Origin of the sequence: Lentibacillus salicampi, from assembly GCF_004565465.1 — a bacterium.
In the GTDB taxonomy this organism is placed as follows: Bacteria; Bacillota; Bacilli; order Bacillales; family Amphibacillaceae; genus Lentibacillus; species Lentibacillus salicampi.
Map to the genome: position 1 here is coordinate 1 of NZ_SRHY01000029.1, position 41,063 is coordinate 41,063.

The 41,063-nt window shown below is 40.7% G+C and carries 43 protein-coding genes, 1 pseudogene and 2 riboswitches; of the genes and pseudogenes, 7 read left to right on the forward strand and 37 right to left on the reverse strand.

Annotated features, from left to right (window positions below):
- Positions 1 to 896 precede the first annotated feature (896 nt).
- The 3 genes from E4U82_RS20650 to E4U82_RS20660 all read left to right on the forward strand — a co-directional run bounded on the left by E4U82_RS20650 (position 897) and on the right by E4U82_RS20660 (position 1,559).
- Positions 897 to 1,115, forward strand: a complete 219-nt coding sequence (locus tag E4U82_RS20650; protein ID WP_425339528.1) for a hypothetical protein — start codon at positions 897 to 899, stop codon at positions 1,113 to 1,115.
- Positions 1,116 to 1,184: 69 nt separating this feature from the next.
- Positions 1,185 to 1,361 (forward strand): transposase, encoded by a 177-nt coding sequence (locus tag E4U82_RS20655; protein WP_425339529.1) that lies wholly within the window; start codon positions 1,185 to 1,187, stop codon positions 1,359 to 1,361.
- 69 nt (positions 1,362 to 1,430) lie between these two features.
- Entirely contained in the window at positions 1,431 to 1,559 is a 129-nt protein-coding gene (locus E4U82_RS20660) for a hypothetical protein (protein WP_425339527.1), read from the forward strand.
- A gap of 430 nt (positions 1,560 to 1,989) precedes the next feature.
- On the opposite strand, the gene E4U82_RS13985 is transcribed toward E4U82_RS20660, so the two are convergent.
- From E4U82_RS13985 to E4U82_RS14015, 7 genes are all read right to left on the reverse strand, one after another.
- Positions 1,990 to 3,582 (reverse strand): solute:sodium symporter family transporter, encoded by a 1,593-nt coding sequence (locus E4U82_RS13985; protein WP_135110792.1) that lies wholly within the window; start codon positions 3,580 to 3,582, stop codon positions 1,990 to 1,992.
- A gap of 116 nt (positions 3,583 to 3,698) precedes the next feature.
- Positions 3,699 to 4,544 carry an MBL fold metallo-hydrolase gene (locus E4U82_RS13990; RefSeq protein WP_135110793.1) on the reverse strand — a complete coding sequence of 282 codons (846 nt, stop codon included), beginning with the start codon at positions 4,542 to 4,544 and terminating at the stop codon, positions 3,699 to 3,701.
- A gap of 83 nt (positions 4,545 to 4,627) precedes the next feature.
- Positions 4,628 to 5,386 carry an SDR family NAD(P)-dependent oxidoreductase gene (locus tag E4U82_RS13995; RefSeq protein WP_167751430.1) on the reverse strand — a complete coding sequence of 253 codons (759 nt, stop codon included), beginning with the start codon at positions 5,384 to 5,386 and terminating at the stop codon, positions 4,628 to 4,630.
- 6 nt (positions 5,387 to 5,392) lie between these two features.
- The gene (locus E4U82_RS14000) at positions 5,393 to 6,550 is read right to left on the reverse strand and encodes a M20 family metallopeptidase (protein WP_135110795.1); all 1,158 of its coding nucleotides are present in this window, start codon (positions 6,548 to 6,550) and stop codon (positions 5,393 to 5,395) included.
- Positions 6,551 to 6,625: 75 nt separating this feature from the next.
- The gene (locus E4U82_RS14005; RefSeq protein ID WP_135110796.1) at positions 6,626 to 7,714 is read right to left on the reverse strand and encodes a Gfo/Idh/MocA family protein; all 1,089 of its coding nucleotides are present in this window, start codon (positions 7,712 to 7,714) and stop codon (positions 6,626 to 6,628) included.
- A 64-nt stretch (positions 7,715 to 7,778) separates the two neighbouring features.
- Positions 7,779 to 8,927 carry a mandelate racemase/muconate lactonizing enzyme family protein gene (locus E4U82_RS14010; protein WP_135110797.1) on the reverse strand — a complete coding sequence of 383 codons (1,149 nt, stop codon included), beginning with the start codon at positions 8,925 to 8,927 and terminating at the stop codon, positions 7,779 to 7,781.
- A 21-nt stretch (positions 8,928 to 8,948) separates the two neighbouring features.
- Entirely contained in the window at positions 8,949 to 10,241 is a 1,293-nt protein-coding gene (locus E4U82_RS14015) for an aspartate aminotransferase family protein (protein WP_135110798.1), read from the reverse strand.
- Positions 10,242 to 10,458: 217 nt separating this feature from the next.
- Here E4U82_RS14015 and E4U82_RS14020 point away from each other — a divergent pair, with 217 nt between their 5' ends.
- Positions 10,459 to 11,226 (forward strand): IclR family transcriptional regulator, encoded by a 768-nt coding sequence (locus E4U82_RS14020; protein ID WP_167751431.1) that lies wholly within the window; start codon positions 10,459 to 10,461, stop codon positions 11,224 to 11,226.
- Positions 11,227 to 11,445: 219 nt separating this feature from the next.
- Here the strand turns inward: E4U82_RS14020 and E4U82_RS14025 are convergent, their stop codons facing one another.
- Together E4U82_RS14025 and E4U82_RS14030 are read right to left on the reverse strand one after the other, a co-directional pair.
- A complete protein-coding gene (locus E4U82_RS14025) occupies positions 11,446 to 12,909 on the reverse strand; it encodes a sodium:solute symporter family protein (protein ID WP_135110800.1) in 1,464 nt (487 codons plus the stop codon).
- A gap of 514 nt (positions 12,910 to 13,423) precedes the next feature.
- Complete coding sequence (locus E4U82_RS14030; RefSeq protein WP_135110801.1) at positions 13,424 to 14,311, reverse strand: fumarylacetoacetate hydrolase family protein; 888 nt, start codon at positions 14,309 to 14,311, stop codon at positions 13,424 to 13,426.
- A 762-nt stretch (positions 14,312 to 15,073) separates the two neighbouring features.
- Between E4U82_RS14030 and E4U82_RS20335 the strand changes: the two are divergent.
- A pseudogene (locus tag E4U82_RS20335) lies at positions 15,074 to 15,199 on the forward strand (IS630 family transposase); the annotation flags it as partial.
- A gap of 129 nt (positions 15,200 to 15,328) precedes the next feature.
- Here E4U82_RS20335 and E4U82_RS19975 read toward each other — a convergent pair.
- The 15 genes from E4U82_RS19975 to solA all read right to left on the reverse strand — a co-directional run bounded on the left by E4U82_RS19975 (position 15,329) and on the right by solA (position 31,162).
- The gene (locus E4U82_RS19975; protein WP_167751432.1) at positions 15,329 to 15,466 is read right to left on the reverse strand and encodes a hypothetical protein; all 138 of its coding nucleotides are present in this window, start codon (positions 15,464 to 15,466) and stop codon (positions 15,329 to 15,331) included.
- Positions 15,467 to 15,511: 45 nt separating this feature from the next.
- On the reverse strand, positions 15,512 to 16,051 hold the full coding sequence (locus E4U82_RS14040; RefSeq protein ID WP_167751433.1) for a DnaD domain-containing protein: 540 nt from the start codon (positions 16,049 to 16,051) through the stop codon (positions 15,512 to 15,514).
- Between the two features lie 523 nt (positions 16,052 to 16,574).
- The gene (locus tag E4U82_RS14045; protein WP_135110803.1) at positions 16,575 to 16,820 is read right to left on the reverse strand and encodes a hypothetical protein; all 246 of its coding nucleotides are present in this window, start codon (positions 16,818 to 16,820) and stop codon (positions 16,575 to 16,577) included.
- Positions 16,821 to 16,889: 69 nt separating this feature from the next.
- A complete protein-coding gene (locus E4U82_RS14050; RefSeq protein ID WP_135110804.1) occupies positions 16,890 to 17,117 on the reverse strand; it encodes a sigma factor in 228 nt (75 codons plus the stop codon).
- A gap of 948 nt (positions 17,118 to 18,065) precedes the next feature.
- Positions 18,066 to 18,467 (reverse strand): UPF0236 family transposase-like protein, encoded by a 402-nt coding sequence (locus tag E4U82_RS14055; protein WP_167751434.1) that lies wholly within the window; start codon positions 18,465 to 18,467, stop codon positions 18,066 to 18,068.
- Positions 18,468 to 18,806: 339 nt separating this feature from the next.
- Positions 18,807 to 20,303, reverse strand: coding sequence for a sodium:solute symporter family protein (locus E4U82_RS14060; RefSeq protein ID WP_135110806.1), 1,497 nt, complete (start codon positions 20,301 to 20,303; stop codon positions 18,807 to 18,809).
- Between the two features lie 95 nt (positions 20,304 to 20,398).
- Entirely contained in the window at positions 20,399 to 20,812 is a 414-nt protein-coding gene (locus E4U82_RS14065; protein WP_135110807.1) for a Zn-ribbon domain-containing OB-fold protein, read from the reverse strand.
- Positions 20,809 to 21,969 (reverse strand): thiolase family protein, encoded by a 1,161-nt coding sequence (locus tag E4U82_RS14070; protein ID WP_135110808.1) that lies wholly within the window; start codon positions 21,967 to 21,969, stop codon positions 20,809 to 20,811. Before E4U82_RS14070 ends, E4U82_RS14065 begins: the two co-directional genes overlap by 4 nt.
- Positions 21,969 to 23,912: an acetoacetate--CoA ligase gene (locus E4U82_RS14075; RefSeq protein WP_135110809.1), complete on the reverse strand. Its 1,944-nt coding sequence runs from the start codon at positions 23,910 to 23,912 to the stop codon at positions 21,969 to 21,971. Before E4U82_RS14075 ends, E4U82_RS14070 begins: the two co-directional genes overlap by 1 nt.
- Entirely contained in the window at positions 23,909 to 25,078 is a 1,170-nt protein-coding gene (locus E4U82_RS14080) for an acetyl-CoA C-acyltransferase (RefSeq protein WP_135110810.1), read from the reverse strand. Before E4U82_RS14080 ends, E4U82_RS14075 begins: the two co-directional genes overlap by 4 nt.
- A gap of 83 nt (positions 25,079 to 25,161) precedes the next feature.
- On the reverse strand, positions 25,162 to 25,626 hold the full coding sequence (locus E4U82_RS14085) for an OsmC family protein (protein ID WP_135110811.1): 465 nt from the start codon (positions 25,624 to 25,626) through the stop codon (positions 25,162 to 25,164).
- 136 nt (positions 25,627 to 25,762) lie between these two features.
- Positions 25,763 to 25,884: riboswitch (SAM riboswitch) on the reverse strand.
- 170 nt (positions 25,885 to 26,054) lie between these two features.
- Positions 26,055 to 26,161: riboswitch (SAM riboswitch) on the reverse strand.
- Positions 26,162 to 27,509: 1,348 nt separating this feature from the next.
- Positions 27,510 to 28,268 carry an amino acid ABC transporter ATP-binding protein gene (locus E4U82_RS14090; protein ID WP_135110812.1) on the reverse strand — a complete coding sequence of 253 codons (759 nt, stop codon included), beginning with the start codon at positions 28,266 to 28,268 and terminating at the stop codon, positions 27,510 to 27,512.
- On the reverse strand, positions 28,246 to 28,920 hold the full coding sequence (locus E4U82_RS14095) for an amino acid ABC transporter permease (RefSeq protein WP_135110813.1): 675 nt from the start codon (positions 28,918 to 28,920) through the stop codon (positions 28,246 to 28,248). Before E4U82_RS14095 ends, E4U82_RS14090 begins: the two co-directional genes overlap by 23 nt.
- A gap of 224 nt (positions 28,921 to 29,144) precedes the next feature.
- Positions 29,145 to 29,975, reverse strand: coding sequence for an ABC transporter substrate-binding protein (locus tag E4U82_RS14100; protein ID WP_135110814.1), 831 nt, complete (start codon positions 29,973 to 29,975; stop codon positions 29,145 to 29,147).
- A 41-nt stretch (positions 29,976 to 30,016) separates the two neighbouring features.
- Positions 30,017 to 31,162, reverse strand: a complete 1,146-nt coding sequence (gene solA / locus E4U82_RS14105) for an N-methyl-L-tryptophan oxidase (RefSeq protein ID WP_135110815.1) — start codon at positions 31,160 to 31,162, stop codon at positions 30,017 to 30,019.
- 342 nt (positions 31,163 to 31,504) lie between these two features.
- On the opposite strand from solA, the gene E4U82_RS14110 reads away from it, so the two are divergent.
- Positions 31,505 to 31,891 (forward strand): helix-turn-helix domain-containing protein, encoded by a 387-nt coding sequence (locus tag E4U82_RS14110; RefSeq protein WP_135110816.1) that lies wholly within the window; start codon positions 31,505 to 31,507, stop codon positions 31,889 to 31,891.
- A gap of 89 nt (positions 31,892 to 31,980) precedes the next feature.
- Here the strand turns inward: E4U82_RS14110 and E4U82_RS14115 are convergent, their stop codons facing one another.
- The 9 genes from E4U82_RS14115 to E4U82_RS14155 all read right to left on the reverse strand — a co-directional run bounded on the left by E4U82_RS14115 (position 31,981) and on the right by E4U82_RS14155 (position 38,047).
- Entirely contained in the window at positions 31,981 to 32,526 is a 546-nt protein-coding gene (locus E4U82_RS14115) for a sigma-70 family RNA polymerase sigma factor (RefSeq protein ID WP_245183593.1), read from the reverse strand.
- A gap of 260 nt (positions 32,527 to 32,786) precedes the next feature.
- On the reverse strand, positions 32,787 to 33,023 hold the full coding sequence (locus E4U82_RS14120) for a hypothetical protein (protein ID WP_135110817.1): 237 nt from the start codon (positions 33,021 to 33,023) through the stop codon (positions 32,787 to 32,789).
- A 213-nt stretch (positions 33,024 to 33,236) separates the two neighbouring features.
- On the reverse strand, positions 33,237 to 33,821 hold the full coding sequence (locus E4U82_RS14125; protein ID WP_245183594.1) for an REP-associated tyrosine transposase: 585 nt from the start codon (positions 33,819 to 33,821) through the stop codon (positions 33,237 to 33,239).
- Positions 33,822 to 33,823: 2 nt separating this feature from the next.
- On the reverse strand, positions 33,824 to 35,359 hold the full coding sequence (locus E4U82_RS14130) for a YifB family Mg chelatase-like AAA ATPase (protein ID WP_135110818.1): 1,536 nt from the start codon (positions 35,357 to 35,359) through the stop codon (positions 33,824 to 33,826).
- A gap of 306 nt (positions 35,360 to 35,665) precedes the next feature.
- The gene (locus E4U82_RS14135; RefSeq protein ID WP_135110819.1) at positions 35,666 to 35,959 is read right to left on the reverse strand and encodes a DUF4411 family protein; all 294 of its coding nucleotides are present in this window, start codon (positions 35,957 to 35,959) and stop codon (positions 35,666 to 35,668) included.
- A gap of 392 nt (positions 35,960 to 36,351) precedes the next feature.
- Positions 36,352 to 36,600, reverse strand: coding sequence for a sigma factor (locus E4U82_RS14140; RefSeq protein ID WP_135110820.1), 249 nt, complete (start codon positions 36,598 to 36,600; stop codon positions 36,352 to 36,354).
- A gap of 127 nt (positions 36,601 to 36,727) precedes the next feature.
- On the reverse strand, positions 36,728 to 36,970 hold the full coding sequence (locus E4U82_RS14145) for a helix-turn-helix domain-containing protein (protein ID WP_167751435.1): 243 nt from the start codon (positions 36,968 to 36,970) through the stop codon (positions 36,728 to 36,730).
- A 120-nt stretch (positions 36,971 to 37,090) separates the two neighbouring features.
- On the reverse strand, positions 37,091 to 37,354 hold the full coding sequence (locus E4U82_RS14150; RefSeq protein ID WP_135110822.1) for a hypothetical protein: 264 nt from the start codon (positions 37,352 to 37,354) through the stop codon (positions 37,091 to 37,093).
- A gap of 465 nt (positions 37,355 to 37,819) precedes the next feature.
- Entirely contained in the window at positions 37,820 to 38,047 is a 228-nt protein-coding gene (locus E4U82_RS14155) for a hypothetical protein (protein ID WP_135110823.1), read from the reverse strand.
- Between the two features lie 128 nt (positions 38,048 to 38,175).
- Here E4U82_RS14155 and E4U82_RS14160 point away from each other — a divergent pair, with 128 nt between their 5' ends.
- Entirely contained in the window at positions 38,176 to 38,397 is a 222-nt protein-coding gene (locus tag E4U82_RS14160) for a helix-turn-helix domain-containing protein (protein WP_135110824.1), read from the forward strand.
- 159 nt (positions 38,398 to 38,556) lie between these two features.
- Here E4U82_RS14160 and E4U82_RS14165 read toward each other — a convergent pair whose 3' ends face one another.
- The 4 genes from E4U82_RS14165 to E4U82_RS14180 all read right to left on the reverse strand — a co-directional run bounded on the left by E4U82_RS14165 (position 38,557) and on the right by E4U82_RS14180 (position 40,948).
- Complete coding sequence (locus E4U82_RS14165) at positions 38,557 to 38,946, reverse strand: hypothetical protein (protein WP_135110825.1); 390 nt, start codon at positions 38,944 to 38,946, stop codon at positions 38,557 to 38,559.
- 218 nt (positions 38,947 to 39,164) lie between these two features.
- A complete protein-coding gene (locus E4U82_RS14170; protein WP_135110826.1) occupies positions 39,165 to 40,028 on the reverse strand; it encodes a hypothetical protein in 864 nt (287 codons plus the stop codon).
- Between the two features lie 61 nt (positions 40,029 to 40,089).
- Positions 40,090 to 40,626, reverse strand: a complete 537-nt coding sequence (locus E4U82_RS14175; RefSeq protein WP_135110827.1) for a TIR domain-containing protein — start codon at positions 40,624 to 40,626, stop codon at positions 40,090 to 40,092.
- Positions 40,627 to 40,639: 13 nt separating this feature from the next.
- Positions 40,640 to 40,948, reverse strand: coding sequence for a hypothetical protein (locus E4U82_RS14180; RefSeq protein ID WP_135110828.1), 309 nt, complete (start codon positions 40,946 to 40,948; stop codon positions 40,640 to 40,642).
- Between the last annotated feature and the right edge of the window lie 115 nt (positions 40,949 to 41,063).

Here is a 41,063-nt window from a genome sequence, read left to right on the forward strand (position 1 = left end):
TAATTCATTTTGAGTCCTCCTTGGTTTGGTTAATTTAGGAGTCGATCGATCGACATCCCGTATGATACCAAGGAGGCTCATTTTTTGTTAAGCCTCAAATTTTTTCGTGACAGGAATGCTCCCTTTTTTATAAATGTTAAGAACAAAGAGCAAGAGGGGGGTTCATAGATTTTCCGCGTCCCTTCTAGACACTGCCTAACGACAAATCCATAAATTAGACTTCTTGGGTCGTATAAGCATCCAAGGAAGGGCTTTCACCTTCGTGGGCTTCCGTTCTGTATTATCACATACATTTGATCGAGTGATACAGAATGATCTCCTCCTTCGTGCTTTTCTAAAACGTATGGCCATGTTACACTCGTTCACTTCAATTTCCACAGTGACACATGGGAACTTAAAACATATTGTTGTATATAATGAGTGAAAATAGTGAAATGATCTTAAACGGTCGCTAAATTTGTACATACTCAGCCCTTCTAAAGCATCTCAACAGAGGATAGATAACGGATATAAGCAGGACGAAATCGCAAAGAAGCTTAACGTAACTACTAGCAGTTATGGTTACTACGAGCAAGAAGTAGCTGCTTCATCATCTAGAAGTGTTTCTTGTACTTCTTTGCTTCCTCGCTATTTAATGTTTAGTCTATTATTTCATATAGCTGTCGATACTAGGTAAAAACTATAAACCTAGGAGTTGGCTATCCTGCGAAGGATTTTCAGGAAAAATATGATGTATTTCAATCCGCTTTAGAAATACCTGAACCATGGTACGTTTTTCATCATGAGCGAAAGAAGAAAAAACCCTGCATATTTACATAGAATATAGATCAGGAGATGAATTCTCATGCTCTAATTGTGGCAAATCCCATGATATACAGGATCAAGATCGTACTTGGATACACCTTGATTTTTGGCAATATCGCACACTTTTACACGCCAGGATGCCACGAGTAAAATGCGATGCATGCGGAAAAATACGTACTGTCGTTATTGATTGGGCACGCCCAGGCGCCGAATTTCCATTATTTTTTGAAAACCTCGTTTTGTCATTTATGATTGAGATGCCAGTAGCTGCAGTAGCACGAAAAGTTGGTGAACATGATACCCGTCTTTGACGTGTGTTTCACCATTATGTTGATAAAGCAATGGAGAACATGGATATATCTAATGTAACGCGAATAGCCATGGATGAAACCTCTCGTGCCAGAGGCCATAAGTATGTGACATTTTTTATTGAAGCGGATACCAAACGTTTAATATTTGCCACCACAGGTAAGGGTGCCGATGTATTACAAAAGTTCTGTCTGTTCCTTGATACGAAAGGAGTGGGCAATCCGTTCCCAATTAGAGCCCATGATTGAAGTTACCAAGTCGCTGAAAAGCATCAAGACGGTATCTTAAGATGGTTTATTACCAAAATAACCAATGGTTTGCTCCAAGAAGTAAATAGCCTGGTTCAAGCTGCCAATAGAAAAGCCCGCGGATACCATTCAAATGACAATTTAATCGCTATGGCATACGCCACAGTTAATAAGCTGGACTTGGTTCAGGAGTCATGACTATGGATGTTCCTTCGTTTGCTTGCCAACCAATTCCCTTAGCTGCTTTGGAGGTTATCAACTGGTCTCCTTGACTATCTTCAAAGCAGCTAAGACAATATAGGCAGCAAACAAGGAATGATAGACTATCATGAGTACTAGCAAGTTGTTTTTTCAACATTAAATAGCGAAGAGCCTCTTTTTATCGCGTTGTAACACCCTAATTGCGAGAGGAAGTAACATAAACTGATGACAAGTTTATTCAATTGAGTACCCATTAAATCCCCTCAGATGCCCGCGATTTCTTAAAACAATGGTGTCCGGCTTTTTAAAGTGAAAGGTCAATCGTATATCCACGTTCGCACTTGTCTCAATGATCTATTAAGATGGGGGGCATAATGTAAATTGTTTATCAGTGATTTTAAAAATACATTATTCTATCATACAGTAGCTACTGTTGAGCAATACCAATCTTTGAAAAAATAATATAAATTACAACTAGCGCTATAATGATTCCAAGTGAAACGGGATATAAGTATTTCCAATTTGTTATATCAACAGTATTATTTACTTTCAATACATAAGCTTTATCACGAGGACGTATTTTCCCTATCAAAAGCATAAGCCCTGTTGTCAATACAAAAAGTATTCCTAAGGTGTGAATATAGCTGATGCCTGTATTCCACCAAAACTGCGTAATGGCATATGTTACAATAAAGAAAGCGAGTCCGATTTTTGCGGCAACGGCAGGTACCTTTTTAGTCAAGTAACCAATAATAAAAATCGTCAATATGGGAACATTATAAAGTCCGTTTATTGTCATAAGATATTCAAAAAAACTGGTTGAAACCAGGTCAATCATAGGCGCTATAAAAATAGCAATAATGGCCAATACAATCCCAAAGATCTTACCCCGTTGAACCATCATTTTCTGTGATGCCTGAGGATTAATATAGGGTTTATATACATTTAGCATAAAAAGCGTTACTGAAGAGTTTAACGCCGAGTTGAACGTAGAAAGAATTGCTCCCGCCAACACAGCAGCGAAAAATCCAAGTAAAGGTTCAGGCAGAACGTAAGCAACCAGCTCCGGATATGCATCTTCTGGAATAAGGTCGTCTCCAAAAATATTAAATGCTATTATACCCGGCAGAATAATAATAATTGGTGTCAGTAATTTAAATGCTGCTGCAATTAAAACCCCCTTTTGCCCTTCTTTTAAACTTTTTGCTGCAATCGTTCGCTGGATAATAAGTTGATTTGTCCCCCAATAAGACAGTCCTATCAAAACCAATCCGGTAAACAGTGTTGAAAATGGTACGGGTTCTGAAGAGGAACCCACTGCATTCAGTTTTTCCGGTGTCTCGTTTACAATTGTTGCAAACCCATCCAGCATCGAACCGTCGCCAAGAAAACTAAGACCAAGAATCGGTATTAATAGGCCCCCGATCAATAGTCCAATTGCATTGACAGTGTCACTGATTGCTACAGCTTTCAGTCCACCAAATATGGCATATACCGCTCCAATTGCCCCAATAAAGATTGATAAAATCATTAAAGCGGAAAATCTATCGACACCAAGTATATTCTCAATATCGAATATACCATTTAATGCTAGTGATCCAGTATATAAAACTGGCGGCATAAGATTAAGGACATAACCGAACAGGAATAGGAAGGTCACTATTTGCTTTGTCTGTTCATCGTAACGATCGGATAAAAAGTCTGGAACAGTTACAATATTTCCCTTCAAATACCTCGGAAGAAAGAAAATTGCAACAATAATTAATGCAATTGCAGCAATCACCTCAAAAGCCATAGACGAGATACTGAACTCATAACCTTCCGCGCTTAGCCCTATTAGTTGCTCTGTGGAGAGATTTGTTAATATGAGCGTCCCCGCTATTACCCATGCTGATAGGCTTTTTCCTGCAAGATAGTACCCTTCCTCGGTATCAAGTTTTTCTTTTCGGGTATAGAAGTATGAAATAATCGCCACCAATCCCATAAAAAGAAAAAAAGATACTATTGTAATCGCAGACATATGAAACCCCTTTCATTATTATTTTTGTAATACCTTTTGGCAGTAAGAGATAAATTAAATAATCCTGGAATTTAAAAATATCGAATTACTTTGTATCACTTCCTTGTTAAATTTAGTTAGTCGGATTTCATAAATTGCATATTTGTATAAATCATCTGTTCCTCACGTGCCATCATATGGAATTTTTGTGATGAGAAATTTTCGTACATTAAATCCACAAAATGGCCGGGTCGCTCCGTATTATCCGCGAACATATCATAGTGGACTGGAATTGTTAATTCAAAATTTGCCTGATACGATAATTCAGCCGCTTCCTGGTAATTCATATTACCGACAGCCCCCCTCTCAAACCGGAAAGCGTTTCTGCCATTGATAGGAAGCATAGCAATATCGATTGGTTGTTCTTTAAGGTAGTCCAAGAGACCCGAATAAACAACCGTGTCGCCTGCATGATAAAAGGTGACTCCATTTAAAGTACCAATGTAACCTAAAAATCTGTACCCCCCATCGGGGATTTTTTCCAGATCTTCATGGGCGGAAGGGATGGCTCGAAAAGCAAGTTCCCCGATCGACTGCCATGTTTCATCTTTGATATCCCATATATTTTTCGCTTTAACATTACAATCCAAAAGCAGCTGATGGCAATAGGATGGTGCGATAAAAATCGTTTCCGGACTCATTTCTGCACAAATTGACACGGTCCCGGGATCTAAGTGGTCCGCATGATCATGTGTTATCATATAATAATCAACACCTTTGAGATCGTCGGGTTTATAAAATGGCTGATAAGTACGCTCAAGCCCATAATTTTTTTCAGCGTAATCGGATAAATAGGGATCGATGACCAGTGTGTCCTGTTTACCTTGGATAATCATACCAGCTTGCCCAATGAACTGCAGAATAACTTTGCCCGAATAAAGGTTTGCTTGCTTCAATTGTTGAATAATACCTATGTTGCCCATTTGTCATAACCCTTTCTTATTATTTGTCTCAAGGTAATGAGTTTTATATTTTTTGCAGAGTTCAGTTACTTTAATCAGAACCTTTACAAATCACCCGCGTTTGCCAAATGTCCACCATCAACGACAATGGTTGTGCCCGTGATATATGAGGCCTCATCTGAAGCCAGGAATAACACTGTATTCGCGACCTCCTTAATTGTACCGAGCCGCTTCATCGGTGTTCGTTGAGTGAGCTCCAAATTGCTGTCTCTATCCTTAAGTACCTGATCAAGCGGAGTATCGATAAAACCGGGTGCTACGGAATTGACACGAATCTGACTTGAAGCGAGTTCTGTTCCCATCGTCTGGGTAAGCGAGTTAATTCCACCTTTGCTAACATTGTAATGGGTCAATTGTGCACCAGCTGCCAGCCCGTTTTTTGAACCCATATTCACGATAGACCCAGCAATCCCTGTTTCCATCATTTTTTTGGACACGTGCTGGCCAACGATAAACATCGCTTTCAAATTGACAGACATAACTTGATCCCATGTTTCTTCGGCAATTTCAACAAAGGGTTCTCTGGTAGCTATTCCGGCATTATTTATGACGATGTCAATTTGCCCTTGCTTATCCCAAATAGCATCTAACACGGCTTTCGTTTGTTTGATATTCGACAAGTTACACTCCTGAATCGCGATATTCTCCGGATAATCCTTATATATTTTTTGATTAAGCATGTCTGCTTTGCGTACATCTATAATGGTAACATGTGCCCCTTCTTCGACGAATCGTTCGGCAATCCCCTTGCCTATTCCGCGGGCACCGCCAGTAATGATGGCATTTTTCCCTTTCAGTCGCAATGTTATCTACTCCTTCAATCCGACATAAGTTTGAATTAAATCTATATAAATTTTAGCTGTCAAGTGAAGTTCACTGATTTCTACAAACTCGTCATCCGCATGTGCCTGTTGTTGGTCTGGGCCCGAACTTACAACTGGTATATTTAAGCCATTAGCGATAATGCCGGCATCTGTTACCAGTTTTTTGCCGACGAACGGTGCGTCCAGTCCACGTATCTTTTTAAGTGAGCTGGCAAGTACGTCCAGAATGTCTGCATTTCTGTCAACACGATACCCATCCCTGACTTTGCGCATATCGACGTGAATATCGACACCACATTTTTGAGCCACTTTATCCATCAGGGATTTTATTTCCGCTTCCACATCCTCAAATGTTTGCTCAGGTCCATAACGGCGTACTCCCTCAAGAGTAGCTGTTTTCGGCATCTGATTATATAATTCACCGCTTGTCGCATTTCCGATGAAATACGAACCGTAGCCAATATCTTCAATATATATGTCATTTAGTTCCTTGTTTTTCTTGTCCAACGAACGAATAACATCACTCATAACCGAAATCGGGTGTGGCGTACCTTCGGGAGTATAGAGTTGATGACTTGGATTACCTTCACGTTCAATCGTCAGATTGAATGTGGCGGATCCAATCTGTGCAACCGTACAATCGTACGTCGCGCCTTCCATAACAACTGCGGCATCTGCCATCAAGTCCTCCGCTTTTTCCACGAGTTCTGTAAGGTCTTCGCCGCGTCCATCGGGGCTTTCATGCAGACTATTGGCGATGATGATGACTTCACCTGATACCTCCGCTTTTGATGTATGAATAGACCGAGCAACTTCCAGAATAGCTGCCAGTGAACCTTTCATGTCACAAGCTCCACGCCCATAAATTCTTTCATCCTCGACATAAGCACCGGATTGTTCAAGCGGTACAACGTCCATGTGACCGTTAAAAATCAATTTTTTTTCACCTTCTTTGGCTTTGCCAAAGTGTGCCACTAATGTGGGGTTATTTTTGATGAATTCATAGCGTGTAACGGTACACCCTACTTCTTTCAGCATCTTTTCATATGAATCTGCGACTTGTACTGTATTTCCAGTAACACTTTTTGCTTGGACAAGTTTCAGCGTGTCTTCAATAATATTATCAATATTTATTTCTATCATAATCTTTGTCACCTGCCTGATTCGTTTTGATAAAAGATTAATGGGATTCTTTAAAACGAATAAATGTTACTTTTTTTACCAGTCTTTTATATCTGGCATGGACACTGTTTTGCCGCCGTTGGAAATTGATTCTTCTGATAAAATACCCGGAATGGTCATACCAAGTGCGCGATAAACGTCAATCGTCACAGGTTTACCCTCGACGATTGAGCGGATAAAGTCCTGTATCATTAAATAATCGCCGCCCCAGTGGGAATCATCTTCTTTTGAAAGTTCGTTGATATCAAATGGAAGATATTTTGAAAAAAAATCGGATAACGGCTGCCATGTTTGACTATTTGGTGCATAATCCTCCAGCCATACACGATGAATATCGTGGTTGGAGCGATACGCCTCATATACACCTTTTGTCCCTTGGAGTGAATAATAGCGCATGTGATGCGGACGCCGTGACAGCAAATCCTGTCTAATACGAATAAGCGCTCCACTTGACATTTTACAAAGCATCGTTGAAGTGTCATCATGTTTATACCCTTTGTAGCGTGATTCACCTGACCCAAGACATAAAATATTATCGATGTTTTCATCAAACCACCCAAGAACCGGTCCGAGACTATGCGTACCATATGTGATTCCGGGGCGCCCTACCTGCATCTTCTTGCGCCACGTTTCATTACCATATTGGTCATGATGCAAATCATGGACATCATGCAAATATTCGCCTTCGCCGTAATAAATATCGCCGAAAAGTCCTGCCTGGACCATATTATAGATACAAATGTTTTCCGGAATATAACAGTAATTCTCGCCCATCATATATTGTGCATTACTCCGCTTGACAGCAGATAACAATTTACGGCACTCGTCCAGTGTTAATGCAGCGGTTACTTCCGAAAGAACATGGATGTCCCGATCCAATGCCTGAACAGCCTGTTGAACATGAAACTGCATAGGCGCTGCAATGGCAACGATATCAATTCCCGTGTCAAGCAATGCTTCATAATCAGTTACAGCATAATCGACCGACCGTTCTTTCTGAAATGTTTCCAAAACGGACTCATCCGTGTCCATCACACCAACAACTTTGACCTCATCACTTTTGGAAAACTCGTCGTAAAATCGTTTACCTCTTTCCGCACCTGTGATACCTACTCGAAGTGTCATAGCATCAATCCTTTATTTTCAAAAATTACAGGCACATGGACGAGACTATCCACGTGCTTATTCGTTATTTCAATCCTTCGCGCTTCTCCCAGCCTTCCCGGAAAAGAGGTAGGAAGTGATTTTGCGAGTAAGGATGCTCTTCCACCAGATCTACATTCAACTCCGTACCCCAGCCGGGACCATCCGGAAATTGAATATGGCCATCCATTACTTCGACGTTGTTCGTCAATATTTCTTGCGTCCAATCTTTGTTAAAGTCATCGAAAATTTCATGTAAATAAAAGTTTGGAGATGCTGTGTTCAAATGGCCACAAACAATCGAACAAAGCGGCCCTTGTGCACTGTGTGGCGCAATAACCGCATTATGTGCATGGGCCATGCCAGCCACCTGTTTTGCAGCCGTTATCCCCATATACTGTGGCTCCAGCTGAATGATGTGGACTGCATCGTGAGACATCAATTCGGCAAATTGCTCACGGGAATGATAGTCCTCTCCACAAGCGATCGGCACAGGACTTCTTTTGGCAATCTCTACCATAGAAGAAACCTTTTGAGGAGGGACTGGCGCTTCAAACCATGTTGGATTGAATTGCTTCATCTCCTGAGCAAATTGAAGCGCTGTGTGAACAGAAAAACGATTATGCCCCTCGATAAGTATATCTGCATCATTGCCAACTGCATCTCTGACTGCCTCAATGATTTCGAGGGCATAATTGAATTCCTTTCGCTCCACAACACGCCAAGCCGTTCCAAATGGGTCAAATTTCAACGCCGTATATCCCGCGTCAACCACTTCTTTGGCATCATTGTAAAAACCTTCCGGTGTGCGAGAGGATTGATACCATCCGTTGGCATAAGCCCTTAAATTATCATGACATTTGCCGCCGAGCAGTTTGTACACGGGTAGATTAAGTTTTTTGCCCATAACATCCCATAAAGCATAATCAATACCCGAAATAGCCGCTCCCTGAATCTGACCTCCATCGGTAAAATAATCGCGGAACATCCGCAGTGAAAGTTTTTCCACATCAAATGGATCCTCACCAATCACAAATCGTTTCAATTCATGAATAGCCATTTCCACCGTTTTCGCAAACCCATTCAGGGTTGCTTCGCCGAGTCCTGTAATCCCCTCATCCGTCTCAACGTGTGTGAACACCCAATTCTTCCACTCATTTCCCACAATATAGGTTTTAACATCAGTTATTTTCATATCTAAGGTCCTTTCAGTTTTTTATTTGATCATTTCTTTTAATACTTTCTCGCTGATTTCCAGTGTGGTATCGATATCCCCTTTGGTATGGCTATAGCTAATATGGTTTCGTTTCAGATTCACCGGCATTTCGAAAACACCGTTATCGATTAGTTTCCTGCGGTATTTTACATAGAAATCCCCATCATTATGCTTTAAATCCAGATAGTTCTTTGGTTCAAAATTCATAAAATACGATGTGTAGACCGAACCATATCCGGTGACGTACGATTCAATACCCAAACGGTCGTAGATTTCCCGAAGTCCATTTCGCATGCGATCGCCCAAATTAAAAATATGATCATGTACCGGTTCATTTTCCATCATTTCAATCGTCGCCAGTGATGCTGCAGTTCCAACAGCATGTCCGTTGAACGTTCCAGCGAACCATACGTCTCCGCCCGGGTTGGTGTTAAAGCGTTCCATATATTTTTTCTTGCCGCCGATTGCGGCCATCGGGAAACCGTTCGCCATCGCCTTACCGAATGTAGTTAAATCTGGTGTGACTCCCGCCGCCTCTTGGAAACCTCCGAGACCATGACGGAACCCTGTGATGATTTCATCAAAAATCAAAATGATTCCATTTTCATCGGCCAAATCGCGTAACCCCTGTAAGAACCCATCTTGTGGCATGATGCACCCGATATTATGCGGAATAGGCTCCAGAATTATTGCGGCTACTTCGTCTTTATTTTCTTCAAGTGTCTGTTTGACATTTCCCAGATCATTGAAACGACAGACAAGTGTGTTATCTATCGCTTCATCCAATATACCTGCCGACCCTGGATCGCGTTCCATGACCTTATCCCAATCGCTGAGCATATTCCGTGCAACATAATCGTGCCATCCATGATAACAGCCTTGAAATTTGATGATTTTCTTTCTTTCTGTCACTGCACGCGAAAGCCGAATCGCATGGTAAGTGGCTTCAGATCCCGCGTTACAAAACAGCACTTGATCGACAGAAGGGATATGTTCATTCAGTTTATTCGCAAGCTCGATTTCCAGGTCGGTCGTCCCCACCCCAAACAAATCGGTACGCTGTAGTACATCAAACACCCTGTCGTTCACCGTTTTGTAATTATGTCCAAGAATGAACGGGCCGAATGCAGCCTGGTAGTCAATGTATTTGTTATCATCAGCATCATAGATATAGGCACCATTGGCTTTTTTAAAGACAAAATGTGGATCTACATATCTATTAGCTGTGTGTGTACCGCCAGGAGCAGTCTTCATCGCATCTTTATGCAACGCTTCACTCTTATCGTATTTCATTCTATTCAAGCCTCCATTTACATATTATTCTTACATTCCATATATTAACCATAAATCCTATATTATGAATTGTCAATAATGTAAGCGATTATAAGACTTTTAAATTTAAATATAAAAGACTACTATATGATGAATTAAGAGTTAAATTCAGCATATTGAACATTCTTATTGTTATGATATGATAGAAGAAATCATCTATTGGAAAGGAATTTTCATTATGGGAAAGCAAAAAGAATACTCGGTTCCGGCAATTGAACGCGCAATCACTATTTTAGATACGCTCACTAAACGTAACCTGACGAGCAACAAAATTCATCAAGAATTAGGTATACCTAAAACAAGTGCATTTGTTATTTTAAATACCCTTGAGAAACATCATTTGATTGAACAAAAAAAAGATAACACATACAAACTCGGTCATCGTACTTTTCAATGGGGTATGCATTTTTACAATGAAATCGATCTTGTAAGGATCTCCAGACCTTTCATTGAACAATTGGTAGAAAACACTCCTTACACCGGACACTTGGCTATACTGACTGACAACCTGCCAGTCTATATTGATAAAGTCGAAGGGAACGGATTTGTCCGTTTTGCCACCTCTATTGGTCAACAACTTCCTCTCCACTCTTCCGGTGTAGGCAAAGTACTGGGTGTCAGCTTGGATGAACCATCCATTTTAGCTGCGATATATCGGTACCGTGACACTACCGATGATGCAGAAGAAAAATTTAGACAGTTCAAAGAAGATGTCACCTTTATTCAAAAAAACGGTTACTCCGTTGAAGACGAAGAAATGGAAGACGGTATTCGCTGCTTAGCCGTTCCGATATATGGCCCAAACGAAGAGATTCTTGCTGCTATCAGTATTACAGCAATATCCAAAGACCTTCCAATTGTTAGTTTTAGCAACTGGGCTATGAAAGCAAAGAAGGCGGCTTTAGAAATCTCCAAAAAACTCGGATATTTAAAGTCTGATGATTGATGGAAAAGTTAAAGTAATGAAATGATAATCCGAGCACATGATGATTGATTTATGTATACTCAAATCATTGCTTATTAAATGTATCTAAATATCCATAGTCAACTACATTAAACAAAAAAGGGGGGACACCCTTTTTTGCTGATATTTTTGTTTAAATAACTGCTAAAAATATTAAAAGTAATGTGCCTATAGGTCAGTCTACAGTTGATGGCAAATATTTCAAATTATTCTTTTTTCAAAAACCCTACGTTCTTCTTCCAGTTTCTTTAACGCATCCTTATGAGAAAGTTTACGTTTTGGTGTTAAGTAACTGACTATAACACATGTCAAGAACGCAATGACTAAGGAAGGTATAATCGGATTTCCCCAAAACGACATTAAAGAATCATTTAGTATTACTATGAAAGACGTCATTGAACCTGAAACAACAGCTGCGGTACCGCCCTGCCACGTAGAACGGCCCCAAAACTTTCCGGTCACGGCAGCTACGAACAATCCAGACATAATAGTTGAGCTCATATTTTCAATGTATTCGATAATATTGGTCGAACCAATTATAAACAGCAGTGACAACCCAATTGAAAAAAGCAATCCTATTCTTGAATATAATACCGTCTTTTCACGAGGAGGTAACTTTCCGGTGAAAACTTGATAAATATCTCTTACCAAAATCGTTGTTGATGCTATAGCATCGGAGTCTCCGGAAGACATCGTGGCTGCTAAGCCGGCTACCAATAAAAATGCTCCAATCCATACTGGGAAGAGTTCAGTAATCATAAAAGGAAACGCGAAGGCGCTATCCATCATATCTGGGTTTATAACTCTTGCGGCCATCCCTATAACTGTTGGAATAACAGTAAACAAAACTGCAACAATTCCTGATATAATAAGGCTTTTTTTAACTACGGAAATATTTCTAGCAGAATAGATTCGGTGGCGATAAGCTGGAATGACTAATACTGAAATAACAGTCACTAAAACAAGTGATACGCCTGGTATAAGACCTTCTTGTGTAATGCCAATAAATGACGTCATCTCATTAGGTAAATTTTCTCCAAGTCCTTGAAAACCACCAACCTTTATAAATGCAAGAATTCCAAGTATTATAAATCCAATAAATAGGATGATAGCTTGAATGACATCGGTATATACGACAGCCATATACCCACCAATTACTGTATACAAGGCGAAACCTAGTGCTGTGACTATCTTTGCTATCGTGGGATCAATACCCGTAATCCAGCTGAGATAAATACTTCCACCTAAAATATGCGTACCTAGCCAACCAACTTCTGCAAAAAATAAAATTATTGATGTAAAACCTTTCATCTCTTTACTAGCACCATAATAATAACTTATTTCTTCTGAAAATGTCATAAAGTTCTTATTCCGTGCATCTGAAAACAACCAAACAAGCATGAACATTCCAATTCCAAGTCCTATCCCAAAAAATGCGCCTGCCCATCCTTGGATGTATGCTTGCTGAACCGCTCCCATACTTGAACCAGTTCCCACAGCTGTTGCAACTGTTGTACCAACGAGGAGAAGTACTCCTAAATCTCTACCGCCCATTAAGAAATCTTCCCCAGATTTAACACGTTTGGATACCCATATACCAATACCTATCATCAAAAAGACAAACATAATAAACATTAGCAAATAGATTAATTGATTTCCAGTCATGAATTTACACCCCTTCTATTTTTCTTTAACGCATAAATAGTTTTACATACCGAAAATCCAGCTAATCATAACGTTGTAAAATCCTTATTAGGGTCTTTTAGTGAATCAATAAAAGTTGTCCTGAAAGAGAACAGAAGTATTTTCAATTAGCTATATTAATATGATCATTTACCCTTTTTTTCTCGGCAAAAGAATTAGCATTTTCGTCGATTGTGTTTATTCACTGATTCATATATCCAAAGGAAAGAGTTTTTACGTGTGTAATCGCTTTCAAAAAGGTATCTTAAGCACCCGGCTAGATTGTATTAAATATCCCCCAATGTCACCGTCATCTGTTGAGACAAATTTTGAAACCAGAGGTGGAGGGAGCGGCTCATCTCATAATTAAAAAACGGTAGACGAGTCGCTGCACTGAAAATATCGATTCTTTTAAAAGATGTCAAATAATTTTTGGGAATTATAGTAAAGTTAAATTAATTTTGTTGATAATGATAACCTCATTTAATGTAACGTTTTACTCAGAAATAAACGTATTCCTTAAAGCACCAAGATGTTCCACCTCTACCGTCACTTCATCGCCTGGCTGCAAAAAGACACGCTCTTCTTCCGGATTGCCAAGAACGACGCCCTCAGGCGTTCCTGTGAGAATTAGGTCTCCTGGTGTAAGCGTCATATAATCAGAGATGTAGCTCAGGATTTCGTCACAATTAAAAATCATATCAGATGTATTTGAGTTTTGTCGTTCCTTTCCATTTACAATTGTTTTTAAGTTGAGATTATTTGGATCAGCAATTTCATCTCCAGTCACCAAATATGGACCAATTGGGCTAAAATTATCGCAACACTTCCCCAGGAGCCACTGTGAACTAACAAATTGTAAATCTCGTGCAGACAGATCATTTGCAGTCACATAACCAAACACATAATCGCGTGCCTTTTCTTTTTTTACCTCTTTAGCATTTTTTCCAACAACAATACCAAGCTCAACTTCATAATCCAGTTGACTTGTTTTTTTGGGGATCTTCACACTTTGTTCATGGCCAGTCAGTGTGTTATTGAATTTATTAAATAATATCGGTTCTTTTGGATGTGGTGAGTCCGTCTCGTCAGCGTGTTTCCGGTAATTCAAACCGACACAAATAATTTTACTTGGCAAGGGAACCGCAGATCCCCAATCGACCACTTCTTCATTGACATATTGTGAAACGTCTGATGGCAAGTTATCTATGTACTGTTTCAACACTTTTACAGCTCCATCCCCGCCTTTAATCATTTGCATCATATCATTTGGAACGGTTTTATCTGGGTAAACATCAAGCGTCGCATTCAAATCAAGAATACCCTTTCCCGTTTTGACCCCAAGTACTTCTTTCCCATTTTGCAGCATATTTACTAATTTCACCCTGATCCCTCCAAATCCTGTTTGTTTCGGAATAAAATCTTACGGTTAATTTCCATTCAGTATAATGTAATACCTTATGAAAATACTTTCCATTACAAAAAACACTGTCTCCCACTCAACTGATATTCCTTAAACACTTGTTCATAACAAGCAATTATAATGTTCCACATACAGAACATAATTCATTATATAAAATTATTGTATAGATAATTATTTAATTTGTCAATAAATTTTGCAATGTACTATTTTTAAATCTTAATTTTTTGATCTTTTTTAATACCGGAACGTGAATATGGCCCAAAACATTTTGTGCAGGGCAAAAAGGAAACAGCTTGTTAACAACAAAACATATAGACACGGGACATGGCTTCGTAGAGAGATGGATTGCTGTCACTAAGAAACGAAAAGTTGTTAATGGTGATGTAATTCATTAGACTAATCAATATTAGCCGCCATAACATCCTTCAAGGGAAGTACTATATTCTCCTCATTATTAAAATGCAATGCTCCGGCAATCCTTTAAATAAGGGACCAAAAATAACCCTTCCATGCTTAGCCAGGCTAAAGGGGGGTGTTTTTATCCCGTGCCGTCCCTTCTTGTTGGGATCCGATCTAATGTGCCGCGGGGAAAACCTGCCTGCTCCATATGGAGCAAGGGAAAAGCTGGAGATAATTTCAAAGGCTTAACTATTGCTAATTATCTCGTTCAGATTGTGTAAGATTTAGCTCGGCTTTTGTGCGTTTAAATGGCATGATATCCTTCCTAAACATGGGTCTTGGTTAAATATTATAGAATCTTTTTTCGCAAAGATGAATAAGAGCTTTCTTCGGCATATCCGTGTAAAATCAAAGGAAGAGTTAAAAGAGCGAATCGAGCTATATCTCTAGGAAGTAAATGAAAATCCTGTCCCATTTAGATGGAAATACGGTTTGGAATCAGCAAGTAAATAGACACCCTTATATTAATGTTATTTATGAAACGAACTACTAGACAAAGCATAAAAAATAACATCCCCCTCACCCGCTCCGAACCTCCGCCAACAACCGCTCCATTTCCTCCATTCCAACCTCCGCTTCACGCGATCCTCTTGCCACTCTTTCCTGCTCACGCTTCTGATTCGCTTGGCGTTTTTGCTCCTTGAACCAGTCTGGCACGACCTCTCCGGAACCGGCGCTATTTTCATGTCGACGCTGTCCTCTTTACCCTCGCTCCTGCCGACTCCGGCGGAATGCGGCTTCTTCGGCTTTTGCTGCTTCGACGCTGGTGATGCCTTTCTTCGCCCAGGCTTGCAGAATGGCTTTGACGTAACTCCAGTTGCTCTTGCCACGCTCCAATGCTCGTTTCATAGCGTCCAGTACGAGCGCTTCGCCGAGGTCCCCCACCCAATGCAGCAATGCGTCCGCTACAAATGGGCTGATCGGTCCGAAATTTTCCTGGTAAAACACGAATGCGCCAGCTGTATTATCTGTATCATCAATTTGTTTCGTATCATTTGGTTTCGTTTTGGCTTTCGTTTGTTTAACTAATGGGGCCGTGGTTCGGTTTGCATTCCGGTCCGGGTGTTGGCCCGGTACGTGGTCCGCGCCTTGATCCTCTGCGTGGTCTATCAAGTGGTCCGCTCCCCGGTTCGTGTATTGATCCGGCCGGTGAGCTATTCCACGGTCAGGAACATCTACCGGATTCTGATCTGTCCAGCGCTCGTCTTGCTCCGGCAACCGCTTCTCAACAGAACATCCCACGGGCTGGTGGCCACCTTCATGGCGAAGAGCTGAATCACTGCCGTACCCGTCATTCACGTGATCATCAAGCGCGCCATCTCTACTACCGCTGAACCCCTCTTCGACGCGACCGGGGCTGGCATCAATGCCTTCCTACCCTCCACATTAGACTAGTCCCACCATTCGATACTCGGGTGCCTGGCCATTCCCGTAGGATGCAAGCGTTATATAGCCTTTATCCTTCAATTCCGTCCTGGCGCGTTTGAATGAATTGTCTGTGAGCCCTGACTTCATGCGCAGTACGGGGCTGCGACGGTAAAAGACTCGATCCACATAGCTTTATTGTTGATATGCATCAGTGCATGCCAGAGTGTCACTGCGGATGCAGATAGTAGATGTCGCTCAAGGCAATCGTAAAATGCGTTGATTTCTTTTATGTAATTCATCATGATCATCCCTTCAATCATATCCGCTGCATGGTCCCCCGCGCCGGGCCATTCGAAATGGCTGCCGTCCGGGGAACACACACAGCGGACTTATTTAGTTAAACAACTTGGCTAACGCTTCTTTGTCTTGCTGCAATTTCTTCCTGGCTCCCCGGCCCCCAGCTTTTCACGGCTTCAATCGTGACTCCTTCCTGCCGGGCAATTTCCTTTAACGACATGTCATCCATGATATAAAACTGTACCCATTTCCATTGGTTGTGCATGAACTTGTCGCGTATTCGGTTCCAAAAGATGTCGTTCCCTTCTTTCTCTCCCGGTGCGTCCACCCGCTGACTGTCAGCCACATAGCCTTGATCAGCAGCATAGGATACGGATTGGGAGGCTAGCAGCTGGTGGTGGCTTTCTTTTGTCTTCTAGCGGAACATGTCGATGAAGCGGTTGCGGATGGTGTAGTTGAAGTAGGTGCCAAGCGGGCCCTTGGTCGGATCGCATTTTTTGTAGGCCATCCACATGGCGTAAATGCCTTCCACATAATATTCCCCTTGCCCATCGTGAATGCCGAACTTATGCATGTGGTAGTGGATGCGCTGTTCGTTCTGCCGGAAAATCGCCTCAAATGATGGCTTGTCTTGGTCGTGCATGTTGTACTCCCCCTTTGTTACCCCCCCTGATGTCCAGTAAGAAAAAGCTTAGTAGACTACCTCTTTATACCTATAATCGAAAGTATCGAGCATTTGGGGCATAGAAATGAAAAATATTTTTTAATTTTTTTCACTTAAAGATGCCCCTTTTTCCGGATTCGTTTTCGATTATAGGGGTGAGGAAGGTTGGATATTCGTCAGATAGATAAGTTGTTCCTCTGTTCTGATAACCATTACAACCATTCGTGCTTGTTGTTTACTGCTGCAAAAGGGCTTTTTCTTTTCCTGCTCTTCATTCTGTTTAAACATTTGATGATTTTGGTTGGTGGATAGACCTTGTTCAGAAGTAGAGTAAAATACTACACCTAAAGACAAAAGGAATCAGAGGACTATTTAAGTCAATCTATATGGATCTTTGGCCTTTCTTCCGATCTTATATATAAATCATAATTAGGAATCTCGAGAACTCCCGTTTCCACTATAAAATTCGACAAAAGATCATATTATTCCTCGTATTTAGCAGGATTTCATAACATCTGTGTCGAAATACCTCTATTAAGAAGAGTGAGTCAAGTTTTTGCGGGAAGTTTCTCTCAACCTTTATTTTGACTTTTTATGGTAATTATTATCGGATACCTTAATGGCTCATTTTCAGATTGTGTGGGTGGACCGCCCCCACCACCCTTGACCTTGTTTGTGTCCATGGTCATGTTTGGGCGGCGGATGAAAAAAATTCAGCCTTAAAGGTCTTCCATCCGCTCATCCAGCGTACCATGGACAATCGCTTCTAAGTTCCACTGGTGGAGGCCCTGACCCCTTCCAGTGATCACTAAGAAGCGGCACGGCGGTCAAGGGCAAGCAGCTCCGCTGCGGTTATGCCGCGATTTCTTCAGAGTGCTCTTCGCTTATTAACCCGTTCACTTTATGAGTACCATTATCCGTGCTGCCCTATTGTAAACCGGCAAGTCCTCGCAAGGCTTCTGCCGTATAGTTGCTTTGCTCCCGGCCTTCCAATAAAGGCAGCCGTCCTTTAATAGCCCCCACAGACTGTCTTGTCTTTTGTTTCAATAATTGTTTGAATGAAGCCTTTTCTTCCTGGGAACTGTCGTCCTGATGATCACTTGTCGTCAGGTCAAGCGCCTCTTCCAGCGTGCCATCAAAGTGGTGAATGATAGCTCTTACCATGGCTTCTAGTCCACTTACAGACCAACTGTAACCCATTTTCTTCAGGCGTTTGGAGAAGAAATTCATGTTCGATTCAGCTGAACCCATCGGACACATCCAATCGGTCTCTATACCTTGTTCACGCAGCCTTTCCCGATAATCCCGGAACGCCTCCTGATGGTCCAAAACGAAGGTAATGCTTTGTCAAAAAGTAAGACACTTGAATAATCGGTTATCACACAGACTGTTCGAACCTTGAAAATGTAATAAAAAACGAAAACTTCATTGAGGTGAATGGGCTGACAAGGTTATGTGAAAATTACTGCCATTTTATGTACTTTTTCCTTGCCAAACTCACCTCCAACAAGCTCGATTTCCATGCCTGTTACCAAAAGACGAGGAGCTATCTCCATGGATCTAATTTATCCTATTTCCAATTCCCACAAAAACAACTTTGTTACAGCCTTGTTTACTTCGGATTACATTCTTCTGAAATTAAAACCGGTCCGTAATAACCATATTCTGTTAACCCGATTTTTTTAACAGGAGGTCTTGATCGCTCTCGTTAGATGTAACTGCACTAATAACTCCCATAACTACAAACCCGGCCAGAGAACTGAAAAACATTGCCAAATAAATGTTCTCAACTACATTAAACGAGGTGAATACGACATAAAATGTTGTCCCTGTAATTAATGACGCGATGGCGCCGTAGTTATTGGCATGTTTCCAGAAATAGCCCAGGGTAATCGGTGCGATGATTCCAGAGATAATCGCTGAAAAGCTAAACTGAATCAAAATCGACAATGAATCCGGACGTTCCAATGAAAAATAGAGTGATACCAATCCGACAGCAATCAGGGAGACTTTAGCTGCTCTTACAGATTTTTGCTCCAGCTCAGCATCTGAAATATTTTTCATAAAAAGTGGTGCCAGAATCCGATAAAAGTCGTTTCCAATACTGGTTGTAATCCCTAAGTACAAACTGTCCGTGCTTGATAAGATTGCTGAAATAATTCCGACAATCATTATCGCGGCAATCGCACCAGGGAAAGCTTCAATAACGTACATCGGTATCGCAGAATCGGCACTTTCCAAGGCCGGGAACAGTACACGTGCTGCCAGCCCGCCAAGTACCATTAATGTGGAAATGATGCACAAAATAATCCCGGCAGACATCGTAAATGGAGCAAGCTCTTCTTCGGTTTCAATTGATAAGACTTTGTTTAATAGATGAGGCATTAATACAAAACTGAATAACATAAATTGGACCGCCATAATCGCAAGCACACTATTATATGGGCCATCTATACCGACAATACCCGTTAAATTCGGATCTACCGCCTCTAATTGATCTGTCAATACGCCGAAGACATTGAATCCACCACCGATTGTCCAAAACAACGATACCATAATCAAAATCGATGTCACTGCCATTAAGATTCCCTGAATCCCATCAGTAATCATTTGAGCAAATGCGCCGCCAAGCCCGATATAAAGAATCGTAATTGTCACACCAGCGACAATTCCCCATTCATATGGGATGTCAATCACTGTCTCAAATATCGTCGCAAGACCAACGTTTTGCCCGACAATATAATAAACATTAAATAAAATTAATACGGTAACAAGTACTTGTAACGTTTTTGAATTGTAGCGTCTTCCCAGCCATTCGGGCAGTGTTGATACACGCCCGAGTTCTTTGCCGTAACGCCAAAAGGCTTTGGCAAATAGCAATAAGGCAATCCAGGAGACGCCAAAGCACCCCAGTGTATACCAAAGAACAGAAGTCCCGTATTCATAAGCCAGTCCCGGTACACCAATAAACAAATTCGCACTGGCGTAGGAGGTAGCAAAACTGGATCCAACCAGCACCGGACTTACCTTCCCCCGAGCTGTCGCAAAGCCATTCATTGATTGACTATGAGCACTCCCCCGCTTGCCAATCCATGTAACAAGCGCAAAATAAATGAGCAATAGAATAGAAACCGTCCATAACAAAACGCTCGAGCTAGTTATCATACCTCAGTTTTCCTCCTTACTGCCGACATAAATTTTTCTCCATAAAACAATACCGATTACCCAGCATACAGCGACTAACAGGAAATAAGTCAGGATCATGGCGTCTCCTCTCCTTTTGCCTTGAAAAAAGGCAGTACTTCACCTTCAATTGTCGTAAAGCAGACTGAAACCTGCATTTGATAGGTAATCTCACTTGGTTCTATCAGCAAATGGGTCAGCATTGAAGGGCCGTCTGCCAATTCCACCACACCGACAACATACGGTGTCTTCTCCTGCCAGGCAGGGTGACCTGTCCGATAAATGATGCTCCATGTTTTTAACCTGCCCTGTCCAGATGCCTCTTTCCAGGTCAATTGATCACTAAAACAATGCGGGCAATGTCCCCTGGGGTAGAAGATAGCCCGGCTGCAGTCATCACAAAACTGAAGTGAAAATCTACCTTTGGCGATACCGTCCCAAAAAGGCTTACTTATTGACGTCTTGACAGGTTTCGGTAATAAAATATTCATAATACACCTCCCAAAACAAGTGCTGTGGTTTCACTTAAAGTTGCCCCATTACCCGTAACAAGTGCGTGTCTGACGTTTGGAATTTGTCGTTGCTCTGCATCACCACGCAATTGATGGACGGCTTCAACCACATGTGACATGCCCCCGGCTAAATCAGCCTGACCAAATCCGAGCTGACCGCCATGCGTATTCAGCGGATAGTCTCCATCATGACCAAAACGATGACTTTCAATAAAACGGCCAAATTCACCAGGCCCACAGAGACCGGTACTTTCCAATTGCGTGGCGACAACACTGGTATAACAATCATATAGGGACAACAAGTCAATGTCATGACTATCAATTTCCGCTTGTTCAAGGGCATATGGAATTGAATATTGAAATGGCAGATCATCAATGTCCGGTGCCTGGCTTACTGCACGATGGGTGATTTTTTCGCCTGCCCCTTTCAGATAAACGGGTTTGTGCTTACCTTGTTCCGCACGATCTTCAGAAGTAACGATTACTGCTGCCCCGCCAGCAACCGGCATCACGATTTCCAAAAGATGAAGGGGATCAGCAATCATTGGGGATGCAAGAATGTCATCTAACTCTAACGGCTTGCCGTGAAATATCGCATTTGGATTGAGCTGGGCATTTTTTCTGGACCAATAAGCAATATTTGCGAATTGCTCTTGAGTCGAACCGTGTTTTTCCATGTGCTGCCGCTTCAATAATGCATAAGAAGTGTTGGCACCTAAAGCTCCAAATGGTACATCGAATTCCCGAATTGGATTGCGGTTTGGTGAACGCAATGTTTCACCTTTTTCATTTTTGTTCGCTAATACGCATACGACGGTTTCACACATACCCATTTTAATAGCAGCTGCTGCCCGCCAAACCATTCCCGGTCCGGTCGCTCCGCCAAGGTCCACCATATTCGACATTGTTGGGTTGATGCCTAAATATTCCGATACGGTTGCAGGAACGTGCTGGGGGGTCTCGCCAACCTGTGGGCCGACAAGTAATCCGTCAACCACATCTTTGGAAATACCAGCATCCTTAATTGCCTCCCGCACTGAATCCGCGATTAAACTCAGAGTTGTCTTCCCTTGCGAATAGCGTTCCGGTTTCAGCTCGCCGATACCAATAATTGCTCCGTGAGGTTTACGCGACATTAGTAATACTTCCTTTCTATCAATCTTGTAAAAGCCGCTAAACTGTTTGGATTGCTTAGAGATGCGTTATTTTTCACTTCATTTCCCAGCGCTTTCGCTTTTGCTGCGCCTTCTACTTTTTTTCCATTAATCGTATATGGGACTTCGTCTACAAAGTAAATCCGTTTTGGAACGTGTCTGGGAGATGCATTCGTCCGAATTTGCTGACGAATCTCTTTGATTAACAGTTCGTCCTGTTGTTCAGCCACAAGACAAAGGACTATTTCTTCGTCGTTATCAACAGGAAGTCCAAAGACTATAGAATCCTTAACTAGTACATGCTGCTCGACAACTTTATAAATTTCCGCTGTACCGATCCGAACGCCGCCAGGATTTAGCGTTGTATCTGACCGTCCATAAATAATAAATGTTTCATCAACTGTCTGCTCCACAAAATCACCGTGTGTCCAAATCCCCGGCCATTTCGAAAAGTAAGTTTGTCGATAACGTTCATCTCCGCCTTTTCCGTAAAAGGTGATCGGCATGCTTGGTGCTGGCTGGGTACAAACGAGATCGCCTTTTTTGGCATAAACCGACGCTCCCCTTGCGTCAAGAACATCGACGGCCATCCCTAACGCCTTGCAAGTAATTTCGCCTCTGCGGACAGGGTGAACCGGTGTGCCCATTACGAAACAGCCAATAATTTCAGTTCCCCCGGAGATAGATGCAAGCACAATATCTTGTTTAATCGTTTGATATACCCAATCGTATTGATCAGCACTTAAAGGCGCACCACAGGACAAAATGCTCCTCAGCGTTTCGAGCGGGTAATCCTGTTGCAGTTCAACATTATTTTTCATCAGTGTTTCTAAATATTTTGGGCTTGTTCCAAAATGGGTAACTCCTGTTTGATCGGCAATCTGCCAAAGGTGTGTGATACTATCAGTTCGAACGGGAGAGCCATCATACAACAGAATGGCCGCTTCACTCGCCAATCCTGTCACAAGCCACGGATACATCATCCAGGCAGTATTGGTATACCAAAAAAGAACATCATTTTTGTGCACATCACTATGCAGCTGGTGCTCCTTGACATGCTGAAGTAAAGTGCCGCCAACAGAATGGACAATAGCTTTTGGCAACCCGGTCGTCCCGGACGTATATAAAATATACAGTGGATGTTCGAACGGAACTCTGGTATACTCAGGTACTTCCGCCTGATTATCACATAATGATTCCCACGTACGCGTATCAAGCTCATCCGATTCAAGCTCTCCGTTCAGTGTAATGACGGCAGTTAAACTGTTGATTGCATCACTTGTTTCGTTGATCTTGTCTGTAATATCAAACGGTTTTTGCTTGTATTGATAGGAAAGTACAGAAAACAGCACTTTTGGCTGGGCCTGTCCGATACGATCAATCATGCCTTTTGCACCAAAGTCGGGGGAACAGGACGTCCACACCGCACCAAGTGAAACCGTTGCAATTAACGCAGCGAGGCCTTGAATGTTATTGACAGTCACCCCAGCAACCCGGTCACCTTTTTCAACACCCAATTGTTTCAATCCCGTCTGTGCTTTAGCGACAAGTTGTTTCAGTTCTTTTAACCGAATCAAACGCTGCACTCCTGCCTCATTTGCCTCATAGGCTACAATCCGCTCATCCTCACCCCTTAGTAAATTCTCAGCGAAATTCAATTCTGCTTCAGGGAACCATTGAACATCAGGCATAGAATCCGACGGTATATAGATTCGCTCTCCTTTTTTACCAATTACTCCAGCGTAGTCCCACACTTGTGACCAAAACTCATCTAAATGAGCAATGGACCAGTGGTGCAGCCTTTCATAAGGAAAAAGAGGCTGATTGGCAAATGCTGCAAAAGCGTTGATATGTGACTGTTCGATATCTTTCCGGGCTGGCTCCCATAGTATTGCGGAACGTTGCTGCGTCAGTTGCGTTGTCATGCGGATTCTCCTTTCATTTTCGGTACTTCTATTAAGATAGCGAATGCTTGACCGCCACCGCCGCATAAAGAAGCAATTCCTTTTCCGCCGCCACGTCGCTTCAATTCATGTGCAAGCGTTAATACGAGCCGGAATCCGGTACCGCCTAATGGATGACCGATCGCAATTGCTCCACCGTTGACATTGACACGATCGTAGTCAATACCTAAGTCGCGGCAACTGGCAATGACGACACTGGCAAAAGCTTCGTTAATTTCAAACAAATCAATATCATCTGTTGATAATTGATGTCTTTCCAGCAAATGGTTGATCGCTTTAGCGGGTTTTGTTTGTAAGCTGGCATCCGGTCCTGCTGTTTCACTCCAATCAATGATCTCGGCAAGCGGGGTTCGATGTAGACTTTGTGCTTTTTTCTCTGATGTGACAATACCGACACTTGCGCCGTCCGTCATTTGCGAGGCATTCCCCGCTGTAATTGTACCGTCAGGGGAAAAAGCAGGTGCAAGATTAGCCAGCTTGTCAGTGGTTGTATTCGCACGTATCCCTTCATCTGCTTCCAAAATACCGGTAATAGGAACAATTTCTTCAGACAGTTCACCGGATGTTTGGGCTTCAGTCGCCCGCCGCTGGGATTGCGCTGCATATTCATCCTGTTCCTCGCGGGATATTTTATAGGTTTGGTTGTACTGGTCAGTTAGCATGCCCATTGGTTGATCCGTCAAAGCACACCACAAACCATCATGCTGTAACGTATCCTTCAGCTGTGTATTTCCAATTCCGCTTTGCATTCGAACATTCGCGGTATGCGGGGCGTTCGTCATCGAATCAAACCCGCCAACAAGATATAAATCGCCTTCATGCAACTGAATTCGCCGCGTGGCATCTGCGATCGTTGCGAGTCCTCCTAAACATACATTATTTTGTGTAATTGCAGGCATTTCCGGGTCTATTCCAGCGTGATAGGCAACTTGCCTTGCGGGATTTTGTCCTGCTCCAGCCTGGATGACTTGCGCAAGCATGGCTCCGTCTGCTTCCTCAGCTTCGGGATAACGATATAATAGTGCTGCCACTACGCTTTTACCAAGCTCGACAGCGGATAGCTTGGAAAGTGCGCCTTTCCACTTTCCAAAAGGGGTTCTAAACCCATCCAATAAAACAGTTTTCATCATATCTGCCTCCTATGATTAAAAGTTTTTATATTGTCGGTCCTTAATAATAATTTTTTACTCAATTTTTATATGTCTCTGTTTTATGTCGCAGGCGTATCTTCACTGTTTTCAATGACAACACCAGCAGAAACAAGATTAACGGTATTCGCAACCGTATCCCCCACAGGACAGTGCTGTTCGACAAATTCAGTGAACTGCTTCACTTTATCCTCCGGTGCATCGGTTTTTAAATGCAGCTTATACCTTATATCGGAAAAACCCGGACGTACATCTGCTTTATCCAGGAAACCATCCAAATCGATGTCCCCTTCCAGCTCGATACGCAAATCTTCTATATTAACACCAAACTTATCCGCGTAGGTCCGTGCTGCAATCGATTGGCATGCCCCAAGTGCTGAAAGAAGCAGCTCGACAGGATTTTCGCCCGTGTCGGTACCTCCCAGCTCTTCTGGCTCATCAACAATCACCTTATGTCCTCTTGACCGCGTCTCAACCTGCAAATTTTCACCTAACTGTGCTGTAGCTTTAAACGTTTCCAATGCCATTGATAATTCCCCTTTCATTTTTTGAGATTAAATCTGAATACGCTCTTACGCCAATTTTTCTCCACACATCCCCCCTTCAACGTCAAAAACCCTTCTCCAAAAGAGAAGGGTTCGCAAAAACAGCTTTGCTACAGCCTTCTCATCTTCGGATTTTTGCAAAAATCCCTGAAATTGGCACCGGGTCCGATACGGAAATACAGCATCAGACTGGTTGCCGAGAGTTCAACGGGTCAGTCCCTCCCTCTCTCTGGATAAGAAGTTATCCGATTATTCAGTTGTTTTAAATTCCATATATTCCATTATTAGAATGACTGAGAAACCCGATTCGCCAGCTTCGTCAAACAGCTGACAAACAAGGGACTTCATTGTCCAACAAACAAAAAACTCTTTTCCGATAAGAAAAGAGTTTTGATTTAAATCATCTTCTTTTCTTATCTTCCAAGCAAATGCTTGATGGAATTAGCACAGTATTCCAGAATAGAACCTGTTGCCGAGGTATCAACGGGCCGTGTCCCTCCGCCTCTCTGGATAAGAAAGTAATCCTATGAAATTAATTGTATTTATACTAAAATAATTCATCTCCTCTGTCAACTGTTTTTTCGAATTGTTTATAAATAGGGTATTTCAGACTATTACCAGTAGCAGAGTTATGATGAAGCTTTCATTGGCGTTAAATTCGACAGTCGTGGCTGTCACCAGTTACCTTATTCACATCAAGGCAGCATGCCGTTGGGCTGTCCTCAGAAGACAACCCATCGTTTATTTCGGCTTTCAAAATCCCCCAACGATCAGGGTCAGTAAAGCGTCGTCTTTAGAAATCCGGTGAAAAACTACATTTTCCATTCATCAAAAATGCGAACGAAGGCCCTGTTTTTTCTCGGATGTTCCTAAAAATAAGGGAAATAAAGCGATGATGGTGGTATCTTTTATTCCGTTTTTCCATTCAGCGCATGCTGAAACACCGGTTCTGGGCCTTTAGCCTTTGAACCTACTTATTATTATTTTCGCTACATATAAATATAATAGAAAAATGGCTCACCGCCGGATTCTTCTGTTAGTGTTTAAATATCAAGATCACTAAGCGGATATTGGTCATAAAGTAACTCCCCTAATTCTTTAAGCATGCAAGGACGGCAATCAAAGCTAGCATAGTATTTTCTGCCACATTTATCACAAATCCAGTAACCACGCTCTTTAAAGGCCTGTTCCCTTTGCTTAATGTCTTTCTCGGATTTGCGAACCTCTCTCAAAAAATGCCTATCGCGATTGTCAAGTGGCCTACATATTATATCCGGAAGCAGCCACGAGTCATGCGCCGAGCGATGATGTATACGAGTTACTTCCCAATCAAGAAAAGAAGGTAATACCAAAAACAATTCCTCTGGAGAATAAGCAAGAAAGCATTCGTTTCCTGGAAGAGATGATACTTTAAGCGGTTCAGAGGGGTCTGTCCCTCACCACATTAACGCATTAATGTAATGAGGGACAGACCCTAAAAAACCTACGCCCCACAGCACTTCTTATATTTTTTCCCGCTGCCACACTACAACCCGGAAGCTTCCAGTGCTTCAGCTATTTCTCTTCTGAAAGCCGAATATCTTGAATATTTTTTTCGATATTTCTCGACAAAGCGATGTCCTTCCTCTTTATACAGAGCCATTCCATCACCTTTATTAGCTATTGCACCAGCATGCCCCATTTTTTGTCGCGGCGGAGCGTGACCCACCAAGAATATGACTGAAAACCGGAGTATCCATGTTTTTAATCACTTTTGCAGATAATAGTTCATCCTCTCCACCAATACCACTGAAAGGATATGACGGTATAGTTTTCTCATCATTTTCAATGAATCTACTACCGTAAATACAGAATCCATTTATATCCTATCCCCTATCAATATTCGCTAAAAACTGATTAATCCTTTTATTCTCAGTTGAATTAAAAAACTCTTTAGGCGAGGCATTTCTAACAATTTTCCCCTGATCCATAAAGATAATTCGATCTGCCAGATTTCGGGCGAAATTCATTTCATGTGTTACGATAACCATGGTCATACCTTCTTTTGCCAACTTTTTAATGACATTCAATACTTCTCCTATTAACTCGGGGTCAAGAGCTGAGGTGGGTTCATCAAATAGCATCAATTTTGGATTCATTGCCAGAGCTCTCGCAATAGCAACACGTTGCTGTTGTCCTCCTGATAGAGCATCGGGATATTGATTTTTCTTTTCCAACAGCCCGACTTTCTCCAAAAGGGATTCCCCTTCCTTGGTTGCCTGTTCCTTTTCATATTTCCTTACAAATAGAGGCCCTTCAACCACATTTTGAAGTACCGTTTTGTGGGGAAACAAATTGAAAGATTGAAAAACCATACCGATCTCTGTGCGTGTAGGAGTTAATTCTTTCCCCTTTTTATGAACCTTTTTTTCATTTATCTTTTTATATAGAATCGACTCATCCATAAACAGTATATCACCTGAGGTAGGACGTTCCAGTACATTCATTGTGCGCAAAAAAGTACTTTTCCCACTTCCGCTTGGACCAACGATTACGACAATTTCTCCCGCGTCCATCTCAAAATTTATATCTTTTAAGACATGATCTTCACCAAAATATTTATTAATATGTAGCGTCTTTAACACTGCTCTTATTCCCCTTTCCTTCAAAATAATCGACCGCCAGTTTCAATGGGTAATGAAGAATCCAATAAATAACTGCTACGATTGTAAAGACTTCCAAGTGTCTAAATGTAGTTGAAGCTAAAATCTGTCCTTGGTACATTATTTCTCCTACTGTGATAACGGCGGCAATGGACGAGTTTTTCAAACATAATATGGCCATATTACCAATGGAAGGCAGTTCATTTTTAATTGCTTGAGGCAAAATAATTCTACGCATGATCCCACTATATTTCATACCTATTGCCTTACCCGCCTCAATCTGTCCTTTTGGTATCGCTTGAATCCCAGCCCGATAAATTTCCGCCAGATAGGCACTCTTATTAAGCGCCAATCCTATAATTGCAGCTTGAAAAGCAGTTAATTCAATTCCAATATCCGGTAGCCCAAAATAAATAAACATCAACTGAACAAAAAATGGTGTACCACGTAATGCGCTAATATAAAATCCAAAAAAATTGCTCATAATCTTGTTGGAAGATAACCTTCCAAATGCAGCCAACAATCCGACAAACAATGCTATTGTAAAAGCAATTATTGTTAACTGAATCGTTATTCCAGCCCCAGCCAATAGTGAAGGCAGGAAATTTTGAATATAATCTTTAAATATCTCCATTTTTACTTCCTTTCTATCTATTCTATCTATATATTTTTAAGCAAGATCCGAACAGAATTCCTATCAAATTACGGGGTTAACCTGTACCATGACGCCACATTCTCCTGACATAAGATTGTATTTTCAAACATCAATGTATATGGTGTGACGCCACAAGGTTATGACACATGGGATTCACCTTTTCTATAGCCAATCTAAGCGCCTTCATATTACTGATACGTTATTTATTCATCGTCGTCTGAACCAAACCATGTCGTGCCCCATTTTTCATGAATTTCATCCAGTGTGCCGTCTTCCTTCATTTGATCTATCTGATCACTTAGCTCATTCAAAAGTTCGTCATTTCCTTGTTCTATGATAAGTCCAATATCAATGACATAATTTGCTTCATATTCTTCTACAGTTTCTACATTATAATCTGAGTTGTTTTCATTTAGATAATGCACAATTGGAGTGTCATTAACTGCCGCATGAATTCTTCCGTTGGTCAAGTCAAGCATCATTTCGCTAACTGTATCATATGCTTTGACATCCATTTCCACATCAGACTCTACTAAATAATCATGATAAAAGGTTCCGGAAGACACACCTACGCTCTTGCCATCCAAATCTTCAAGAGATCGAACGTTATCTTCATTCCCGGCAGGAACAACAAGTGCTTCTGTAAAACCATAAACGGGTTCTGTAAAATTGACTACTTCAGCTCTTTCATCCGTAATACCCATCCCCGCCGCTATAAGATCTACACGACCACTATCCAGTGATGGAATGAGTGAGGAAAAAGGCATTGATTCGAATTCTAATTCATACCCGGTTCTTTCAGCAATTCTTTGTATTATATCTATCATGACACCATCCGGCTCGCCAGTTTCTTCATTTTCAAATGCATTTGGAGGTGAAGCATGTGTCATTGCGACTACCAATGTTTCTGAACCTGAATCACTATTATCGGAGTTTGTACCATTTTGATCAGCAGAGGAATTGCTTTCTTCACCACCGCCACATCCCGCCAACACAAACATATACATTAAAATAAGCAAAGTAATACGCTTCATTGTATTCCTCCTAACGTTTTTTGTAAAACTGTTCAAACCTGTTACCAACTAGTTTGCGTATCTGCAAATCTATCCGGGGATAGTCGCCCAATTGAAAAAGGGATATTCTCATCCAATACTAAATCCGCCCCAATTTTCCCGATAGCAGGGGCCATCTTGAATCCATGCCCGGAAAATCCACTTAGTACTGCAATATTGTCGTGACCAGGCAACCACCCGACTACCGAATTTTTATCCTTTGTGTATGCTTCCATATAAACGCTAACTCTTCCCGGATCCTCAAAAAGGTTAGGCAGATCTCTTCCTACTATTTCCTTAACGGAAGAAAGGTCACCCATTTTTATGTTTCGATCAAGATCATTAGGACTTTTTATACGGTCCTCTGATGAAGCAGCGAGTCCTATTTTTACCATATAACTATCAACAGCGGGGATACCATAATAACTAAAGTTATTGCCTTCCCTTGTAAAAGGAGGAAATTGACTTTCATCAAATTGTTTCAAATCCCTTGCAAAAAACCATGTGTTAATTAATCGGCGAACTTCTATTTGTTTGTCAAAGTCATTTATGTGTTGATTTATCCATGGCCCCGTGGTAATTAAAAGTTTTCCTACTTTATACTTTTGCCCATTTGCCACTATACTGACGCCATCCGTCTCCGATTGAATTTTTTCAACATGCGTATGATTGTGAACGATAGCACCCAGTTCCTTTGCACGATACACCGCCGAAACAATTGCGTATTGTGGTCTAAGAAAGCCTGCATTATGATCTACAATTATCATTTCGTTCGGTAATAATCGATGTTGAGGATAGTGTTTTTTTGCTTCTTCATAATGTAATATTTCATGCTCTAAATCATATTCTTCAATACTTTTCATAACATTTTTCATAGATTTCAGACCTGGTTCCCCTATCGTAAGCCCTTTGGTGAGGGTTAGCAGTTGGTTACCTGTTTCACTTTCTAGTTCCCGCCATTGTTTGTAAGCTTCTTGCAGTATTGGTATGTACGCTGCACCTTCTTTATAGGCTGTACGAAAAATTCGCGTTTCTCCGCCGGCTGCCGATTGGTCATGGCCGATTCCAAACTGTTCAAATCCCATTACAGATACACCCCTGCGCGCCAATTGCCACAATGCCATACTTCCCATTGTTCCAACCCCCACTATTCCTACATTTGCATCCATTTAGTATCCTCCAATTCTGTGATTAGATAACAAAAATAACTGTATTTAAATCATCTGTTACCGCACCACTGGCATCCATGAATAACAACAGACCTTTTCTAAAATTAGCCAAAACTATCTTCCGGCTCCTCACCCATTTTAAAGCGCTTACTTTTTACTTGTGATTCAACTTTTAAATGAAAAGCAGCAAAAATATTTTAATTCACCTCCAGACGTTTTCATTCATTATACACAACATTATGTTGTTTGTAAATATATTTTTCAACAATTATTTGTGTTTAAAAGGTTCATCCAATTTCTAATTGTATAATTCAGGTGAGAAACGTTAAAAGGGGACGGCATATGTACATATTTAGCGAACGTTTGAAGGATCTTCGTATTGAAAATGGGTATAAGCAGGAAGAAATGGCAAATATATTAAACATTACAACCAGCGCATATGGTTACTATGAACAAGGAAGAAACGAGCCTTCTTTGGAAATGGTCAAAAAAATATGCATGAAGTTTGAAGTGTCAGCGGATTATTTACTGGGGTCAATAAATACACCTAATCACCAGGTACACTACTCCGTTGCTGAAGGTCTTTCATTAAATGAACAGGAGTTAGAAGTACTTGAGAAAATGGAAGAATTGCACCTTCTAAAAGATATAAGCCAAGAACCAATAAAGAATGTGGAGAGGCTGCACCGTTACTGGGAATTTATCAAAAAGGAAATTCACGAAATATAGAACCCCACAGGTATGATCCTATAACCTGCGGGGTTCTAATTTGAATGGATTAATTTCTTATAAACAACGAAAGCCCCACCTTCTTACAGTCAGCCAGAATCATTCCCCACTGCGCCACGCAATTTCCTTCTTACGCCCTTCCCCCAGCTCTTCACAGCCTCAACCGTTACGCCTTCCTGTTCGGCAATTTCCTTTAATGGCTTGTCCTCGATAATATGAAATATCACCCATTTCCACTGATTATCCGAAAGCTGATCGCGCACCTGTTGCCAAAATGCTGCATCACGCACGTCTCTTCCATTTTGTACCATCGGATAGAGCAGTCCTTGGCTCCGATAATAGTTTCCGTCATCTATATGAGTTCGGTGTTCCTGTGCGTAATGCATTGTTTTTTCTATTTCTTTATTCTGTTTCCGCATTAAATCAATCATGCGGTTGCGGATAATATAGTTGAAATACGTCGCCATTGGTCCTTTGTCCGGCTGATAATTTTCATAGGCACGCCACATCGCGACCAAGCCTTCCTGATAAAATTCCTTGTGCGGGTCCTGAATATTCAAACGGTGAATGTGATAATGAATCCGCCGCTCGTTCTGCTTAAAAATCTCCTCGAAATCGATCATGTCTTTTTCCATCCATATCCCCCCATGCTGCCCGTAAGCACAAGCTTAATAGGCTATCTCTTCATAACTATAATCGAAAGAACCCGAGCATTTGGGGGCATGAGATTGAAAAATATTTTTTTAATTTTTTCACTGAAAGATGCCACTTTTTCCGGATTCGTTTCGATTGTAGGGTTGAGAAAGATTCATGATTCGTCAGACCTGTTCAGTCGCTGTTCCGGTAATCGTTATTGCCATTATGCTTGCTGTCTACCATTGCAAAAAGGCTTTTCTCAGTCTCTATTCTTGTTAAACATTAAATCAATCAGTCGGTTTCGAATAATATGATTGAAATACGTTGCCATTGGGCCTGTATCCGGTCGCGTTCTCCAAAGAAAACTCCACGTGCGAACAAGACCTTGATTGAAAAATTCCTGGTGTGGATCAATATTCATGTTGTGGGATTGGTAATAAATTCTGAGCTCATTTTGTTTAAAAATCTCTTCAAATGTTATTCTTTTTTTAGCCATTCTCGTCACTCCCCCTCGACCAAATAGGCCGTCTTTTAATGACTATCGAATCGAAAGTTGGTTTGATGGCACGAAGGCAAAAAATTCATGCCACCTTCTGGGAAGTCATATAGAACTGATAGTATAACTAAATATTAGAACAAACGTTCCCGTGTGTAAAGCGCCTTTTAAGAACATTCTCCCAATTGTGCGATTCCTTCACATTTATTTCAATCAATGGTAAATACATCGGCAATGCGTGGTACATATCTTGGCAAACGGTGGTAAAAAAGATGGCAAGGGTGGTAAGTTCCAATGGCCGTAATCACCCGAAAAGTAATCCAAAATAATAGCCATGGTCAAAAGATGATAACGGGATGTATGCATATAATACTGGTAACTGCTCCATTGATAGCTTTGTGGTCGTTGCACCATGTTAGCGTCTACCGGATTCAAATGGATATAGCGGCTTACTTCCAGCATCCCTTGTTTCGATGTAATCGGCTTATCATAATACCGTTTTTCAAAGACATGGCCGGTGATTCGATTCTTCGTGTTGTAATAGTCAGCATACCGCTTGTTGATGAGGGACATCACTTTGGAAATAGGCTGTTCTTCGGAGCGTATTTGCAGGTGAAAATGGTTGGTCATCAGACAGTAGGAAGCGAGTTCAAATGGGGTTTTCTTATTGGTCTGTTGGAGTATACGGAGGAAAACTTTGAAATCACTATCGTCTTTGAATAGTGTATCTCGACGATTGCCGCGACAGACGACGTGATAGAATGAATTGGGCACCCAAATCCGCTTTTTTCGACCCATGGTTACAGTATCATCCCTTTCTGCACTTTATTCCCACGAGTTCGCCGCATTGTCACAGCTTCCCAGATACTTTCATTGGTTATGGCTTCATCACCGCTTAGATCCGAAATCGTCCGTGCCAGGCGCAAAATTTTCATTTGTACGCGCGTACTCCAGTTATGTTTACTGGCCCATTGCTGCATCATTTTCTGCTGGTCTTCCGTTAGCTCACTATTTCCCAAAATTGTTTCATTTGGTGCGCTTGCATTAAGTATTTCGTCACCATAACGCTCATATTGCCTTTTACGTGCGGCAGCTACACGGGCACGGATCGATGTGGATGTTTCATTATGCTCGGTGGTCTCTTTGTCCAAAGCTACTGTGTCAAGCTTCAGCAAAATATCCATACGATCCTGAATAGGACCAGACACCCGGTTATTATAAGCGGTTATTTGTTTGGCTGTACACGTACAATAATAATGCCTCGATCCTAAAAAGCCGCATGGGCATGGATTCATGGCTCCCAACAACAGAAATTGCGACGGGTAAGTGACCGTTGAGGCTGCCCGGCTAATGGTTACTTTCCCTGTTTCAACTGGCTGTCTAAGCATGTCCAGTGTGCGTTTGGGAAACTCGGCCATTTCATCAAGAAACGACACACCGCGGTGTGCCAGGGATACCTCTCCAGGTTTTGGATTTGCCCCTCCACCAATAAGCGAAACAGCCGATGCGGAATGGTGCGGATCCCGAAATGGCGGAATTTGATAATTTTCATTCGTCATACCAGCCAGCTGATAAATGCTCATAACATCAAATTGACTCGTTTCACTCAAGAGAGGCAGAATCGAAGAAAACGTTTCCGCCAGTAGGCTCTTCCCACACCCGGGAGGACCTGTCATTAATACATTATGACCTCCAGCAGCAGCAATCTCCAACGCCCTTTTCGCTTGCTTGTGACCAAGTATATGCTGAAAGTCCTTGTCATAGGTCACTGGCTTAGGACTGGTTGTTTCAGTGGAGGGCATAGAAGTTAGCGCAAACGACGAAAGCTGACCAGAAAAAGAGGCAACGACGTCATGAAGTGTTTCAACAAAACAAAACTCCATACCATCTATTTGAGGGAACGGAGTATCCTGCATTGGTGGTAAATACAATAGCTTGATTCCTTCTTTCTTGGCAGCAACGATTGCTGGAAGCATCCCATCAACGGGTTTAATCGTACCATCCAGCGATAAAACACCCAAAAAAGCAGCATCATCCGGAATGGCGTCCTTAATATCCCCCGCTTCTTTCATAATCCCAATCGCCATCGCCAAATCGAATATAGGACTATTTTTCTTTTGCTCAGCAGGAGACAGATTAATGACAATTTTTTTATCCGGAACCTCACAGTCATTCGCATACAAAGCCGCCATCACACGATCCTTTGATTCTTTAACCGAAGCATCCGGCAAACCAACAATATGAACCCCTTCCACCCCAGGCAAAAGCTGCACCTCCACATCAACCCGATACCCTTCAATCCCTTTCAGGCCAATACTCGACACAATTATAGCCATCATTTTCACACCTTTTCGTCAGTTATTGATTAGGTATAAGATAAGCTATATTCTATCAAAAGTCAAGAACACGCGTTCGAAATCAAAATCACTAAAACTGCCTGTTAAGGGCCTAAAACGGTGAAAAATTCTATTTTGTCAAAATGCCACAAAGGTAATATTCAAAAATAACAAAAACGAGAAGGTGAAAATGCCAATTTACACTAAAAGTTAAATTTCTTTCATTCACGGAAAAAACCCGCCGATTCTCATAAAATTTTATTCGACATATTTTGACAAATTCCGGGAAGTGACAGGCACCGATACTTAATAATACAAATGATTTATTATATTGACGTATTCCTGAACGATTTCTTCTTTGTTAGTTGATATTATCTGGCCCTGAAAGTTATTCTCATACCATAACTGTATATCATCTTTTTCACTTTCTCTGGTTCTTGGACAAACTTCTTTTTTAACCTTATAAATGGTCTTTATATAGCCGTTTTGGGCAATATTATTAATCTTCTCCCAATAGCTTGGTGCAACTGAAAATCGATAATAATTTTTACTCGGAGTAAGAAAGGCATTGGCATCTATTAAAAATATATTATCTTTCAATTTTTCATCTCGTTAATCAACTCAGCAAAGGCTTTCTCATTACTGTCGTAGCGGTCAAGTTCACGTCATCATGTGTGACTGGCCAAACGCAATTCGACAAAATCCGGGAAGTGACAATAGTCACTCGAACTCTCTCGAACTCTTAACTCTTCGACACAATTCGGGGCGTCACTGTGACTCGAACTGAGGCATGTCCAGAATAATGCGGTCATGCACCCATTTCCATTGATTATCAGTCAGTTGGGATTTTAAATTTTCCAAAGGCTGGGATATTGCATTGGGAGGTGATATTCATCGACCAGGGGGTTTGGTCGTCTCACTCTGTGACGATAATAGCCGCCAGTCGCCAGTGAGTTGGGTTTTTTAGTTCTTGAATGGCTTTCTCCAGGGTCTCATTCTGCCGGGTATCTCCTGCGAATTGTGTCAATCATGCGGTTGCGGGTCATGTCGTTGAAGTATGTTGCCATGGGGTCCCCCTTGCCTTGGTCCGGCTGGTAGGATTCATAGGCCTGCCACATTGCGACTAAGCCTTCCTGAAAAAATGCCTGATGCGGATTGGGGATGTTCAGCTTGTGGATGTGATAATTGTTCCGCAGCTTGTTTTGCTCTGAAATTTCCTCGAACGTTATTCGATTGTCCATGTGATGATCTCCTTGTATGGGTGTTAAAGGTAAGATAGGTTGAAAAGGTGTTTGTGGCCTTATTTGCGGGTAATGCACGCTTGGGGGAGCGGGCTTCAAGAAAGGTAAGTACGCCGGCGATACGGGGCTATTGATCGTCGCTCTGAACAACCTTTTTCATCTCATTAACGAAATAATCGGGAATATCCAGTACGGCTGCCATTCGGTATAAATTCGTGATGGTTGTGTCACTTTCACCTCTTTCAATTCGGCCGAGGTGGTTGTTGCTGATGTTCAATTCTTCCGCTAATTCATGTATCTTGAGGTCATGCTGTTTTCTGTAATACCGCACTTGCTGGCCAAAATGCTTTAGAAGTTTTTTGTCGTCCAAGCCAATCCCCCTTCTCAAGAAATATTATCCTTGCAAAGGGGGAAAAGGTACACAACATATATGTGTTATTTTGAAGTTTTTTTCGTTTTTTATGAAATCGAGTCTGTTTTTAACGAAGTGTTATTCTCTTGCTTCTGCTGCTGATTGTTCTTCAGCTTCCAGTCTTGCTTGATGCAATAATTCAACATCAAATGCGCCGACTTCAATATCATCCTGCATTGACATAAAGTAATCCTTTATCTCAGAGTCCGGCATACTTTTGACATAACGCCATTTGTAATTCCTGGGTTCAGGGCAAAGCACAATCAGACCAATATCGTTTGCCAATTTCTCTGTGGCGATAAGTTTGTATTTCCCCTTTCGGTGCGGCATTTTCCACTTCATTTCAGCACCCCACTATTTAGTAGATTATTATAAATATATCACAGAGATTGATTTATGAGTAGTCTGAAATTTGAACAATTGCTCTTGCTTTTCAGGGTCTTTGTACAAACGATTCATTTAAAGACTGCTGAGTGATTTATATCTACAAAAAATATTAGGGACCTTTTACAAGGCTGTGAGAGAACGGATAACCTCAAAATCAAAATGGTTGGAAAAGAGCTGCATCAACAAGTTGCTAAGCTTGTGAAATATTAAGGATCGAACGGATACCGGGAATTCTGCCATTTAAGCATGAACCCCCCACAACAAAGGCGGGGAGTTTATTTACATAGATTCCATATTTATGATAGTGGATCCCTTATGTCATACGTGGACCAACTTCTTGTCATAGATGGGTCTGAAAATGGCAAAGGATGATCATGGCAATATTCAAAAGCCTTATGACCAAAAGTGCCAGGAAATATTCTATTGCACGCATTCATTCCTGACATCATCCGGACGAATCTTTTTCTCTTCCATTTCAATTAATGCGACAACTTCCATCAAAGCATGGACAGCATGTTTTTTGGTATATACCTCATCATCGATTAAATGGCAAGCGGTCTGGATGATTTTTCTTTTCATGTCGGTCAATAGCCATTTTGTTTGAAGTTCGTCCAAAATATCTTGTTTTATCGTTGCTTCCTTTTCCACGTAATCGCTCCCCCTTCAATATTTTTACGAAATTTAATATTCGTACTTATAAACGTACAACTATTGGTTATATTATATAGTACGCTTATAAGTACAGTCAACCTTTATTATTGAAACGGGGAAGCAGATTGGTTAAGGTAGAAATTCGTCTAAATGAGTTACTCAGTCAATACGACTTAAGCATGCATCAATTGCATTTATTAACTGGAATCCGTCGGGCTACGCTTAGTGAATTGGCAAATGGAAAAAGGGAGCGAATCCAGTTTGAACATATTGAAAAGATTGCTAATGCGTTGGAAATCGATGATATTAATGAGATAGTTACATTGAAAGAGATAGGTGGGAATTAAAGCCCCTAGAAACACACATTTAATCCTATGTGTCTTTATTTTGACAAAAGGGTATATTATTCCCCCATCTGTATTATTAAACCAGCTTTATGAGAAAGTTTAATTAAAGAAAACTTAGCAAAGTTTGTGAAGTGACAGACTGGGATTTATGAAACTAACTCAATTAGTTAAGATCTTCTTAAATGAATCTAGGTATCCATAGAATAAATCGTCATTAATAACGCTTTCGCTTTTCTTACTGTATACTTGGTTGTTTTTTATGTACAGTTCATCTTGATTTGTTTGTTGGTACTTTACAACTATTACATTATCCTTAAAATTAGAAGTGAATGTTAATCTATTATTTTGTACTTTTACCGTAATAAGGTCTACATTTTGATTATAGTTTACTTTAAACTCATCAAGGTGGTCTTCAAAATTAGTTTCCACTTCTTCTTTAAAGTCAATATAAAACTTTTTAATAAAGCGCATTGCTTCTTGAAGTACATCGTCTTGTTGGTCATAATTACTAATTGACCTTAAAAAATTTGCAAATTCTTTTTCATTCATTGTACTAATACCCCCATAATGTTTTATTATAAATCAAAACCCTGGAATCTGTTCCATACGGAAAGTAATGCTGAATATGATTATTTGATTTTCACAGGTTTAAACCTCGCTAAAAACGATTAGGTCAATTATTTAAGGAAACACAAGACTAAATCTCTCATAAAGATTCCGAATAACCTAAATGCATTATTTGGTACCTGTTAATGCTTATCTCTTGATTATTTCCCCTTAACTCTCCTATTAAATTCCTTTAAATTAAATTTTCCTTTCTGGTCAATTATTGAATTGTACCTAACTAAAAAACTACTTCTCTTCCCATATTGTTTTCTTAATTTTGAATATTTAATTGGAAATCTATAAACCAGTTTACCATAAGCTTCACCTAATCCAAGTTCATACGGCATCCACCTAGAGTGATCGTAATGCCTACTTTGAACATAGAATATTGCAGAGGAGCTTTTTATTTTCTTTATAATCATATTACTGATAAAATTATCAGTTGGGACTTCAAATTCATGATTATCTATAACTTTTTTATAAATGACCTCTAGATTTTTGATAGGTACCATTTCGTATAATAGACCTAATATTTTTTTAACTGTTCTTGGAAAATTCATTTGTTTGTTATCAAGCCAATCAACATGGGCGGTTAATTTATTTTGTTGTAATAATAACTTTATACCCAAAACTTCTCGAGCATCCCAACTAGAATGGGATAAGAAAATATCACTTTTAGGATTTTCACTATTAATAAAAGGATAAATCCTAAGCAAATTAATAGATAAATATAAATTAACCACACTTAGAGAAATGAGGTCCACATCTATATTTTTGTTAACACCAATAATATCAAGTTCTTCAGATAGTTCAATTAAATCCTCGCTAGAAAAATCATTTTGAACCCAACTACTTCCTAGATCATTTAAGCTATTAGATAAATTTATTAACTCAATTAAATACTCACTTACATGGTTGCTTCTACTACTAAGGCTCTCTTTATACGTATCTCTCAGAATGTTATATAAGTGAGTATTTAATATTTGATCAATAATACTTTTTTCAATGGCCCTACTTTCTAACAATTAAATCTTCCTTTTACAATGGTCTTAAGATGAACTTTGAAAGCTTGAAATGTACCTTTCGTTAACAGCTTCTATTATTCTTAAATCTATCTCTAGGATTATTAATTAAAGACTTCCTGTTTGTTCTAGCATCAAATGCGTCATCTATCCAATTAGATAAAGAATCCTTCCTTGAAGGATATTCTTTTACCCTTGCATAGCAGTCAGATTCGCCTTCATTCAACAAATTCAAGTTAAGGCGATTAGGATAACCGTTGTTATTATAACTAGGTAGCTTAATACCAAGCAAACCATTAGGTGTAACCGTTTCACCCTGCCTTAATGATGATTGTATTTCCCAATCAACATACTTTCTTGCCCAAGTGCACTTCCCTAATAGTACAATCGTTACTGTAGAGTCTTTTAAATATAATTCGCGAATCCGTCTCATAACATAATCTGTGTCGTCACTTTTAACTATGTCGTCCTCCATACTTAATCCAAGACCTCTTCTTATAAAAACATCCCGTTCATCGTCGAAAGTTTTTATGAATTGATCTACTTCTTCTTGATCCTCATGATGATACGATATAAATACCTTATGTCGAATTTTACCCATATTAACATCTCCTTTATTTATTTTCTTTGATTATTTTTAAACCTTTCAAAACCAACGAGATAATTTCTGGTATATTAGTTGATGTAAAAAGAATATTATTTTCTTCATCTGAAAGACCATTGTTTAAACCAGTAATCCCTTTTGCATTTAAAAGATCTAAAATTTCTTTGTAATCAATCTTAGGATCTTCTGTATTATTATATAAATCGTACATTTCTTTGTACTGGTTATTTTTGCACTGATAATCAGAAGAAAACTCTTCAGGCCTGCCACCGTTCAATGCGTCAATAATACTTTTTGCACAACCTCCTGTGTTTGGCAAGTGAAAAGTACATAAGTTGGCAATACTTTTTTACATAACCTTGCCAGCCAGTTTATCCCTGCGATTGCGAATGAATTTCTTATTAATTTTTCAAGGTACAAACGGAATTCGTCAT

What these genes read in the sequence shown, in the direction of transcription:
- E4U82_RS20655 (WP_425339529.1), top strand. Translation starts at nt 1,185, where the DNA reads ATGGATGAAACCTCTCGTGCCAGAGGCCATAAGTATGTGACATTTTTT.
- E4U82_RS13985 (WP_135110792.1), bottom strand. Translation starts at nt 3,582, where the DNA reads ATGTCTGCGATTACAATAGTATCTTTTTTTCTTTTTATGGGATTGGTG.
- E4U82_RS13990 (WP_135110793.1), bottom strand. Translation starts at nt 4,544, where the DNA reads ATGGGCAACATAGGTATTATTCAACAATTGAAGCAAGCAAACCTTTAT.
- E4U82_RS14000 (WP_135110795.1), bottom strand. Translation starts at nt 6,550, where the DNA reads ATGATAGAAATAAATATTGATAATATTATTGAAGACACGCTGAAACTT.
- E4U82_RS14005 (WP_135110796.1), bottom strand. Translation starts at nt 7,714, where the DNA reads ATGACACTTCGAGTAGGTATCACAGGTGCGGAAAGAGGTAAACGATTT.
- E4U82_RS14010 (WP_135110797.1), bottom strand. Translation starts at nt 8,927, where the DNA reads ATGAAAATAACTGATGTTAAAACCTATATTGTGGGAAATGAGTGGAAG.
- E4U82_RS14015 (WP_135110798.1), bottom strand. Translation starts at nt 10,241, where the DNA reads ATGAAATACGATAAGAGTGAAGCGTTGCATAAAGATGCGATGAAGACT.
- E4U82_RS14020 (WP_167751431.1), top strand. Translation starts at nt 10,459, where the DNA reads ATGGGAAAGCAAAAAGAATACTCGGTTCCGGCAATTGAACGCGCAATC.
- E4U82_RS14025 (WP_135110800.1), bottom strand. Translation starts at nt 12,909, where the DNA reads ATGACTGGAAATCAATTAATCTATTTGCTAATGTTTATTATGTTTGTC.
- E4U82_RS14050 (WP_135110804.1), bottom strand. Translation starts at nt 17,117, where the DNA reads ATGCACGACCAAGACAAGCCATCATTTGAGGCGATTTTCCGGCAGAAC.
- E4U82_RS14060 (WP_135110806.1), bottom strand. Translation starts at nt 20,303, where the DNA reads ATGATAACTAGCTCGAGCGTTTTGTTATGGACGGTTTCTATTCTATTG.
- E4U82_RS14065 (WP_135110807.1), bottom strand. Translation starts at nt 20,812, where the DNA reads ATGAATATTTTATTACCGAAACCTGTCAAGACGTCAATAAGTAAGCCT.
- E4U82_RS14070 (WP_135110808.1), bottom strand. Translation starts at nt 21,969, where the DNA reads ATGTCGCGTAAACCTCACGGAGCAATTATTGGTATCGGCGAGCTGAAA.
- E4U82_RS14075 (WP_135110809.1), bottom strand. Translation starts at nt 23,912, where the DNA reads ATGACAACGCAACTGACGCAGCAACGTTCCGCAATACTATGGGAGCCA.
- E4U82_RS14080 (WP_135110810.1), bottom strand. Translation starts at nt 25,078, where the DNA reads ATGAAAACTGTTTTATTGGATGGGTTTAGAACCCCTTTTGGAAAGTGG.
- E4U82_RS14085 (WP_135110811.1), bottom strand. Translation starts at nt 25,626, where the DNA reads ATGGCATTGGAAACGTTTAAAGCTACAGCACAGTTAGGTGAAAATTTG.
- E4U82_RS14095 (WP_135110813.1), bottom strand. Translation starts at nt 28,920, where the DNA reads ATGGAGATATTTAAAGATTATATTCAAAATTTCCTGCCTTCACTATTG.
- E4U82_RS14100 (WP_135110814.1), bottom strand. Translation starts at nt 29,975, where the DNA reads ATGAAGCGTATTACTTTGCTTATTTTAATGTATATGTTTGTGTTGGCG.
- solA (WP_135110815.1), bottom strand. Translation starts at nt 31,162, where the DNA reads ATGGATGCAAATGTAGGAATAGTGGGGGTTGGAACAATGGGAAGTATG.
- E4U82_RS14110 (WP_135110816.1), top strand. Translation starts at nt 31,505, where the DNA reads ATGTACATATTTAGCGAACGTTTGAAGGATCTTCGTATTGAAAATGGG.
- E4U82_RS14115 (WP_245183593.1), bottom strand. Translation starts at nt 32,526, where the DNA reads ATGGAAAAAGACATGATCGATTTCGAGGAGATTTTTAAGCAGAACGAG.
- E4U82_RS14120 (WP_135110817.1), bottom strand. Translation starts at nt 33,023, where the DNA reads ATGGCTAAAAAAAGAATAACATTTGAAGAGATTTTTAAACAAAATGAG.
- E4U82_RS14125 (WP_245183594.1), bottom strand. Translation starts at nt 33,821, where the DNA reads ATGGGTCGAAAAAAGCGGATTTGGGTGCCCAATTCATTCTATCACGTC.
- E4U82_RS14130 (WP_135110818.1), bottom strand. Translation starts at nt 35,359, where the DNA reads ATGGCTATAATTGTGTCGAGTATTGGCCTGAAAGGGATTGAAGGGTAT.
- E4U82_RS14140 (WP_135110820.1), bottom strand. Translation starts at nt 36,600, where the DNA reads ATGGACAATCGAATAACGTTCGAGGAAATTTCAGAGCAAAACAAGCTG.
- E4U82_RS14150 (WP_135110822.1), bottom strand. Translation starts at nt 37,354, where the DNA reads ATGAAGTGGAAAATGCCGCACCGAAAGGGGAAATACAAACTTATCGCC.
- E4U82_RS14165 (WP_135110825.1), bottom strand. Translation starts at nt 38,946, where the DNA reads ATGAATGAAAAAGAATTTGCAAATTTTTTAAGGTCAATTAGTAATTAT.
- E4U82_RS14175 (WP_135110827.1), bottom strand. Translation starts at nt 40,626, where the DNA reads ATGGGTAAAATTCGACATAAGGTATTTATATCGTATCATCATGAGGAT.